The organism is Orlajensenia flava (genome assembly GCF_004801905.1).
GTDB classification, from domain to species: Bacteria; Actinomycetota; Actinomycetes; order Actinomycetales; family Microbacteriaceae; genus Orlajensenia; species Orlajensenia flava.
In genome coordinates, this window is sequence record NZ_SSSN01000002.1 from 1 (window position 1) to 57671 (window position 57671).

52 protein-coding genes (1 of these 52 running past the window's edge) are annotated in these 57671 nt (G+C 65.9%); 31 read left to right on the forward strand and 21 right to left on the reverse strand.

Translation table 11 applies throughout. The features are described from left to right. Positions 1-605: LCP family protein (locus E6C70_RS00400; protein WP_136421190.1), on the forward strand; the 605-nt coding region annotated here is incomplete at its 5' end. A gap of 1 nt (position 606) precedes the next feature. Here the strand turns inward: E6C70_RS00400 and E6C70_RS00405 are convergent. Continuing rightward, positions 607-1563 carry a glycosyltransferase gene (locus tag E6C70_RS00405; RefSeq protein WP_136421192.1) on the reverse strand — a complete coding sequence of 319 codons (957 nt, stop codon included), beginning with the start codon at positions 1561-1563 and terminating at the stop codon, positions 607-609. A gap of 105 nt (positions 1564-1668) precedes the next feature. Between E6C70_RS00405 and E6C70_RS00410 the strand changes: the two genes are divergently transcribed. After that, positions 1669-1890, forward strand: a complete 222-nt coding sequence (locus E6C70_RS00410) for a hypothetical protein (RefSeq protein WP_136421194.1) — start codon at positions 1669-1671, stop codon at positions 1888-1890. A 35-nt stretch (positions 1891-1925) separates the two neighbouring features. Continuing rightward, entirely contained in the window at positions 1926-3374 is a 1449-nt protein-coding gene (locus E6C70_RS00415) for a glycosyltransferase family 2 protein (protein WP_168770823.1), read from the forward strand. 6 nt (positions 3375-3380) lie between these two features. On the opposite strand, the gene E6C70_RS00420 is transcribed toward E6C70_RS00415, so the two are convergent. The 4 genes from E6C70_RS00420 to E6C70_RS00435 all read right to left on the reverse strand — a co-directional run bounded on the left by E6C70_RS00420 (position 3381) and on the right by E6C70_RS00435 (position 7823). Then, positions 3381-4472, reverse strand: a complete 1092-nt coding sequence (locus tag E6C70_RS00420; protein ID WP_136421198.1) for a glycosyltransferase family protein — start codon at positions 4470-4472, stop codon at positions 3381-3383. Positions 4473-4475: 3 nt separating this feature from the next. Continuing rightward, positions 4476-5324, reverse strand: coding sequence for a dTDP-4-dehydrorhamnose reductase (rfbD, locus tag E6C70_RS00425; protein WP_136421200.1), 849 nt, complete (start codon positions 5322-5324; stop codon positions 4476-4478). Further along, positions 5321-6316, reverse strand: a complete 996-nt coding sequence (rfbB, locus tag E6C70_RS00430; RefSeq protein ID WP_136421202.1) for a dTDP-glucose 4,6-dehydratase — start codon at positions 6314-6316, stop codon at positions 5321-5323. Before rfbB ends, rfbD begins: the two co-directional genes overlap by 4 nt. 73 nt (positions 6317-6389) lie before the next feature. Next, complete coding sequence (locus E6C70_RS00435; protein ID WP_136421204.1) at positions 6390-7823, reverse strand: hypothetical protein; 1434 nt, start codon at positions 7821-7823, stop codon at positions 6390-6392. A 317-nt stretch (positions 7824-8140) separates the two neighbouring features. Here E6C70_RS00435 and E6C70_RS00440 point away from each other — a divergent pair, with 317 nt between their 5' ends. Both E6C70_RS00440 and rfbA read left to right on the forward strand, forming a co-directional pair. Then, positions 8141-8749 (forward strand): dTDP-4-dehydrorhamnose 3,5-epimerase family protein, encoded by a 609-nt coding sequence (locus E6C70_RS00440; RefSeq protein WP_136421206.1) that lies wholly within the window; start codon positions 8141-8143, stop codon positions 8747-8749. Position 8750: 1 nt separating this feature from the next. Continuing rightward, positions 8751-9614 (forward strand): glucose-1-phosphate thymidylyltransferase RfbA, encoded by an 864-nt coding sequence (gene rfbA, locus E6C70_RS00445; RefSeq protein ID WP_136421208.1) that lies wholly within the window; start codon positions 8751-8753, stop codon positions 9612-9614. On the opposite strand, the gene E6C70_RS00450 is transcribed toward rfbA, so the two are convergent. The 3 genes from E6C70_RS00450 to E6C70_RS00460 are packed head-to-tail and all read right to left on the reverse strand — an operon-like array spanning position 9568 to position 12601. Continuing rightward, positions 9568-10485: a glycosyltransferase gene (locus E6C70_RS00450; RefSeq protein WP_136421209.1), complete on the reverse strand. Its 918-nt coding sequence runs from the start codon at positions 10483-10485 to the stop codon at positions 9568-9570. The two genes, rfbA and E6C70_RS00450, sit on opposite strands and share 47 nt — an antisense overlap. After that, positions 10482-11690, reverse strand: a complete 1209-nt coding sequence (locus E6C70_RS00455; protein ID WP_136421211.1) for an ABC transporter ATP-binding protein — start codon at positions 11688-11690, stop codon at positions 10482-10484. The genes E6C70_RS00450 and E6C70_RS00455 overlap by 4 nt, the downstream gene beginning before the upstream one ends. After that, positions 11687-12601, reverse strand: a complete 915-nt coding sequence (locus tag E6C70_RS00460) for an ABC transporter permease (protein ID WP_136421213.1) — start codon at positions 12599-12601, stop codon at positions 11687-11689. The genes E6C70_RS00455 and E6C70_RS00460 overlap by 4 nt, the downstream gene beginning before the upstream one ends. Before the next feature lie 185 nt (positions 12602-12786). Here E6C70_RS00460 and E6C70_RS00465 point away from each other — a divergent pair, with 185 nt between their 5' ends. The 3 genes from E6C70_RS00465 (at position 12787) to E6C70_RS00475 (ending at position 19077) form a co-directional block, all read left to right on the forward strand. Next, positions 12787-15690 carry a hypothetical protein gene (locus E6C70_RS00465; RefSeq protein WP_136421215.1) on the forward strand — a complete coding sequence of 968 codons (2904 nt, stop codon included), beginning with the start codon at positions 12787-12789 and terminating at the stop codon, positions 15688-15690. A gap of 89 nt (positions 15691-15779) precedes the next feature. Beyond that, the gene (locus tag E6C70_RS00470) at positions 15780-16991 is read left to right on the forward strand and encodes a glycosyltransferase family 4 protein (protein ID WP_136421217.1); all 1212 of its coding nucleotides are present in this window, start codon (positions 15780-15782) and stop codon (positions 16989-16991) included. Between the two features lie 52 nt (positions 16992-17043). Further along, positions 17044-19077, forward strand: a complete 2034-nt coding sequence (locus E6C70_RS00475) for a DUF7657 domain-containing protein (protein ID WP_136421219.1) — start codon at positions 17044-17046, stop codon at positions 19075-19077. A gap of 41 nt (positions 19078-19118) precedes the next feature. Here the strand turns inward: E6C70_RS00475 and lhgO are convergent, their stop codons facing one another. Beyond that, a complete protein-coding gene (gene lhgO, locus E6C70_RS00480; RefSeq protein WP_207669998.1) occupies positions 19119-20309 on the reverse strand; it encodes an L-2-hydroxyglutarate oxidase in 1191 nt (396 codons plus the stop codon). Here lhgO and E6C70_RS00485 point away from each other — a divergent pair. The 3 genes from E6C70_RS00485 to E6C70_RS00495 are packed head-to-tail and all read left to right on the forward strand — an operon-like array spanning position 20269 to position 22969. Next, complete coding sequence (locus E6C70_RS00485) at positions 20269-21561, forward strand: DegT/DnrJ/EryC1/StrS family aminotransferase (protein ID WP_235833211.1); 1293 nt, start codon at positions 20269-20271, stop codon at positions 21559-21561. The two genes, lhgO and E6C70_RS00485, sit on opposite strands and share 41 nt — an antisense overlap. A gap of 46 nt (positions 21562-21607) precedes the next feature. Further along, positions 21608-22534 carry an NAD-dependent epimerase/dehydratase family protein gene (locus tag E6C70_RS00490; RefSeq protein WP_136421223.1) on the forward strand — a complete coding sequence of 309 codons (927 nt, stop codon included), beginning with the start codon at positions 21608-21610 and terminating at the stop codon, positions 22532-22534. A gap of 3 nt (positions 22535-22537) precedes the next feature. Beyond that, positions 22538-22969: an acyltransferase gene (locus E6C70_RS00495; RefSeq protein WP_136421225.1), complete on the forward strand. Its 432-nt coding sequence runs from the start codon at positions 22538-22540 to the stop codon at positions 22967-22969. Between the two features lie 86 nt (positions 22970-23055). Here E6C70_RS00495 and E6C70_RS00500 read toward each other — a convergent pair whose 3' ends face one another. Next, the gene (locus tag E6C70_RS00500; RefSeq protein ID WP_235833212.1) at positions 23056-24024 is read right to left on the reverse strand and encodes a Gfo/Idh/MocA family oxidoreductase; all 969 of its coding nucleotides are present in this window, start codon (positions 24022-24024) and stop codon (positions 23056-23058) included. A 9-nt stretch (positions 24025-24033) separates the two neighbouring features. Next, a complete protein-coding gene (locus E6C70_RS00505) occupies positions 24034-25134 on the reverse strand; it encodes a DegT/DnrJ/EryC1/StrS family aminotransferase (protein WP_136421227.1) in 1101 nt (366 codons plus the stop codon). A 147-nt stretch (positions 25135-25281) separates the two neighbouring features. Between E6C70_RS00505 and E6C70_RS00510 the strand changes: the two genes are divergently transcribed. The 5 genes from E6C70_RS00510 (at position 25282) to E6C70_RS00530 (ending at position 31346) form a co-directional block, all read left to right on the forward strand. After that, positions 25282-26301 carry a lysylphosphatidylglycerol synthase domain-containing protein gene (locus tag E6C70_RS00510; protein WP_168770824.1) on the forward strand — a complete coding sequence of 340 codons (1020 nt, stop codon included), beginning with the start codon at positions 25282-25284 and terminating at the stop codon, positions 26299-26301. Further along, positions 26294-27010: an LbetaH domain-containing protein gene (locus E6C70_RS00515; RefSeq protein ID WP_136421230.1), complete on the forward strand. Its 717-nt coding sequence runs from the start codon at positions 26294-26296 to the stop codon at positions 27008-27010. The genes E6C70_RS00510 and E6C70_RS00515 overlap by 8 nt, the downstream gene beginning before the upstream one ends. Then, a complete protein-coding gene (locus tag E6C70_RS00520) occupies positions 27003-27998 on the forward strand; it encodes a glycosyltransferase family 2 protein (protein ID WP_136421232.1) in 996 nt (331 codons plus the stop codon). The genes E6C70_RS00515 and E6C70_RS00520 overlap by 8 nt, the downstream gene beginning before the upstream one ends. Continuing rightward, complete coding sequence (locus E6C70_RS00525) at positions 27995-29230, forward strand: hypothetical protein (RefSeq protein WP_136421233.1); 1236 nt, start codon at positions 27995-27997, stop codon at positions 29228-29230. The genes E6C70_RS00520 and E6C70_RS00525 overlap by 4 nt, the downstream gene beginning before the upstream one ends. Positions 29231-29303: 73 nt before the next feature. Beyond that, positions 29304-31346 carry a DUF7657 domain-containing protein gene (locus E6C70_RS00530; RefSeq protein WP_136421235.1) on the forward strand — a complete coding sequence of 681 codons (2043 nt, stop codon included), beginning with the start codon at positions 29304-29306 and terminating at the stop codon, positions 31344-31346. Positions 31347-31363: 17 nt separating this feature from the next. Here E6C70_RS00530 and E6C70_RS00535 read toward each other — a convergent pair whose 3' ends face one another. Beyond that, complete coding sequence (locus E6C70_RS00535; protein WP_136421237.1) at positions 31364-32260, reverse strand: glycosyltransferase family 2 protein; 897 nt, start codon at positions 32258-32260, stop codon at positions 31364-31366. A gap of 155 nt (positions 32261-32415) precedes the next feature. Between E6C70_RS00535 and E6C70_RS00540 the strand changes: the two genes are divergently transcribed. Then, positions 32416-33585, forward strand: a complete 1170-nt coding sequence (locus E6C70_RS00540; RefSeq protein WP_207669999.1) for a glycosyltransferase family 2 protein — start codon at positions 32416-32418, stop codon at positions 33583-33585. 3 nt (positions 33586-33588) lie between these two features. Here the strand turns inward: E6C70_RS00540 and E6C70_RS00545 are convergent, their stop codons facing one another. Genes E6C70_RS00545 through E6C70_RS00555 form a run of 3 tightly spaced genes read right to left on the reverse strand, consistent with a single transcriptional unit; the run spans position 33589 to position 37425 of the window. Further along, positions 33589-34896, reverse strand: coding sequence for an O-antigen ligase family protein (locus E6C70_RS00545; RefSeq protein ID WP_136421239.1), 1308 nt, complete (start codon positions 34894-34896; stop codon positions 33589-33591). A 2-nt stretch (positions 34897-34898) separates the two neighbouring features. Further along, complete coding sequence (locus tag E6C70_RS00550; RefSeq protein ID WP_136421241.1) at positions 34899-36209, reverse strand: O-antigen ligase family protein; 1311 nt, start codon at positions 36207-36209, stop codon at positions 34899-34901. A 37-nt stretch (positions 36210-36246) separates the two neighbouring features. Continuing rightward, positions 36247-37425, reverse strand: coding sequence for an acyl-CoA dehydrogenase family protein (locus E6C70_RS00555; protein WP_136421243.1), 1179 nt, complete (start codon positions 37423-37425; stop codon positions 36247-36249). 127 nt (positions 37426-37552) lie between these two features. On the opposite strand from E6C70_RS00555, the gene manA reads away from it, so the two are divergent. Then, positions 37553-38773 carry a mannose-6-phosphate isomerase, class I gene (manA, locus tag E6C70_RS00560; protein WP_136421244.1) on the forward strand — a complete coding sequence of 407 codons (1221 nt, stop codon included), beginning with the start codon at positions 37553-37555 and terminating at the stop codon, positions 38771-38773. Between the two features lie 89 nt (positions 38774-38862). Here manA and E6C70_RS00565 read toward each other — a convergent pair whose 3' ends face one another. Next, positions 38863-39819 (reverse strand): GlxA family transcriptional regulator, encoded by a 957-nt coding sequence (locus tag E6C70_RS00565; RefSeq protein ID WP_136421246.1) that lies wholly within the window; start codon positions 39817-39819, stop codon positions 38863-38865. 85 nt (positions 39820-39904) lie between these two features. Here E6C70_RS00565 and E6C70_RS16575 point away from each other — a divergent pair, with 85 nt between their 5' ends. From E6C70_RS16575 to E6C70_RS00585, 5 genes are all read left to right on the forward strand, one after another. Next, positions 39905-40057, forward strand: a complete 153-nt coding sequence (locus E6C70_RS16575) for a hypothetical protein (RefSeq protein WP_168770825.1) — start codon at positions 39905-39907, stop codon at positions 40055-40057. A gap of 86 nt (positions 40058-40143) precedes the next feature. Then, positions 40144-41121, forward strand: coding sequence for a UDP-glucose 4-epimerase GalE (galE, locus tag E6C70_RS00570; protein ID WP_136421248.1), 978 nt, complete (start codon positions 40144-40146; stop codon positions 41119-41121). 176 nt (positions 41122-41297) lie between these two features. Beyond that, complete coding sequence (locus tag E6C70_RS00575) at positions 41298-41621, forward strand: WhiB family transcriptional regulator (RefSeq protein WP_136421250.1); 324 nt, start codon at positions 41298-41300, stop codon at positions 41619-41621. A gap of 115 nt (positions 41622-41736) precedes the next feature. Beyond that, positions 41737-44871: a glycosyltransferase gene (locus tag E6C70_RS00580; protein WP_136421252.1), complete on the forward strand. Its 3135-nt coding sequence runs from the start codon at positions 41737-41739 to the stop codon at positions 44869-44871. Continuing rightward, entirely contained in the window at positions 44861-46294 is a 1434-nt protein-coding gene (locus E6C70_RS00585) for a DUF5719 family protein (protein WP_136421254.1), read from the forward strand. Before E6C70_RS00580 ends, E6C70_RS00585 begins: the two co-directional genes overlap by 11 nt. Positions 46295-46298: 4 nt before the next feature. Here E6C70_RS00585 and E6C70_RS00590 read toward each other — a convergent pair whose 3' ends face one another. Further along, a complete protein-coding gene (locus E6C70_RS00590) occupies positions 46299-46742 on the reverse strand; it encodes a metallopeptidase family protein (protein WP_136421256.1) in 444 nt (147 codons plus the stop codon). A 44-nt stretch (positions 46743-46786) separates the two neighbouring features. Between E6C70_RS00590 and E6C70_RS00595 the strand changes: the two genes are divergently transcribed. Together E6C70_RS00595 and E6C70_RS00600 are read left to right on the forward strand one after the other, a co-directional pair. Further along, positions 46787-47005 carry a DUF3499 family protein gene (locus E6C70_RS00595; RefSeq protein WP_136421258.1) on the forward strand — a complete coding sequence of 73 codons (219 nt, stop codon included), beginning with the start codon at positions 46787-46789 and terminating at the stop codon, positions 47003-47005. Next, complete coding sequence (locus E6C70_RS00600) at positions 47002-48420, forward strand: phosphomannomutase/phosphoglucomutase (RefSeq protein ID WP_207670000.1); 1419 nt, start codon at positions 47002-47004, stop codon at positions 48418-48420. The genes E6C70_RS00595 and E6C70_RS00600 overlap by 4 nt, the downstream gene beginning before the upstream one ends. Here E6C70_RS00600 and E6C70_RS00605 read toward each other — a convergent pair. Then, on the reverse strand, positions 48407-48682 hold the full coding sequence (locus E6C70_RS00605) for a helix-turn-helix transcriptional regulator (RefSeq protein WP_136421262.1): 276 nt from the start codon (positions 48680-48682) through the stop codon (positions 48407-48409). The two genes, E6C70_RS00600 and E6C70_RS00605, sit on opposite strands and share 14 nt — an antisense overlap. A gap of 87 nt (positions 48683-48769) precedes the next feature. Here E6C70_RS00605 and E6C70_RS00610 point away from each other — a divergent pair, with 87 nt between their 5' ends. The 5 genes from E6C70_RS00610 to E6C70_RS00630 all read left to right on the forward strand — a co-directional run bounded on the left by E6C70_RS00610 (position 48770) and on the right by E6C70_RS00630 (position 55267). Next, entirely contained in the window at positions 48770-49264 is a 495-nt protein-coding gene (locus tag E6C70_RS00610) for a pyridoxamine 5'-phosphate oxidase family protein (RefSeq protein ID WP_136421263.1), read from the forward strand. Positions 49265-49402: 138 nt separating this feature from the next. Then, positions 49403-49819 carry a DapH/DapD/GlmU-related protein gene (locus E6C70_RS00615; RefSeq protein ID WP_168770826.1) on the forward strand — a complete coding sequence of 139 codons (417 nt, stop codon included), beginning with the start codon at positions 49403-49405 and terminating at the stop codon, positions 49817-49819. Positions 49820-49881: 62 nt separating this feature from the next. Further along, positions 49882-50859 (forward strand): magnesium/cobalt transporter CorA, encoded by a 978-nt coding sequence (gene corA / locus E6C70_RS00620; RefSeq protein ID WP_136421271.1) that lies wholly within the window; start codon positions 49882-49884, stop codon positions 50857-50859. An 80-nt stretch (positions 50860-50939) separates the two neighbouring features. Beyond that, positions 50940-54689: an ATP-binding protein gene (locus E6C70_RS00625; protein ID WP_136421273.1), complete on the forward strand. Its 3750-nt coding sequence runs from the start codon at positions 50940-50942 to the stop codon at positions 54687-54689. 332 nt (positions 54690-55021) lie between these two features. Continuing rightward, a complete protein-coding gene (locus E6C70_RS00630; protein WP_235833213.1) occupies positions 55022-55267 on the forward strand; it encodes a hypothetical protein in 246 nt (81 codons plus the stop codon). 200 nt (positions 55268-55467) lie between these two features. Here the strand turns inward: E6C70_RS00630 and mscL are convergent, their stop codons facing one another. From mscL to E6C70_RS00645, 3 genes are read right to left on the reverse strand one after another with little or no spacing between them, the layout of a single operon-like run. Continuing rightward, on the reverse strand, positions 55468-55890 hold the full coding sequence (gene mscL / locus E6C70_RS00635) for a large conductance mechanosensitive channel protein MscL (RefSeq protein WP_136421274.1): 423 nt from the start codon (positions 55888-55890) through the stop codon (positions 55468-55470). A gap of 41 nt (positions 55891-55931) precedes the next feature. Further along, the gene (locus E6C70_RS00640) at positions 55932-56369 is read right to left on the reverse strand and encodes an FmdB family zinc ribbon protein (RefSeq protein ID WP_136421276.1); all 438 of its coding nucleotides are present in this window, start codon (positions 56367-56369) and stop codon (positions 55932-55934) included. Positions 56370-56403: 34 nt separating this feature from the next. Then, the gene (locus tag E6C70_RS00645) at positions 56404-56985 is read right to left on the reverse strand and encodes a 5-formyltetrahydrofolate cyclo-ligase (RefSeq protein WP_136421277.1); all 582 of its coding nucleotides are present in this window, start codon (positions 56983-56985) and stop codon (positions 56404-56406) included. Between the two features lie 75 nt (positions 56986-57060). Between E6C70_RS00645 and galU the strand changes: the two genes are divergently transcribed. Beyond that, on the forward strand, positions 57061-57671 hold the 5' portion of the coding sequence (galU, locus tag E6C70_RS00650) for a UTP--glucose-1-phosphate uridylyltransferase GalU (protein WP_136421279.1). Its footprint extends 280 nt past the window's final position; the window shows 611 of its 891 coding nt (coding positions 1-611); the start codon lies at positions 57061-57063; the stop codon falls past the right edge of the window.

Below are 57671 nucleotides of genomic sequence, written 5' to 3' on the forward strand. Positions count from 1 at the left end.
AGAGCCCCGACATGTACCCGGACGCCGCCAAGAACGGCAGCCAGCCCGGCATCGAGGCCATGCGCGACGTCGCCGAGGGCATCACCGGACTGCCGATCCAGTACTACGTGCTGATCGACATGCAGGGATTCTCCGACCTCATCGACGCGCTCGGCGGGGTGGACATCACCGTGACGGAACGGGTTCCCCTCGGCGGTGACGAGGACCTCAACGGTGTTGCCGAGTGGTTCGAGCCCGGTAAGCAGCACATGGACGGCTACCACGCGACGTGGTACGCCCGGTCGCGACACGGTACGAGTGACTACGACCGGATGGCGCGCCAGCGCCAACTGCAGGATGCCGTGCTCAAGCAGTTCAACCCGACGAACGTGCTGGCGAAGTTCCAGGGCATCGCGGCGGCGGGCGCGCAGGTTGTGAAGACCGACATCCCGCAGTCGATGCTCGGGTATTTCGTGGATCTCGCATCCAAGACCAAGGAGATACCCGTCACCAATGTCGAGATGGTGCCGCCGACGGTCGACCCGACCGACCCCGATTACGGCGTGATCCAGGCCATGGTGAAGGCGGCGGTGTTCCCGCCGAGCCCGACGCCGAGCGCCAAGTAGGTCAGCGGGTTAGGAGACGGTGCAGTCTCGGTGGGATCTTGCCTCGAACTCTTGCGAGGCCGTGGACGGTCCCGGCGAGAACAGCGATCGCGTGTCTTCCGCGCTGCGGCCCACTGGCGACCGCATCAAAGGTGGGACCGATCTGGCGCTTGATAACGGCTAGCGACCACCGTCGGTGCCTCCGGGCGAACCGGAAGACCATATCGATGTTGTTGCGGGTGATGTAGTACTGCCGGAACGGCGAGTGATATTGATAGAGCGCCGGTCGTCCATCCCGGGTCACCTGGCGGCCGAACGGACGGTAGGGCACCATCTCGCCGAGACTGTGTCGGATGTCGGTCCCGGTTGCCACGGCAATGCGGAATCCGCGTTCTCGAATCCGCACGCAGTACTCGGTGTCCACACAATCGATGACCAGCCGCTCGTCGAAAAGGCCCCCCATCTGCAGGCACTCGCGGGAGATGACGAATCCCGACTGGATGGCCTCGGGGACGAGACCGAGGCCTTCTGGCGAACGTAAGGAAGGAATGGATGGCGCGCCATTAACTGCGTCAGCGCATACGACGCCCAGCCGTGTCACGGGATTAGCGACAGCGAAGGTAGCCAGACAAGCCTCCACGTACCCGTCGGGCAATGCGGTGTCTTGGTCGATGTTGAGGACATAGTCTGCTCGGTCCGCAAGGGCGGCTCGCACGCCGGTGTTCAACGCTGCAGCAATGCCCGAGTTGTTGGACAAGCGCAAGACGATGACGCTGTCCGAAGCGATCGAGTCGAGTAGAGGGTTGGCCCCGGGCCCACTGCCGTCGTCGACCACGAACACGCGATCGACTTGTCTGGAGAGGGCTTGCACGTGAAAAAAGACCTCTGCATCGGGATGGAAGGTCGGCACCACCGCCACTACCCGAACCGACGCATGCTCGGCGCCATCGAGAGCGGTCGGGGCTTCGGGAAGGAGCATTAAGCTAGTTTAGGTCGGTCAGTTGGTGGGAGAGGACGCGTTGTGCGCTTAGAACACGGGGGGACGTGGCTCGAATCTCGAGGCGATGCTCTACCCACTGTGGCAATGGTCGAGGCAGAGCACGAGCTCGCGCTCATCGACAGAGTCATCGGCCTCGAGATGCAGGTGGAAGAACTTCGCCGTCTCGATCGGCTCGACCCCGCCAGCTCCCTTGCCCAACGCGAGTCGGTCGCCGCTCTCAAGGAGACCTTCACCTGGCGGGCGGGGCGCGTGATCACTCTGCCCATTCGTGCGGCGCGATTCGCCAGGCGGGTGATTCTGCGGTGATGAATGGGTCCGAGTCCGCGGGTAGTGCGATCTGGGTGAGCTCCGTCGGGTTAGATGCCGAGCAGTTGCGTGCCGCCGTCGATTCGGCCGTTGCGCAGGTGCCGCATGAAGACGTTGTGGTGGTGGGTCGGCACGGCGAGGCGGAGACAGTGGGCAGGGCTTCCGGAGTGATGGTGGTAGACGACGACGGAGCGTCATTGTCCGCGCTGCTGGCTTCGAGCTCCGCGAAGGCGATCATTGTCCTGCGGTGGGGCACCCTCGCGCCGGGCGCGGTAACTGAGATCGAAGCGTTTCTCCGCAACAACGTCGGAGTCGACGTGATCTACGGAGATTCCGTCACTTCGAACGGTGCCCCCTTGTTCCGACCGCTGTTCTCTCCAATCCGACTACGGTCGAACGACTACCTCGGACCTGTTGTCGCCATCCGTATTCACGTGTTGAAGGCGATCGGTGGCATCGATCGGCACGCGGCCCGGTCGCACGTGCTCGAAGTCGCTCTGCGGGCCCACGACGCTGGAAGTGTCATCAGTCTCCTCCCGGTAGTGATCGCACGAGAGGACCTAGCGTTCAACGACTTTTCCGACACGGTCGAGGCCCAGAGGGCCGCCGTCGGACGCTACCTCGCAGCCAAGGGCGTTGACGCTCGGATCGAAGAAGTGGCACCGTTCGTCCGCCGCATCCGCTATGACGTGGTCGGCGCCCCGCTCGTCTCGATCGTCATCCCGACACGAGGCGGCAGCGCTGTCATCGCTGGCGGCGATCGAGTGCTCGTCGTGGAGGCCGTGCGCGGGATCATCGAGCGGTCGACTTACCGACACCTCCAATTCGTCATCGTTGCAGACCTCGACACGCCAGTCGCCGTCATCGAGGAGCTCGAGGTGATGTGCGGCGATGCACTCCGTCTGATCGCATGGACGGACGAGTTCAACTTCAGCGCCAAGATGAATAGGGGGGTGCTAGCGGCCGACGGCGAGTACGTCGTTCTGCTGAACGACGATGTCGAACTTGTCTCTCCCGATTGGATCGAGACGATGGTCGGACTGGCACAGCAAGATGGTGTCGGAATCGTCGGCGCCATGTTGTACTTCGAGGACAGCACCTTGCAACACGCCGGACAGGTCTATGTGGGTGCCGTCGCCGGCCATGCGGCATTCGGCTGGCCAGGCGGCCAGAACGATTCGATCATGTCGCTCTCGGTCGACCACGAGGTGTCGGGTGTCACGGCGGCCTGCGCCCTGATGCGTCGAGATCTGTTCTTGGAATTGGGAGGCTTCACCCTCGCACTTCCGGGGAACTACAACGACGTCGATCTGAACATGAAAGTGAGGACGGCTGGCTACAGCGCGGTGTTCTCACCCTGGGTGAGGCTATACCACTTCGAATCGAAAAGCCGCGACCCGAAGATCCTCGACTCTGATCTCTTAACGCTGCAAGCGCGCTGGGCGGGACTCATGCAGGTCGAGATGTATTCGCGAATGCTCTGAGATCGCTCAGAGGTCGGCGTGCAGCCGCCAGATCTGCTCTCCGGTTTCTCGCCAGCTGAACAGGCGTTGTCTGTCCGCGACAGCGATCCGACGACGGCTGAGCTCTGACTCATCAGCCAGAAGTCTCTGCGTGGTTTCGGCCAACGCGGCGGCAAGGTCGGAATGGGCCGCAACGACTCCTACCGCTGCGTCTTGAGCGATCTCCGCGTAGGCGGCGTCGGCCAGATGCGCGACAGGCGTGCCGACAGCCAGCGGTTCCAACAACAGTTCTGCTTCGTCGCCGCCGTCCGCGGCGAGAACGAAGATCTCAGCGCGAGAGATGATCACCGCGCGGGTCGCTCCATCGGCGTCCACGATGACGAGATCGCTGGGCTCAGGCGACGGTTGCGAAGTCGTCTCGGCTAGCGCGCCTCTCTGCAGAATGACGACTGATAGCTCATCGTCACCCAGACGGACTTTCTTCGAGATCTGCTCCGCGAGCGCCCGATTGCGCACATGGCATGCGATCGCGACGTACCGCTTCGGAAGTCCGAGAGATCGTGAATGGGCTTCGGGATCGGTGGGTAGAAGCAGGTCGGTGGGCGGAGCGACAGGGATTACGCGTATTCGATCTCCGAAGTCGGCAATCTCCGTCAAACGTCCCGCGAGCGCATGAGTGGCGACGACGACGGCATCCGCGCTCTTCCGTGCGCGGCGCAGCATCGCTTTGGTCCAAGCGACGTCGACCGGACGCAGGCTGGCCGGATGGCGCCAGGCGTCCAGATCACGCACCGTCACCGTCGTCTGATCCCCATCAGACCGCGAATGACGCTTCAACGGTGCGAGGAGACTAGGCGAGTGAATGAGGCCCCCTCCGCTAAGGGTGACTCCCAGCTGCCACGCGACGGCCAGCTCTCGCGATGCCAAGGCGGCGCGCACGATGGGCGCTCCGCCGATTTCGCTGCCGCCCTCCGCGCTGCCGGCCCCGATGAGAGCTTCGACGTCGCAGTTCGCGGGAGCGGTGAGGACGAGTGAAGTAGTGATGTCGCGCGCAAACGCAGCGCCTGGCTCACCGCCTGCCGAGAAGCCCACATCTGCGATAACCCGAAGTGTCGTCATTCGTCAGGACAGCACTCCATGCCGGCTGGCGTCGGCGAGCGCTTCACGCCAATGGCGCATGGGCGGCAGTCCCGCCGCCGCCCACCCATCGTGTGCCAACACCGAGTAGGCGGGGCGTGGTGCTGGGCGCGTGAAGCTCGCGCTGTCGGTCGGGGTGATGCGATCGGCATCCAGCCCCGCCTCCTCCAGCACAGCACGGGCAAAGCCGTACCAGGTCACCTGCCCGGAATTCGTCCCGTGGTAGACGCCAGCAGGAGCGTTCGCATCGAGGAGATCGACGACTCGTTCCGCGAGATCGCGCGTCCACGTCGGCTGACCGACCTGGTCGTCCACGACCGCCCACGTCTCCTTGAGGGCCGCCAACTTCAGCATGGTCTTGGCGAAGTTCGGTCCGTGCTCGCCGTACAGCCAAGCTGTCCGGACGATGATTGTTCCGTCGGGGTTGGCCCGCTGTGCTCGCCGCTCGCCCTCCGACTTGGTGCGGCCATAGGCCGAGACGGGCGCGTGCGGATGATCCTCTTCGTATGGCGACGCCGCCGAGCCGTCGAACACGTAGTCAGTCGATATCTGCACGAATCTGGCCCCGTTCACCGCGGCCGCAATGGCGAGGTTCTCCGCACCGTCCGCATTCACCTTTCGAGCATCTTCCTCGTACGACTCGGCGTCATCAACCTTGGTATAGGCGGACGCGTTGATCACGACGTCATGGCCTTCTACAGCGATTCCAACATCATCCGCGTCCGTGACATCGAGGTCAGCTCGGGTGAGAGCAGTCACGTCTCTCCCTGCAAGGACCTCCTGCAGGTCGGCTCCGAGCATGCCGGAGGCTCCAGCGATCAGGTAGCGCATCATCGGCCCTGCGATATGTAGCGGGCTTCCGTGGCGTCTTTCTGCGGTGCCCACCACGCCTCGTTCGAGCGGTACCATGCGATCGTGTCGGCGAGGCCGGCGGCGAAGTCGGAGTAACGCGGAGTCCACCCGAGTTCCGTGCGCAGGCGAGACGAGTCGATGGCGTAGCGCAGGTCGTGACCCGGCCGATCGGTGACGAGATCATAAGCGTCCCACGGTTGATCGAGCTCGGTCAGGATGAGCTCGACGACCTCCCTGTTGTTCTTTTCTCCATCAGCCCCAATGAGGTACGTCTCGCCGATGGCGCCCCTCTCAAGGATGGTGAGCACCGCGGAGGAGTGATCGTCGGCGTGGATCCAGTCACGGACGTTCTCGCCGGTGCCGTAGAGTTTCGGCCTCTCTCCGCGCAGGACGTTGGTGATCTGACGAGGGATGAACTTCTCGACATGCTGGTAGGGACCGTAGTTGTTCGAGCAATTGGAAATGGTGGCTTTCACGCCGAAGGAGCGCACCCACGCGCGTACCAATAAGTCGCTGCCGGCCTTGGTGGAGGAGTATGGGCTCGATGGGTTGTAGGGCGTGTTCTCGGTGAAGCGTCCGGGATCATCGAGCTCGAGATCGCCGTAGACCTCGTCGGTCGAGATGTGGTGGAAGCGCACCCCGGTCTTGCGGGCGGCTTCCAAGAGCGTGAACGTACCGATGATGTTGGTGTCGAGGAACGGCCGCGGATCGTCGAGAGAATTATCGTTGTGCGACTCGGCAGCGTAGTGGACGACCGCGTCGTGCTCCCCGAACAGCCTCTCGACGAGCGACGCGTCGCCGATGTCCCCACGAACGAAGGAGAACCGCTCCGCCGGAAGGCTGTCGAGGGACGCGAGGTTGCCGGCGTAAGTGAGCTTGTCGAGCACAGTGACGGAGTGTTCGGTCTCGTCGATGAGGTGGTGAACAAAATTAGAGCCGATGAAGCCGGCTCCGCCGGTGACGAGAATTCTCATTTTCTCTCCTGAATCGCAGTGCAAGGCCGGAATGAATTCTACGGGCAGTCGGGAGAGTCAGTTTCGACCACCGTCAGAGGGCGGCCGCTACCACGCCAAGAGAGCCGACAACGCCCATCGCGGCAAGGAGGACGCCGAAAGGTCTCCTGTTGAATAGCGACAGCACGAGCAATACGAGCAGTGGTGAAAGAGCGATCGAGTACCGCCCCACGATCCCGAAATCGAATCCGAAAGTAAGCCAATTCGAGAGACGAAGCGCTGGGGGATACAGCAACAACGTACCGACGGTTCCCGCTGTCAGGACGTAGACAGGGCTGAGCACTCGTTGCCGCGCCTGAGCGCGAGGTGGCAGGGCTGAGGACATCACGCCACCGTCCCGCAGTATGATCCGAAGGACGACGAGAATGAGCACCCCGAGGACGAAGACTGTAATCCACAGCGGCATCCCCGTGGCGGCCGCTCTGAGCACCCGGCCGACTAAGGTCTGCGGGCGCGCCCAGATCCCCATCGATTCAACCCACGGCGTATGCAGATTTACGAACTCGGTGACCATGCCAACTATCGCGTCCTTCTTCCCAGTGGGCGCGATAAAGCCGAACAGCGCCTTGTTGGGCTGAGTCGCCGTGATCCGGATGTACTGGCCCCAAACAATTATCGGCGTCAAGATTGTGCCTACCAGAACCCAGAAATGCCACCATCGCGGTCGCCACGATCCTTCGAGCCGCCAACCCAGCCGCTCAGCCACTAAGGTAACCGCGATTAGAAACAGGAAACCCCCAACGGGGAGGGAATCCGTCACCGCGACGAGCGACGCCAAAGCGGACGCAATCACGAACCAGAGGAACCCTTTGCCTCGCACAATCCAGAGTATGCCCGTCCCCGCGATGAGCGAGCCGGCCAGGATGGCCGTCGAGCCGGGATTGACCAGAGTACCGAGCAACACGATCATGGACGCGGCCACCGGGACTGTCGTCGCAGCGATCAGCCTTCCAGTTCGCATCCCGATTGCCCAGGCGAACAGTGCGCATGAAATAACGCCCGCGATTGTCAAGATGGCGCTGTAGATTCGGACGGCCGAGATAGTAGCTATTAGGCCGGTGTTTCCTGTGACCCAGGCAGAGAAATCGGCGAATAGGGCGGCGCCGATGAAGTAGGTCGGGTAATGGATGTACCCGCTGGTGTATTTTCCGGCTGGCAGAGTGGACACGGTGAACCGCTCGTCCCCGCACGGATAGGGCGATCCCGCTTCGTGGCCCACGCCGCACGACCACTGATCGACCAACCCTTGCGTGTACGGCGCGCCTCGCCAAGGTAGTTCGCCGCCCAACACGCGGAGGACGTAGTCGTAGTGCACGTGTTCGTCCACTACTGACATTGGATGGCCGTCGCCAGCGAGGGCGAGTAGGCCGGCGGAGAAGACGGCGATGACGACTGCAGTGCTGACCAAGGTCCACATGCGGGCGTGACGGCGCAGTGACCGGATGATCCGCGCGAACCATTCGGACATGGTGTGCTGGCCCTTTCGCGGTTCCTGAGGTCACCCTCCGGCAGGTGATCCATCTCACCCTATTGGGGCAGCGCCGTAATGTCGTTCGCTTCGGCTCATCCAAAAGCAACGAACAGTATCAATCGCCCGGAGGCCTCGGTCGGCCAGCCGCGAACGGCCATCTGGTCCTCAATGATCCGCAGGGCGAGTCGCGCTCATGGCATCCAGTGAGACCCACCTGAAGCTCGACGGCCCGAAGACCATCAGGTTCCGATGGCCGCACGCGCCCCTGCACAGGCGGACGTGCCTCGGACGTGTCGTTGCATAAACTGGACGGCGTGCAGATCAGAGAACTGAAGATCCCGGACAGCTACGAGATCACTCCTCGGCAGTTTCCCGACGAACGGGGCGTGTTCCTCGAATGGTACCGGTTCGACCGGCTCGAGGAGGCGGTCGGTCACCGGCTGGACCTCGCGCAGGGAAACACCTCAGTCTCCCGTCGGGGCGTAGTGCGGGGGATCCACTTCGCGGATGTGCCGCCGAGCCAAGCAAAGTACGTGACGGCCAATCGTGGCGCCGTCCTCGACTTCGTCGTCGACATCCGGGTCGGATCCCCCACTTTCGGCCAATGGGACTCGGTGCTACTCGATGACGTCGACCGGCGGGCCATCTACATCGCGGAGGGGCTGGGCCACTGCTTCGTGGCGCTCACTGACGACGCGACTGTCAGCTATCTCGTCACGACCTCGTTCAACGCAGAGCGTGAGCACGGCGTTGATCCCACTGATCCGGAGGTAGGTCTGCGCTTCCCAGTCGATGCGGACGAGCTTCTGCTCTCTCGGAAGGACACCGGGGCGCCGAGTCTGGCCGAGGCAGCGGCGTCCGGGCTGCTCCCGACGTGGGACGGGGCGCGAGCGTACTACGCGTCGCTCGACGGGAAGGCCTGACATGCGTGGAATCATCCTTGCTGGTGGATCCGGTACCAGGCTCTGGCCGATCACCAAAGGTATCTCCAAACAACTCATGCCCATCTACGACAAGCCGATGGTGTACTACCCACTGTCGACGCTGATGATGGCGGGAATCAACGAGATTCTGGTTATCACGACTCCGGAGTACAACGACCAGTTTCGCGCCCTGCTTGGCGATGGTTCCGCGCTTGGCATGCGCATCGAGTACGCTGTGCAGCCCAGCCCTGATGGACTCGCTCAGGCGTTCATCATCGGCGAGCAATTCATCGGCACCGAGTCGGTGGCTCTCGTACTAGGAGACAACATCTTTCACGGAACCGGGCTCGGATCGGCGCTACGAGGCAACCACGAGATCGACGGGGCGCTCATCTTCGCTTACCACGTCAGTGATCCCACCGCGTACGGAGTGGTCGAGTTCGATGCTGACAATCGCGCGATCTCCATCGAGGAGAAGCCCGTGGCGCCCAAGAGCAATTTCGCAGTTCCCGGCCTCTACTTCTACGACAACCGCGTCATCGAGATCGCGAAGACCATCGAACCCAGCGACCGTGGAGAGCTCGAGATCAGCACGGTCAACGATCGCTACCTCCAGCAGGGGAAGCTCGGAGTGCAGGTGCTCGATCGAGGGACGGCTTGGCTCGATACCGGCACGTTCGAGTCGATGATGCAGGCATCGGAATACGTGCGTGTCATTGAGGATCGTCAGGGATTCAAGATTGGATGCATCGAAGAGATCGCCTGGCGCGCCGGGTGGATCGACGACGATCGCCTCGCCGAACTGGCAGCACCCCTTGTCAAGAGCGGCTACGGCGCCTATCTGCGCCGGCTGATCGCCCGCTGACGAATCCGCGGGCGCGACGCTTGGCGAATATCGATCTAACTCGCAATCCGAGAAGCAGGCAGGCACGCACGGGCCAGAGCAACGTACCGGCGTACTTCTTCTGGATGAACCGCTCAGCGCTATCGTGGTGGGCTCCGATCATGGCCTCTGATTCGCCAGCAGTTGAGTGTCCGCCGGTGTGCGTCACCTCAGCGTCCGGCAGGAAACGATTTCGCCACCCGGCGCGGCCGAACCGGTAGCCGAGGTCCACGTCCTCGAAGTACATGAAGAACTCTTCGTCGAAACCGCCGATCTGCTCAAAAGCGCTCCGCCGCACGAGGAGGCACGAGCCAGACAGCCAACCCGCGTCACGTACATGGTCGTAATCCTCGATCCGGTGGTAGCGCGCGGTCCAGGGGTTGGAGGGCCAGACACCGGAGAATAATGCATGCCCGATACCGGTGCGCAAGCTCGGTACGGACCGGGCGGACGGGTATGTCGCTCCCTCCTCGTCGCGGATGAGCGGCCCGACCGCAGCGATGTCAACCTGAGTATCGCCCTCGTGAAGCATCGCGTCTATTGCGCCAGCATGGAAGACGACGTCGGGATTGGTTATCACTATCCATTCCACCGACGTGGGCAAGCTGCGCACTAACGCGTTGATTGCGGCCCCGTATCCGGGGTTTGACGGTAGCGCCGTGTACCCGCCGCCCGCCACCCGGACGGCATCTTCTGTTCCAGCCTGGGACGGTAGATTGTCGGCCACCGCGAGCAGGGTCGGGTGATCGGTCGCGTCGCGTACGCTGTCGAGCATCGTGGCGATCTCGCCCGCCGACCCATAGCTGACCGAGAGGACCGCGACGATAGGGCGCGCGGGACGCTGGTCAGTCATGCCGTCTGCACCGACTCCACTCGCCCGCGGGCGTCGAACTGCACCACACCTGCTCCCAATGGGTCGTCGTCGAAGTCGAGGAAGCTTGCCGGGTCGAGGAGCGCCAAAGGGGTACCATCCGTTTGCGTCGCACCAGCGGTCACGACGAGGCGCTTCACCCCGAAGTTCACCGCAGGCAATTCAAATCGAATGTCGTAGCGCCCGGGTCTCGTAGGCAGGTCAATCCCAAGCCCCTCTGTGTTGAGCCGATAGATGGCTTGGCCGAGGGGGGTGAGCAGACTGAATCCGCTGATCCAGCCTACGGGTCGGCGGACTTCGGCGTGAACAATGAGAGCGATATCGCTGCCTCGGCGGAGCGGACCCGCCGGGAGCGCGTGACCGCCCACGGATTCCACGGTGACGCCGAGGATCTCGACGGCACCCGCGTGGTGGTCGGTGGCAGCCTCATGCTCGACCCTGTCCCGCTCGTAACCGTCGCGTAGGATGCGGATACCGGTTCCCACGTCTCCGTCATGGACCACGCGCCCCCCATCGAGCACGATGGCTCTCGTGCACACGTCGGCGACCTGCTCGGCAGAGTGGCTTACGAGCACGATCGTTCGACCCTCTTTCTGGAACTGGCGGATCTTGTTCATGCACTTGAGCTGGAACGGTTCGTCCCCGACGGCGAGCACTTCGTCCACCAACAGCAAGTCGGGGTCGGAGTGCACCGCCACAGCGAAGGCCAGCCGCACATACATGCCGGACGAGTAGAACTTCACCTGGGAGTCGATGAACTCGCCGATTCCTGAGAAGTCGACAATCTCGTCGAACACGGCGTCCGTCTGGGCGGTGCTCATGCCGAGGATCGCGGCGTTCAAATAAACGTTGTCGCGGCCGGATAGGTCAGGATGGAATCCTGCGCCGAGCTCAAGAAGCGCGGCGACTCGACCGCGACGATAGACGACGCCGTCCGATGCCTCGACGATGCCTCCGATGACCTTGAGAAGGGTGCTCTTGCCTGATCCGTTGTGGCCGATAAGACCGACAGTTTCACCCAAGGCGATGTCGAATGAAATGTCGTCGAGGGCGAGGAATTCGGTTCGCGATTTGGAGCGCGAGCGCCAATAGAGGATGCGGTCCTTGAGGGACTTGTCCTTATGAATTACAAACTTCTTGGACACGCTCTCGGCACGAACCAGGGGCTGAACTCCGATGTTGATCATAGTTCTTGCGCAAAGTTCGCTTGAAGTCGGGAGAACACGCGTTGACCTATCCACAACAGAACGAGACAGACAGCGATGGCAGTGAGCATGTTCAACCAGAGCGAATCAGGCCAGAACTGGGCTTTGTCAGAACTGCCAGCCACCCAGAGAGCCTTCTGCATGCCGAGTACCGCGAGCGTCACCGGGTTGGCGAGGTAGATCTGTTCCCAGATCGTGCCTCCGATCGCCTTATGAACCAACCCGGTGGAGTAGACGATGGGAGATGCCCAGAACAACACCAGCAGCAAGATCTCCACAAGGTGCTGCACGTCGCGCAGGTAGACATTGAGTGCCGAAAGAACCAGTGCGAGCGCTGTGGCGAAGACGAGAATCAAGATGACTGACAGGGGCAAATAGAGGATATCAAGGGTCAGAGGGGGGCGACCCAACACGAGCGTTGCGACGATCAGAATAGCCAGTTGCACGGCGAAGTTGAAAAGTGCCGCGCCCACGGCGGCTAACGGGAAAATCTCGCGCGGGAGGTAGACCTTCTTTACAAGTCCGCCATTGTTGACTACAGAATTCGTGCCTGACGTGATGATCTCGCTGTAGAGAGTCCACGCGGTCAGCCCGGTGAAGACGAAGATGGCAAAGTCAGGAATCGAGCGCGCGGCGCCGAGAACTTGGCCGATCGCGACGTAGTAGATGAGCAGCTGCGCGAGTGGGCGCATCAGAGACCAAACGATACCGAGGCTGCTGTTCTTATACTTGGCCTGAATCTCGCGAGTGATCAGGCGCCAGAGGAGCTGGCGATGCGACGCTACCTCGCCAACCGACGACCATGTTCCTCGTCCGAATGAACGGTCGCGGCCGATGCTCTGAAGGGGTTCAGCGACGGTCCGCACGGTGCCGCCCGCGTTCGCTTCGGTCATCTTTCCTTCACATCCCACCACTCACAATCCAGACGATCCTACCCACTCGTTTCCGCGCGAGCGCCCATACGCCTCGCGTCACCGGAAAGGGGGTGCTGTGTCTTGCGGGCTCATTCGTGCGATGCTGTTCTAACCTGAACCCGCGTCGCACGTGGGTCTGCGGCGCATTTTCATGAGGGGTGCCGATGATGACCGGGAAGAAAACGTGGGCAGCGCTGATCGCCGCCGCAGCCGTTATCGTCGCGCTCCTTCTCGCGCCGGCCGGCCCGGCGACCGGCCTCGCAGGCTCGCAATTCAATGCGGGCAACATCATCAGCGACGGTAATTTTTACAACGGCGCGGCCATGTCAGAGGGCGAGATACAGAATTTCCTTCAAGCGCGGGTGGGTAGCTGCGCCAACTCGAACTGTCTGGCCATTCACCGAGAGGACACGCCGACCCGCACTTGGGGCTTCGGCACTTGCTCGACATATGTGGGCGCGTCCGCCGAGTCGGCCGCTCGTATCATCTTCAAAGTGCAGCAAGCCTGCAATCTGAGCGCGAAAGTCATCCTCGTAACACTCGAGAAGGAGCAGGGTCTCGTCACTGACCGTGCGCCGTCCGACGGGACGATGCGCAAGGCGATGGGCTACGGCTGCCCCGACACCTCGGTATGCGACTCGACCTATTACGGTTTTTTCAACCAAGTGTTCGCGGCAGGACGCCAGCTGACCTGGTATAGCAATCCAGGCGGATCATTTACCTCGATTCGCGTCGGCCAATACAACGCGATCAGGTTGAACCCCGACGCGAGCTGCGGATCAGCAAATGTCTGGATTGCCAATAGAGCAACAGCGGCTTTGTATTACTACACTCCCTACACGCCGAATGCTGCGGCTCTCAGCAACCTCTACGGCACGGGCGACAGTTGCAGTGCTTACGGAAACCGAAACTTTTGGCGCATCTACAACGATTGGTTCGGTGCATCGGTTGGCCCCGACGGGCCCACCCTCATCGCCGCTGAGTACGCGGCGCAAGGGGGTGCTGCCTCGCTAGGTGTTGCTGTCAGCGGCGTGCTTCCGATCTCGGAGAACGGCGGCGGACTCGGTCAGGCGTTCGCGAACGGATCGATCTATTGGTCGGCGTCGACGGGCGCCCTCACCGTGCGAGCAGGTGCCATCCGCGATTACTACTTCCGATTCGGCGGCGCCGGCGGATCGCTCGGTTGGCCGACCTACAACCAGTCGCCGATCGCCGCCAATGGCGGCGGGTCGGCGCAGTCATTCACCGGCGGATCGATCTATGCTTCCCCGGCTGGTGCCTTCGCGGTATCAGCCGCAGCGCGACGGGGCTATTTCACCCAGAGTGGCGCCGAGGGCGTGATGGGATGGCCTAAGGCCGATCAGGTCTGCGACCTTGCCGGTGGGGGTTGCTCGCAAGCGTTCCAGGGCGGCAACGTCTACTGGACGCCTGGTACCGATTCCTACGCTGTCTTCGGGCCGATCTCGGCGGCCTTCATGGCCTCCGGTGGGACCGGCGGTCCTTGGGGCCAGCCCGTCAGCGATCTCGTTGTGGCTGGCTCGGGCTCCGGCCAGGCCTACAGCAACGGATCGGCTTATGCCAATGGATCAGGGCCCGCCTTCTACGTCAGCGGTCCCGTCAGGGACCTGTACTTCGCACGAGGCGGCGCAACGGGTTCTCTGGGTTTCCCAACCGCATCGCAGCGCTGCGACCTGCCGAACGGGGAGTGCACGCAGCCCTTCCAGTACGGCGCCGTCATCGTCACCAAAGCTGGCGTCGCGCGCGTCGCTTCGCCGGAGATCGAAGCCGCCTACGCGCGTAACGGCGGAGCCGGCGGGCGTTTGGGCCAGCGCTCCGGCGAACTTCTTTACTATTCGGCTAACGGCGGCGGCCTGGCCCAGGCCTACGTTGGAGGGCCCGTCTATTGGAAGCAGGGGCTGGGAGCGTTCGCCGTCACCTCGAAAATCAAGGACGCGTACTTCGCAACCGCGGGCGCGGCTGGTCCTTTCGGGTGGCCCAAACAGGACGCTCAGTGCAATAACGCCGCCGGTACCTGCACGCAAGCATTCGAGGGTGGAACCTTCTTTTCCTCGGACTCGGGCACGTTTGGCGTCATGGGGGCAGTCCTGGCCGCCTACACTGCCTCCGGAGGGCCTTCCGGAGCGTGGGGAGCGCCGCTCTCCGGATCGATCGGCGTCAGCGAGAACGGTGGAGGACAGGGCCAAGCGTTCGCCCAAGGATCGGCGTACGCCGCGACACCCGGTCCAGCTCGCTTCGTGTCGGGAGCCGTCCGCGACACGTACTTCGCTTACGGCGGAGCCGCCGGAGTCCTCGGATTCCCCACGGCGGATGCGCAATGCGGATTGCCGGGCAACGGCTGCGCCCAATCGTTCCAGAACGGCTCTATCTACTGGAGCAGCGCCACCGGGGGCCAGATCGTGACCGGCGCATTCGCGGCGAAGTACTTCGCCGCGGGCGGCGCGACCGGGGCGTGGGGAATGCCGCTCACGGGAGCCCAGTTCATCGCCCCGAACGGCGGAGGTTTCGGCCAAGCATTTCAGTCGGCCTCGCTTTACAGTGCAACGGGCGGTGCTCCATTCGCGGTGACAGGTGCGATCCGCGACTACTACTTCTCGACCTCTGGGGCCGCCGGTGCGCTCGGTTTCCCCGTCTCCGACGTGGAGTGTGGTCTGGCAGGCGGCTCGTGCCGCCAAGCGTTCCAGGGCGGGACGGTGTTCTGGAGTGCCGCGACCGGGGCTCAGACAGTGGCTTCGGAATACCTGACCAAATACACGGCGTCAGGAGGGCCGGCCGGTACATGGGGCCTGCCGACGACTTCCCTCTTGGCTGTGAACGTGTCCGGTACGGCTCAGGCGTTCCAGAGCGTGTCGGCGTACCGGCTTGGAACCAGCGGGGTATTTGCCGTAGCCGGGGGGATTCGCGACTTCTACTTCGCTCGAGGGGGCGCGACGGGCGTGCTCGGGTACCCGACGGGTGACGCTGCGTGTGGCTCGAACGCGGTCTGCAGCCAGCAGTTCCAAGGCGGGCGCGTGTCCTACTCTTCCGCAGCCGGAGGGACGATCGGCTGATTGCAGGTCGGTGCTGGTGAGGCCGACAGATTGGTAGGCTAGGCCATTGCGTCAGCCGGCGCAGTCTCGCCGACACGACCACGAGCCACATGCGAATCGCCGTAGTAAACAACTTCTTTCCCCCGCGCCCAGGCGGATCTTCGCACCTCGCGGATCACCTCGCCAAGCGGTACGCGGCCGCAGGTCACGAGGTCCTGGTTCTCACCGCCAGCTACCAGAACGCTGCAGCGCAGGAAATACGCGATGGCATGACGATCATTCGGATTCCTGCCTGGACGCTGCCGAAGAACAGGTTCGCCGCAAACTTCGACATCGGCTTCACGACCTCCCCTCGTACGAAGAGGCGCGTGTTCGCCATCCTCGATGAGTTCGCGCCAGACGTGATTCATCAGCACGGCCAGTTCTTCGACCTCACCTGGATAACGGGGTGGTGGGCGCGAAGGCGGCGCGTCCCCACACTCCTCAGCATCCACACCCGACTCGAATCTCCGCTGAGTCGGGTGAACGACTTCATTTACGCGATGGCGGACCGCGTCATGGTCGTCCCAATGATGAGGCTGCACCGGCCCCGCCTTGTCGTGATGGACATTCTCATGGACCGATACGTCGACAAGCGCTATCGGCGTTCGGCCGGCGGGAAAGTGGTCATCCCGGTTGGAATCGACCCGCTCGTGCTCCGCGGAGGGGACGCCAGCGTCGCGCACGCGAAGCTGGGATTCTCAGACCGCCACATCGTGCTGTCGATCGGACACGTGATTCCCCAACGCAGCAGGATAGCTCTCGTCGAGGCTCTGCCGGAGATCCTCGAGGAGTACCCCGACATCGCTGTGGTCGTCATCGGTGGGGTGTATCACGACGAGTTCCTACATGTGGCGAAGCGTCTTGGCGTCGAGCATGCGATCATCGCCCTCGGCGCGCTGCCGCAACGCGAGATCCCCGACTACCTCGCTGCGGCCGACATGGAGGTGCACGAACTCGAGGGGATTGGCTTCGGCACCGCCAGCCTGGAGGCCCTCGCGGTCGGCATCCCTGTGGTGGCGGCCATCGAGACGAACAACTTCATCGACGTGCTCGTCGAGGACGGACGCGAACTCTTCTTAGTCGACAGCGTGGGTTCCACTGACGCGCGCGCCGACCCCCACTCGCTGGCTGCCGCGCTCAAGAGGGTGCTGAGAGACCCGGCCCATGCACGCTCCGTCGTAGGCGAGAACGCGAAGGCTTTCATCGACGAGCACTTCACGATCGATCGGGTGGCGGCCAAGCATCTCGAAGTCCTGGGAGAGATGGCGTCCGCTCGGTGACGCTCAGTCAAAGCCCGGGTTCGGATGATCTGTGTCGCTATGATCGATGCTCGTGCCCACCCTGAACAAGACCGTCCGCAGTGTTGCGGACCGCTATCGGAAGGCAACTACCCCGCGCCCTGACGGGCTTCCTCGTCGCCGGGTGGTCCTGCTACCGCTGCTGGCTCTCGCCGCGGTTCTCGCTATCCTCGTCGGACTCGGAATCACCGGCTCATCAACCGGTTATCTGAACCAGTTCGTCAGTAACGGGGCCGATAGTCGGCTTATTGCTGGCAAACCGCAGAGCATCCGCAGCGACGAATGGTTCGTGCAGTCGACGTGGACCGTTTCGCAGGTCGAGCAAGGCCTCCCACCCAGGAACACCTCGTTCCCGGGCGGAATGGACGCCACCGTGCAGCACGACCTGCCGACCCTGGACTGGTCGATGGTCTTCCATCCGCACTTGTGGGGCTTCCTCTTGATGCCCATCGACAATGCGATGGCACTCAAGTGGTGGCTACCAGCGTTCGCGATGATCGCGGCGATCTATCTGTTCGTCGTGACGATGCTCCCACGCCGCCCAGCGCTGGCTGCCGTGCTCGCCATCGGGTTCTTCTTCGCCCCCTTCTTCCAGTGGTGGTACCTCTCCATCACGTTTCTGCCGGTAGCCTGGGCCTTTCTTCTCATGGCCACCGTGATCTGGCTCATCAGGAGCGGGAAGCGGGCAGAGCGCTACGTCCTCTCAGGGCTGGTGGGCTACGGGGCGATCGTGGTCGGCACGTCGATCTACGCTCCATTCATCATCGCCGCCACGTGGCCGGCTGTCGGGTTCGCAGTCGGTTTTGTGCTGACCCGAACCTCCGGTCTCATCACCGGTTTCTGGCAGCGCTTGAAACGCCTGACCCCTCTGGCAGTCGCCGGAGGAGCGACGTTGCTGGGGCTCGGGCTGTGGCTGATGACGCGCTGGAGCACGATCGAAAGCTTCACTTCCACGGTGTATCCCGGCCAGCGCCTCCAAGCCGTCGGGCAGGCGACACGCGCTGACTTGTACTCCATCATGGGCGGAGTGTTCTCTCCGGGACTCGGCGCGGTCAATGGCGTGCCCATGGGCGTGAACGCGTCCGAGGGGTCCACGTTCCTCCTGCCGGGGGCTTTTCTGGTCCTGCCACTGGTCTGGCTAGTGGTGAGCGGGATCAGGAGGCGCCGATCAGTCGACTGGCTCTCGATCGTGCTTCTAGGCCTCGGGGTGGTCTTCGTGGCCTACCTGTTTGTGCCCGGTTGGGACGCGCTGTCCCACCTCATGCTGCTCGATCGAACCACGACCGGGCGATTGCGTTTGGGGCTCGGCATCCTCAGTCTGCTCATGGTGGTAGTGCTCGTGGTGCGGCTGAACGAAAGGCGAGACGAGGATGTAGAGCCGAAGCGCCTGCCGGTCTGGATCATCGTGATGGCTCCGCTGACCGCGTTGGGCGCCAACCTGATCGTTGCGCGCTGGCTGCACATGAGTGGATCCCCCCTCGTCACGCAGTGGACCGTCTGGATCGTCGTGCTCGTTCTCTTCGTCGGCGCTGTCCTGTTCCTCACCCTCGGACGACCGCTGGTGGGCGGCGTCGCGCTGCTCATTGCGTCGCTCCTGTGCGGAGCGGGCGTCAACCCGGTCTACGTCGGCGTCTACAACCTCAACGACACGAAGCTGGTCGCTGCACTCAAGGTGGTCTCGTCCCATGATTCGGAGTGGGTCGGCATCGGGGACACAGTCGTTCCTACCGTCGCTCTCGTCGAGTCGGGCCTGCATTCTTACAACGGCTTCCAGAGCTCGCCGTCGGATGACATGTGGTCGCAGATCGACCCAAGCGGTGCCAACGAAGTCGTCTGGAATCGGCTCGCCAACGTCTCGTGGGCGGCGGGCTCGGGCGCGCCTGCCCCTTACAACCCCGCGCCGGACCAGATCCATATGACGTTCGACTCGTGCAACGCCTTCGCGCAACACAACATCGACTTCGTGCTGTCGGAGAGGGCGCTCGCTCAGCCCTGCGTCGACCTCGTGAGGACCGTCCAAGAGGGACCGCAGACCTTCCGCATCTACGAAGTCACCCCCGCCCGGTGATACCGGCTCACTCGCATCGAGTGGGCCGTTATCCGTCAGTATCAGGCGTCGAGCCCGGCGTCTGCCGTGATGTGCCGCGCGATCTCCAACGCGCTCGTCGCTGCCGGCGATGGCGCGTTCAAGACGTGAATCTGATTGTTAGCCCGCTGGATGAGGAAGTCGTCTACCAACGCTCCCTGGCGAGTGATGGCTTGGGCGCGCACTCCGGAACCGGCCGCGAGAATGTCATTGCGTCCGATCGCCGGGACGAGGCGTGCGAGGCTGTTCGCGAACATACGTCGGGAGAACGATCGTGCCACCTCGGTCGCGCCGAGAGGGATGTTCCGGCTCGCCATCCGCAGGAACCCGGGGTAGAAGACGTCGCCGAGAGCCTCCTTCGGATTGATTGCCGTCCAGGAGTATCCCTCGCGCCCGAGCGCTGTCACCGCATTCGGACCGGCATGGACCGTTCCGTCGATCATGCGGGTGAGGTGCACGCCGAGGAAAGGCAGAGCCGGATCGGGCACGGGGTAGATGAGGCCGCGAACCAGTCTCCGCTTCTCGGGCCTGAGCTCGAAATACTCGCCCCGGAACGGGATGATCCGCGCCTCGGGTACGAGCCCGGCCATGCGGGCGATCCGGTCGCTGTAGAGGCCAGCGCAGTTGATGAGCAGGTCCGCGGACACCGAGCCCGACGCATGCTCGACTCGGACGCCCGAACCCGTCACGGAGATCCTGGTCGCCTGGGTCGATAGCAACATCTCGGCACCGGTCTCGACGGCCAGTTCGGCCAAGCGCCGAGAGACGGCACCGTAGTCGATGATGCCGGTGGTCTCTACGCGCAGGGCGGCGACGCACGCCACCTCCGGCTCGTACTCGGCCGCTTGGGAGGCCGTGAGCAACTGGACGGGTACTTTATTCTGGATGGCTCGCTCGTGCAGGGAGTGCAGGCGCGAGACCTCCTCGGGTCTGACCGCGACGATCAGTTTCCCGCAGATGTCGAACGGGAGGTCGTTCTCCGCCGCGAACCGGGACATCGACCCATTACCTGCCGTGCACATAGTCGCCTTGAGTGACCCCGGCTTGTAGTACGGACCGGCATGGATCACACCCGAGTTGTGGCCGGTCTGATGCGCGGCCCAGCTGGTTTCCTTCTCCATCACGGTGACCTGGTGCCCCAAGCGCGACGCCCGCTCGGCGACGGCCAGCCCGATGATGCCACCGCCGATGATGACGAGATGCTTGAAAGCCACTATTTACTCCTGCGCTCGCGAGACCCGCTCTTCTGTTCGAGGGGGGATTCGACCTTCGATACTATTAGGTGACACCGGGGGCATTCGTTCGTGCCCGCTGGAGAAACGTGAGGAACTCTTGTCAGACGTCGTGGCGCTCGGTCAACCAACTGTCGGTGAAGAGGAGATTGAGGCGATCAGGGCCGTCTTCGCTTCGGGCTGGCTCTCTGGCGCGGGACCGACTTGTCAGGCCCTCGAATCGCGCTTCGCGTCCGAAGTTGCGGGAACGGAGCACGCGCTGGCCACGAACAACTGCGGGGCAGCCCTTCATCTTGGGCTCACGGTCTTGGGCGCGGGCGGCGGCGACGAGGTCATCGTCGGTGATTACACCTTCCCGGCGACCGGGCATTCGGTCGCCTGGACCGGTGCGACTCCGGTCTTCGCCGACATCCGCCCCGACATCTGGAGTGTTGACCCCAAGGCCGTCGAGGCAGCGATCACCCCGCGAACCGTCGGGATCCTGGCCGTCGACGTCTTCGGCCAGCCGGCCGACTACGACGAGCTTCGTATCATCGCGGATCGGCACGGTCTGTGGCTGATGGAGGATGCGGCGTGCTCAGCCGGCGCGACCTACAAGGGTCGACCAGCGGGAAGTCTGGCCGACGTGGCCACTTTCAGCTTCCATGGGCGCAAGGGCATCACTGCCGGAGAGGGCGGAGCGCTCACGAGCGATGACGCCGAGCTCGTCGCGCATGCGCGCAAGCTCCACACTTACGGAATCGCACCCGCCATCAGCCGCGAGGGAAGCACCGACCTGCCGCTCCCGGAATTCGACGAGCTCGGCTTTAACTACCGCCTGTCCGACGTCGCGGCCGGGGTCATGCTCGCCCAGCTCGACCGCCTCCCCATGCTCCTCGCGAACCGACGGGCGATTGCCGCACGTTACTGCGAACTCCTGGATGACGTGGAGCGGGTCAGCGCTCCCGTCGCCCTAGCGGACCGCGAGCACCCTTGGCAGTCCTACGTCGTCACACTCGACGCCGATGTTGATCGTGGGGCCGTGGCCACCTACCTGAAACAGAACGGCATCCAGTGCAACTTCGGCACCTACGCCTCGCACCTCCAGCCCGTCTACGACCATCAGAGATCGCTTCCAGTATCGGCCTCTCTGTTCCGTCGTCATCTGGCAATCCCGATGCACGCCAACCTCACCGAATCCGAGGCGGAGCGCGTCATCGCGACGCTCGCGGATGCTCTTTCCTCCGTCGCGTGACAGGCGGCGCCAATGAATCACCGGCTATAGAAAAGGAACAAGCTTCGTGACCGAAAAGAAAGTACTCGTCATCGGGGGAGCAGGCTTCATAGGCCTGCACGTCGTCGAACAGCTGCTCGAGCAGGACTGGACTGTGAGGATCTTCGACAACATGGTGCGCGGTGACCGAGACCGCGCCGCGGAGCTCGCCAAGTCCGGCCGGGTGGACGTCATCGATCAGGACACCCGCAACGGTGCAGCCGTCTACTCGGCGATGAAGGGATACGACTACGTTATCCATCTCGCCGCCGACTCGATCAATAAGAGTGTCGCAGATCCTTACTCCTCGATCGATATCAACATGGTCGGGTCGCACAACGTGTTCGCGGCCGCCGCCGATCTCGGCGTCAAGCGTATCGTAGTCGCGTCGAGCGCCTCGGTCTACGGCGACCCTCAGAAGCTCCCGATGCACGAGGACGACAAGCTTGATCCCCTCACCCCCTATTGCATCGGAAAGCGGACGGGCGAGGACCTGCTGGGCTATTACGGGCGCTCGCGGGGACTCTCGTGGATCGCTTTGCGCTTCTTCAACGTTTATGGCGAGGGGCAGAAGACCACGGCCTACTACACCTCAGTGATCAACCACTTCGTCAACCGTCTCAAGAACGGGGAGGCGCCGATCATCGATGGCGAGGGCAAGCAGTCGATGGACTTCATCCACGTTCGCGACATCGCTCGAGCCGTCGTGCTTTCCCTCACCAGCGAGACGGGAAACGTTCCCATCAACGTGGGGACCGGGATCGACACGACCGTCGCCGAGTTGGCTCATATCCTCATCGACGCGGTCGGCGTCGACGTAGAGCCACAGTTCAATCCGCGCGACGTCCTCGTCTCGCGCCGCGCTGCCGACACAACGCGGGCCAAGGACATCATCGGCTTCGAGGCGACCATCCCCGTTCGCGAGGGCATGACGGCCCTGGTTCAGAGCTCCTGAACCATGTCTGACGGTCTCCCGAAAAATCCGTACAACGAGCATTCGTGGATCATTGGTGAGCCGACGATCGGTGAAGGCACCTGGATAGGTGCCTTCACCGTCATCGACGGGTCGGGCGGACTGGAGATCGGGCCAGGCTGCGACATCTCATCCGGTGTCCATATTTACACCCACTCGAGCGCGCTGCGCTGCGTTTCTGGTCGTTTGTACCCGAATGTCGATCGTGCCTCCGTGCGTATCGGTTCACGCGTGTTCATCGGCGCAAACGCGGTGATCAACAAAGGCGTCTACATCGGCGATGAGGCGATCATCGCTGCGGGCGCGGTCGTCACGGCGGACGTGCCACCCCGCACGGTGGTGGGCGGAGTACCTGCCCGGGCCATCGGTCGCGTAGACCTGAGCGACCCCAGTAACCCGCGAACCACCGCGCTCTGACGACGAGCGTACGGTTGTGGTGGGGGCGACAACCGTACAGTTGCGATATAAAGCCGCCGCAGACTAATCTGATCGCCCCGCGCTGTCTACAGCGCCGCGTCTGCCTCGCTCTGCTTAAGAGTCTCGACTATCCGATGGGCGGGGAGTAAAGAGCTTCTCTCGTGCTCGGCATCCACCCTGCCGTCGATGAGGCCGACGAAGTGCTCGAGTTGTGCAGCCAATGGCTCCAAGGAAGTAAGGAGCTCAGGGATCTCGATGACCGTCTGCTGACGATAGCCGCGTCCCTCGGCGTCCGCAGGCTGGTCCGACACGTGACGATAGACTGTGACATCGCGGCGTAGCAGGTCGACCTCGATCAACTTGTCGAGATCGTGGATGCTCATGGAGCGGATCTTGCGCTGGCCCACTCGACTCGCGGAGATGTGCGCGACGCGACCGCCGCTGTACGACAGGACGGCCTCTGCGACGTCCTCGGCTCCGGCAACGGACGAGGGGTGAAAGTGCCCCAACGCACCGCTGATCCGGTCGGGCTCTCCGCCGAGGATGGAGGCCGCAAGATCTACATCATGGACGAGGAGGTCCCACCCGACACCTGTTCGGATTCGCGGCGCATATGGAGAATGCCGGGTAGCAGTGACGAATTTCGGATCCTCGACGAGGGCCTTGGCCGTGATGACCGCTGGATTGAAGCGCTCGAGCAGCCCGCACATCATCGGAATGCCTCGCTGCGCGGACAAATCTATGATCGCAGTGGTCTTGTCGAGACCGTCGGCGACAGGCTTCTCGACGAGCAACGGCTTGTCGGCGTCGAGCACGATCCTCGCCAAGTCGAAGTGTGCTTCAGTCGACGCGGCGATGACGACCGCATCCACGTCGTCGAGGTCCCCGATCTCCGGTCGCCACGTCGCACCGTACTTCTCGGAGGCGGCTTGGCCAGCATCTTGGCGACCGTCGACGATCACCGCGAGATCGGCATGCTGCGATTGCGCGATGACCCGCGCGTGCAGCGAACCCATCGATCCGGCGCCGATGAGCATGATGCGGGGGTACGACACGTCGTTCTCCTAGGCGTCCACGATCGCGGCGAGTGATGCCACGATGTGGTCGAGGTCTGCGGGGGTGAGGTGCGGATGCACGGGGAGGGAGAGGACCTCCGCGACGACGCGCTCGGCGACCGGATACTCATCGATGATCACCTCAGGACGCCCGCGGTAGGTCTCGTAATCGAAGACGAGCTTCGGGTAGTAGATGCCCGATGACACGCCGCGCTCGCCCAACTTGGCGACGACTTCCTCGCGGCTCACACCCGCTTCCTCGGTGACGCGGATTGTGTACTGGTGCCAGACATGGCGACGTCCGGCGAGTTCGCGGGGAGGGACGATGCCGCGGATTCCCTCCAGTCCAGCGGTCAACCGTTTGGCGTTGGCGCGGCGCGCTGCGACGATTCCGTCGTATCGACCGATCTGTGGGATCCCGATCGCCGCCTGCAGGTCCGTCATGCGCCAATTGTGCCCGGCCACCTCGTACTGGTATCGGGCTCGCATGCCCTGATTGCGCAGGATGCGCAGGCGATCCGCGAGCACATCGTCATCAGTGGTGATCATCCCGCCTTCGCCAGTCGTGATGTTCTTCGTGGCATAGAAGGAGAACGACCCCAGGCCGTATGTGCCGGCCGATCGTCCGCCTATAGCGGCGCCGTGAGCCTGCGCTGCATCCTCCACGATCGCCAGTCCACGAGAATCGGCCAGCGAGGAGATCGCTACCATGTCGGCGATCTGCCCATACAGGTGCACCGGCATGAGTACGCGCGTGCGCTCGGTGAGCCCGGCCTCGAGCGTCGCGGCGGTGACGTTGAAATCGTCAGCGGAGATGTCAGCGAAGCGCGCGGTGGCTCCGGCCTCGAGGATCGCGTTGAGCGTTGCCACGAAGGTGAAAGGGCTGGTCAGCACCTCATCGCCCGGATTCAGATCGAGAACGTCGATAGACGCCACGAGCGACGTGGTGCCATTGTTGACGGCGACGGCGTGCCGAACGCCGATCATCTCGGCGAACGCCTCTTCAAACTCCTTTACGCGCGGACCTTGGGCTATTCCTCCCGATTTCAGGGCCTCGAGAACGAGTCGCTCCTCGTCCTCGCCGAACTCGACGACGGTAATCGGTATCATGAAACCTGCTTTAGTCCCGGGCGCCAGTTCGACGCATTCACCGGTCAATCCTAGGGCGAAGCCAGACCTTCCCCCAGACAGCCAGTGCCGGCCCGTCATGAAGTCAGGGCTCCCCACCAGAACGACAGTAGAGATCGAATGAATCGCATGAAGGCGTTTGCTCCCCGCGCGCTCAACATCCTCCGCTACCTCCTGCTCGTCGTGGTGATCGGATTCGCGGTGTACTACCTCGTATCGCAGTGGGGCGAGGTCGAGAGCGCGCTTGAAGTGATCTCGTGGCAGTCCGCCTTGCTCTCATTCATTCTTGTGCTCGTAGGGCTCGGGTTCGGCACTCTCAGCTGGGTTGCGGTATTGAACGGTCTCGGGCCCCGAGTTCCGGCCCTTCGAGCCTCTCAGGTTCTCCTCGTCGGGCAGCTGGGCAAGTACGTGCCCGGCTCGGTGTGGTCGTACGTCATGCAAATGGAGCTCGGGAAGCAATATGGCATTCTCCGTCCTCGCGTATTGGTCACGGCTCTCTACGCCGCCGGCATAGGCGTAGTGTCCTCGCTCCTGCTAGGCGCTCTCGCGCTCCCCGTCGTCATACAGAATCACCCTGAACTGCTCTGGCTGTTCCTTCTTCTTCCGGTTGGGCTGGTGTGCCTGCATCCGCGAGTTATGACCTTTCTCGCCTCCTGGGTTCTCAAACTGTTCCGTCGACCGCCTTTGGAGCACCAGGTGACGTTTCCGGTCGTCATCAAGGCCGTCGGATGGTCCCTGCTCTCGTACGTCGCCTACGGCGCCCACCTCTGGATCTTGGTGAACTCGCTGGTCGATCCGGATGTCGGAACCCTCATTCTCCTGACCGGTGCTATCTCACTCGGGTTCACGGTAGGACTCATTGCCTTCATCTTCCCGTCGGGGCTCGGTGTGCGCGAAGCGATCCTCATCGGGGCGATGACCCTCCTGCTGACCGTGCCGCAAGCCACCGCGATCAGTCTGGTCTCGCGCGCGATGTTCACCGCGGCGGACCTCTTCGCCGCGGGCATCGCGATCCTGTTCGTCGTCATCTGGAAACGTCGAGTCTCGCGAGAGACGACCGCCTACTTACGCGAGGAAGTCCGGTACGAGCACTCCACAGATCCGGCGCGTCTGGGCACGGCGTCGAACGGCGGTCGGGAGAGTGAATAGCATCCATCCGAGCGCGATCCTCGAGGGTGACATCACTATCGGCACGGGCAATACCATCGGCGCGCATGCGGTCATCTACGGTCCCGTCACGATCGGCGACGACAACTGGATCGGAGCCGGTGTCGTGATCGGCGCTCCGCCCGAGGTCCGCTCCTTCTCGCATCCTCGCCATGGTGCGTCGGACGAGATCCACGGCGTGGTCATCGGCGACCGGAACGTCATCCGGGAGTATGCCCAGATTCATCAAGGATGGAAGGCGACGACCACCGTCGGAGACGACACCTTCATCATGAACCAGGTTTATGTGGCGCATGATTGCAGGCTCGGCGACGGTGTCACCCTGGCATCGAGCGTACTTCTGGCGGGTCATGTGCAGATCGGAGCTGGAGCGAATCTCGGGCTCGGAGCGAGCGTGCACCAGGGACGGTACGTGGGCGATGCGGCGATGGTCGGAATGGCCGCCGTGGTGACGCGCGACATTCCCCCCTACGCCAAGGCGTACGGCAGTCCCGCCCGCGTCGTCGGAGCCAACGTCATTGGCATGCGCCGTAGCAGTATCGCCGACACCGTGATAGCAGACCTCTCGCACCTCTTCGAGTCCGCCGATTGGTCCGAGGGCGTGATTGCCTTCTCGAATGCCGTAGGGCTCGAGAACGCCATCGATGCTTGGCGCACCCGGCACCACCCAGCGGTGGCGGCCGATGCCTGACGCTCTCAGCGTCTCCGTCGCTCTCTGCACCCACAACGGCTCTCGTTTCGTGGGCGCCCAGCTCCGGTCGATTCTGGAGCAGACTCGTCTACCCGGGGAGATCGTCGTGTCGGATGACGCGTCGACGGACGACACCATCGCCGTGATCTCCGCCGAACACGCACGGTGGTCTCAGAACTCGTCCCAGGTCGTTCGCCTGGACATTCAGCGAAACGAGGTCGCGCTCGGCGTCACAGCGAACTTCGCCTCCGCGGTCACTCGCTGCTCTGGCGACCTGATCGCCCTCTCCGACCAGGACGATTTCTGGCGGCCCAACCGGCTCGAGAGGATCGTCGCTGTCTTCGAGGCACGACCTGAGGTGCTTCTGGTGCACTCGGATGCCCGCTTGGTCGACGAAGACGGCGCGTCGCTGGACTCCGGTCTCTTCGACACGCTCCACCTCAGCGATCGGGAACGGCACGCGGTCGCCTCCGGTCACGCATTCGGCGCCCTGATGCGTCGGAACTTCGTGACCGGCGCGACGACGGTGGTGCGTCGGGGCCTCGTAGAGAGAGCGCTGCCATTCCCCGTCTCCTGGGTGCATGACGAGTGGTTGGCCGTGGTCGCGGCCGCGACAGGCAGCGTGGTTCTGCTCGACGAGCAGCTGATCGACTACCGGCAGCACGGTGGCAACCAGATTGGGGCGTCGACGTTGACCCCCTCCTCTCGGATCGGTCGTCTCACTGCGCACCGAACCGAACGGAACGCTCGCCTCCTCGCCCGCGCCCGCGACCTCGAGGGGAGGATGCTCGAAATGGATCCTCGCCCGTCCGATGGTGCGGTCGCCATGACTATCGAGAAGGCAGCCCACGAGATCGTGAGAGACTCCCTACCGGCTCCGCGCCTCCGCCGAGTCGCGCCGGTCTGGAGCGAATGGCGCCGCGGCCGATACAACACATGCGGACTCGGCCTGCAGGACGTGCTGCGCGACCTCGTTCAGCCGATATGAGGAAGCTCTCCGGATTCACTCTGGTGCTTCTGGCGACCGCGATCGCGGGCCTGAGCGGCTACCTCATCACCTGGCTGGTGCCACGGGTGATCGGATTCGCCGCCTACGCGGACTTCGCGGTGTTCTGGTCGCTGCTCTTCTTGGTCGTCAGTGCCCTCTCGGGTATCCAGCAAGAGGTGACCCGTTCGACCAGCGCACCGCGCAGAGCAGCGGTCTCGAGTCGCCACCAGGCGCCCATCTTCGCCGGCGTCGTCGCACTCATCGTGTTCCTCGTCGTCCTGCTGTCCTCGCCGCTCTGGCGGACTGCATTCGCGGCGGCGGACTCCGCACTCGTGTGGCCACTAGCGCTGGGAGCCGCCGTGAGCGTGCTCGTCGCCGTTCTGACCGGCACGGCGTACGGGACCAAGCAATGGCCGATCGTCTTCCTGGTCGTGGTGGTCGAGGCACTCGTCAGGGTGGTCGGAATCGCCCTGGGTCTGGTGTGGACCAATTCCGTCGTCGATCTGGCGTGGCTCGTCGTGCTGCCGTTCGCCGTCGCGCTGCTGATCACGCTGCCGATTGCTCTCTGGACCCGGACGGCGTCGCTCCACTTCGACGTCGGCTATCGCGATTTGAGCTGGAATGTGGCACGCACGGTCGCCGCGGCGGCTTCCATGGGTCTGCTGGTGAGCGGATTTCCCTTCATTCTCGCGGCGACCTCCCGCACCGTTTCCGCCTCCGAGCTGGGACTGCTCGTGCTGGTCGCGACTCTTGTGCGTGCGCCCTTGATCGTGACGGCCATGGCGCTGCAAAGCTACCTGATCGTCTTCTTTCGCGATCATCGGGCGCCCTTGCTCCGCTCCGTGGTTCGGCTCGAAGCATTGGTAATCTCCCTCGCCATCGCGCTGGGTGCACTCGGCTGGTTGATCGGTCCGGTGGTCTTCACCCTGCTCTTCCCCAATCAGGCGGTTCCGTCGGGTGGGCTCGTCGGCGTCCTGGTGCTGTCCTCCGGCCTCGTCGCCGCCCTCTGCGTCAGCGCGCCAGCCGTGCTGGCGCTCGGCAGACACGGGGTGTTCACGGCGGGCTGGCTCGTGGCCGCATTCAGCACAGTGGCCTGCCTCCTGCTGCCGATGGCGTTTCTCGATCGCGCCGTCCTCGCGCTCGTCCTGGGCCCGGTGGCCGGTCTGGTGGTCCACAGCGCGTACCTTGTGATCGCGCGGACGACGTATCCCGAGCCGGCGTCCGCGGGCTGAATTCCCGATCGGCGAAGGCGCGGATATCCTCGAGGGGGGCGAAGGGCGTCCACCGCCAACCAGGAGGATGCTCGTGCCAGAAGCTGCCACCATCGAGCCACGAGATTCCCGGTGGACACCACTGCGCAGATGGACGATCGCATACCGGCGCCAGATCCAGCCCGGCCCGGACGGCCTTCCGCGGATGCGGGTTCTGCTCGCCTTCCCGGCACTCCTGCTCATCCTCGGCATCGTCCTCGTTGGTTTCGGCATCAACGGATCCTCGTCCGGCGCGTTTCACTCCGACATCGCTTACGGATCCGATCCAGCCCTCCTCGCCGGTGGCCCCCAGCTGACGCGCTCCGACGAGTGGAACGTGCAGACGGTCTGGGCGATCGCGCAGATCGAGCAAGGGCTTCCGCTCGAGAACCAGACGTTCCCCGGCGGGATGGATGCCACCGTTCCCCAGGATCTTCCGCGGGCGGACTGGTCGGTGGCCTTCCGGCCGCACCTTTGGGGCTTCCTGTTCCTCGACCCCGGACATGCGATCGCCTTCAAGTGGTGGCTGCCCGGACTCGCATTGGCGGCGGCGGCGTACGCGTTCCTCGTCACAGTAATGCCCCGGCGGCCTGGTGTCTCCGCGATGCTTGCCATCGGCTTCTTCTTCAGCCCACTCTTCCAGTGGTGGTACCTCGCGACCACCCTCTGGCCGGCGGCGTGGGCCCTCGCGATGATGGCCGCCCTTGTCTGGGCGTTCCGAAGCAACTCCCGCGCCTCGCGGTGGATTTGGGCTGCCATCATCGGCTACCTGACTGTGGTGATGGCCATGGGCATCTACGTACCGTTCATCGTTCCGGCTGTCATCGTGGTCGCATTCTTTACAATCGGTCTGGTCATCGACCAGGGGCGGCGCGGAATGCCGTTTCGTCGCATCTTCGCGCGCGTGGCGCCCATCGTGGTAGGGGGAGTGGTCGCGTCGGCCATCACCCTCGTCTGGTTGTACGAGAAGCGCACCACGATCGATGCCTTTCTCGGCACCGCCTATCCCGGTGCGCGCAGCACGCCCACAGGAGGTAGCGACGCGCTCACGTTCGCATCCGCCGTCGGCTCCTCGTTCACGCAGGCACTCAACTCGCAGCGCCCCGGCCTGCTCGGTGCGAACTCTTCCGAGGCGTCGACGTTCTTCTACATCGGCATTTTCCTGCTCCCCGTCATCGTCTGGATTATCGTGCGGCAGGCCCGCTCCCACCGCAGGCTGCCGTGGGAGCTCATCGCGCTCACTACCTCCGTCGTGCTCCTGCTCGCCTACCTCTACATCCCCGGATGGGATGCGGTGGCCAAGGTGTTCCTGCTCGACAAGACGATCGCCGCACGCGTGCGTCTCGGACTCGGACTGGCCTCCCTCGGGATGCTCGCGTACACGATCCGCTACCTCGACGAGCACAGGGTGAAGGCGGGACTCTGGCTGTCGGCGATCCCCGCCGGGCTGTTCCTCCTCTCCCAGTTCGCGATCGGCTTCGTGGCATGGCGGGCGATCCCCGCCATGCTGGATCCGGTGCTGTTCTGGCCGCTCTGGGCCGTGCTCTCGGCCGCAGTTATCTTCCTCGTGCCGCGCCGCCGCATCCGTCTCGCCGCCGCGGCGTTCCTCATCGTGACGGTCGCCGGGTCAGGTCTCAGCAATCCGGTGTATGTCGGTGTGCTCGACCTGCGATCCACGGCGGTCTCGCAGGCCGTGCAGAAGATCGACGACGCGGATCCGCAGCCCTGGGTTGGCGTGGGTAACCGGCTGACAACGGCTGTGCTCCTGGAATCGGGGGTCGAGGCCTACAACGGCTTCCAGGGGGCCCCGTCGAGACAGATGTGGGGCGTGATCGACCCGAGTTCCCAGTATGAGTACCAGTGGAACCGCCTTGCCGGAGTCAACTGGGTGCCGGGACCGGGTGAGCCGGTCGTGAGCAACCCCGCCGCCGACCAGATCGAGGCGACCTTCGACGGATGCTCGGCCTTCGCGCAGCGGAACGTCGGCTACGTGCTCTCGAGCGATAAACGGCTCGACACGACGTGCCTCGAAGAAGTGGACAGTTTCGAGTACCCGAAAGCCACGCAGACCATCTACCGCGTTGTTCCGCAGGGCTGACCGGCCGAGAAGTGAGGTCAGCGATCGAGGCCGATGCCCATCGCATGCCGGATCAGCAGCGACCCGGCCCCCGGAGTTCCTCCGCGGACGGCACCAGGAAGCTGGGTAAGAGCGTTGATGCGCGAGGAGAGATGCACTTTTGCCGCTCGCTCGGCGCGTTTCCAGCCCCGCGCTCGGAACTCGGCAGCGAGCAGACGGAAGAAGCGCTGCTCCTCCGCGAACCGCGATCCGTCGACGGCGCGCCACGAGGAGACGCTCGACGAGTGCCTGCGGTACTCGAACACCACGGTGTCGTCGAGGACGAGCGTTCCCCCCCGATAGAGCAGGTCGATCGCGAGCGCGAGGTCCTGCACGATGCGGTACTCGGGCCGAAAACCGACCGACTGCACCTCGCTGCGTCGCCACGCGATGGCCGGGAAGTTCATCCAATTGCCGCGTGTGAGGCTGGTGGCGAGATCCTGCCCGCCGAGTTCTACGGTTCCTCTAGACCGCGGGCGGTAAAGCGCCTTCGCCCGGTCGACGAGGGGCGTCGCCCGGCCGCCGTTCTCGTCGATGACGCGCGTTCCGGGATGGATGAACGCGGCCTGCGGGTGCTGATCGGCGAGGAGGGTGATGCGAGCGACGTAGCCGGGCAGCAGGATGTCGTCGCAGCCCATGATCGTCAGCCAGTCGTCGTCCGCGCGGTCGATCGCCGTCTGGAAGGTGGCGTTGATCCCCTTGTTCTCGGTATTCCGGTAGTAGCGGATGCGCGGGTCGCCGATCGCCTGCACACGGCGGCCGGGTTCCTCATCGGGATTGTGGTCGTCGATGATCACGAGACGCCAGTCGGGATCGGTCTGGGCCAGCACGCTGTCGACGGCTGCGAGGAAGTGGTCGGTGCGTCCGTAGAACGGCATCATGATGTCCAGGGTCACGGGCTGGGTCGCTCCAGGATCTCGCGGATGAGGCCGGTCGGCCGACGGTCCATCTTCCCACCCGCCGCGGCTTGCCGGTCGTGGCGCCGGGCTGGAGGGAGGGTGGGTCTCGATTAGGATGTTTCGGACCTGCGCCTTCTCGTCTTTAGGAACCCATGACATTCCCAGCTGACATCGAACTGTCTATCGTGATGCCCTGCCTCAACGAGGCAGAGACCCTCGCCATCTGCATCGATAAGGCGCAGGGGTACCTAGCCCGGTCGGGTGTCGCGGGCGAAGTGATCATTGCCGACAACGGGAGCACCGACGGATCGCAGCAGATCGCCGCCGAAGCCGGCGCGCGCGTCGTTCCGGTCGCCGACAAGGGCTACGGCAACGCGCTCATGGGCGGCATCGTCGCCGCGCACGGCACCTACGTCATCATGGGCGACGCCGACGACAGCTACGACTTCAGCAAGCTCGACCCGTTCGTAGAGCGGCTGCGCGCCGGCGACGAGCTGGTCATGGGCAATCGCTTCCGCGGAGGCATCGCCCCCGGTGCCATGCCTCCTCTACACAAGTACCTCGGCAATCCGGTGCTGTCCACGGTCGGGCGAGTGCTGTTCCGGTCGGATATCAAGGATTTCCACTGCGGATTGCGCGGCTTCAACCGCGAGTCGATCCTGAACCTCGGCCTGATCACGACGGGCATGGAGTTCGCCAGTGAGGTTGTCGTAAAATCCACCTTGGGCGGTCTCCGCATCAGCGAGGTGCCGACCACGCTGGACAAGGATGGCCGCAGCCGCCCGCCGCACCTACGCAGCTGGCGGGACGGATGGCGGCATCTCCGGTTCCTCATGCTGTTCAGCCCGCGCTGGTTGTTCCTCATCCCCGGCCTCATCGGCTTCGTCGTCGGGATGATCGGCACGATCGGCCTCATGTTCGGCCCGCTCGTAGTTGGAAACGTCGGTTTCGATGTGTCGAGCCAGGTCTACCTCGCTGCATTGACGGTCGTCGGATGGCAAGCCGTGCTGTTCGCGCTGTTGACCAAGCTCTATGCCCGCCACGAAGGCTTCTACCTTCCGAGAAGTCGAAGCTTCGAACGCTTCGCGGAACGGGCGACATTGGAGAACGGTGCCCTCATCGGAGTCGGACTTTTCATCCTCGGCGTGGTTATCGGAATCGTTCAGCTCGTCGCATGGGGCGCGAGCGGATTCGGGTCGCAGGATCCGATCGACACGATGCGACTGGCGGTCCCGGCCGCGCTGTTCCTGATGCTCGGAGCCCAGACCGTCATGGCCAGCATGTTCCTGGGCATCCTGTCTATCGACGTCCGCCGAGCCTGAGGATCACTCGCTCGGAACCGGACCAGGTCCCGGCACCCGCCGCCGCAGCGCCTCCCGCCAACTCATCGATCGAGACGCCTTGATCGAGCACACCACGAGGAGCAGCCATCCGCTCTCGAACAGGGCGCTGCTCTCGGCCAGCGAGACGGTCGCGAGCGCCACGAGGATCAGCGCCAGCCAGGCGTAGACGACGCTCTTCTTGTCGGATGCCAACAGCCACGCGCGCACCAGAGCGAGTCCGAGCAAGGCCAAGAAGGCGACGAACCCGACCAGACCCAGCTGGAAGTACACGTCCACGTAGGCACTCAGGCCGGTGCCGTTGACCGTGCCGGTGGCGAGATTCAGCCAGAGGAACGGGGGAGAGGTGGGCCAGGCGCCGACCCAGCCCCAGCCCTGCAGCGGGTTGGTGGCCAGGTAGCGCTCCATCTCCTGCCAGAGCCGGAGCCGGGTCTCGAGCTCGCTGCCGGCGTTCAGGAAGGAGAGCACACGCCCACGCACCGCCCAGATCAGCACCCCGGCGATGATCACCCCGGCCGCGATGGCGATCTGCCAGATCCAGCGAACGGATGCCGGCGCCCGCCGAACACCGAACAGGGCGAGCGAGGCGACAGCGACTACGGCGAGCACGCCGATCACTACCGGCGAGCCCGACAGCAGCACGCAGACGGCCGCCAACAGGAGCGACCAGCGCCCGAGCGTGCGCGGGATCGAGTGCGTGAGTGTCTCGACCGCGAACGTGATCAGTGCGATGAGCGCGACGAAGCCGAGCTCATTGCGCGTGCCGAAGACACCTTGGATGGGTCCGAGCGAGGCCAAACGGCCCTCGATGCCGAGGAAGCGGATGGGCATGTCGATGAGGACCCCCGAGAACACCTCGAGCACGAGGGAGACGATCAGCAGGGTACGCAGCGCACCTCCGACTGCCCGGACGACCTGGATCGTGTCACGTAGTACGGCGACGTAGAACCCCAGTACGCCGAACGCCAGAAGATAGCCGACCCTGACGCCCGACACCGTCGTGGAGGTCGCCCACGAAATCGAGACCGTCGCCCATCCGACGAAGACGATCAACGAGATGGGAAGTGTGCCGTGCCACTCCAGGTGCGAGCGCCGGAACCACAGCGATACAGCGGCCAGCCCGATGAGGCCGAGTACGACCGCCACGAGTCCTGGCCAGCCGATCAGGCTGCGAATCAGGTGCGTGCCGAACCCCGTCAGGAAGATCAAGGACGCGACGGCGGAAGCGAACATCGCGGACCCGAGGAAGTCGCGCGCCGCCGACGGCAGGAGCGGAGCGGATGGCGTCGCCATGCTCAGGGAATCCGCTCGGCCGATGATTGCGACCGCTTGGTGATGAGGCACAGCGTCACGAGAGTGATCCAACCGCCCTCGATGAGGATGCGGCTCTCGGCGAGGCTCTGGGCCAGCAGCGCCGCCATGAGCAGAACGGGAACGAGCGTGATGGCCGCGTAAGGCTCGTCCGTTGCCAGGCCATGCCGCGGTCGGTCGATGGCCGTGAACCAGGATCGCCAGAGAGTGGACACGATGAGGGCGCCGAACACGACGACCCCGACGACGCCAAGCTGGAACCAGACGTCCAACCACGCGTTGTGGGCCTGCAGGTACACGACGCCTTTGCGCTCGGCCAGATCCGAGAAGGGGTGGACCCACGGCGCCCAATAGCTCACCCAGCCCCAACCGAATGCCGGTCTCTGCTGAGCGAGGTGGATGACGGCGCTCCAGATGTCGAATCGCCCCGTGAAGTCCTCGCTCTTGCCGAACAGCTTGAGGATGACCGGAAAGAGGGCGATGCTGGCGCCGACCACGACGACCACCGTGCCGAGAGCGGTCAAGTAGATGGGGCGTCGGCCATCCGGGTTCGCGCGCCGCGCCCAGAGGACGAAACCGACGGCGACGGCCACCACGACGGCAGCGAGGATGACGGTGGCCGAGCGGGTGAGGAGGAACACGGCGACGGCGACCACCAACCAGAAGATGCCCCAGAACCGTCTCACCGACTTCGCGGCCAGCTGGACGGCGAAGATGATGAGGGCGAGAAGGGCCACGAAGCCGAGGAGGTTGCGATTGCCCACGATGCCTTCAATCGGCCCTCCGTGGAGCAGTAGCGCCCGCGACCAGTAGAACGCCTTCGGGTACGGCGGTTCCCCGTACTGCGATGCGTCGAAGAAGAACGGGAGGATCGGACCACTGACGGCAGCGGTCCAGAACTCGAAGGCGAGGGAGAGGCCGAGGATCCAGCGCAGCGCTACGCCGAAGGTGCGCACGAGCTCCGCCCAGCTGAGGCAGAGTCCGAGGAAGACCCCGGCGAGTGTCGTAACGATGAGCACGCCCGCGCCCGCGGCTGAAGCGCCCGGGTAGAACGACCACGCGATCGAGACGACCGCGAGCAGGAGGAACGCGACCAGGCTCTTCGGAACGCGACGCCAGGCCATTCGTGGGCGGAGCAGGATGATCGCGACGACCACGGCGACGGCGAGCAGGCCGTCGACGACGCCGAAGCCGATCCAGCCGAGCAGGTTGCGCACGAACTGGCCGGCGAACCCGACGAACATGACGAGCACTGCGAGCAGCCGCACGAGGAGGCGGGAGCGCGGCGACGTCATGCGCTCAAGCGTACTGGCGATAGATCGGGCCGCCTGATCAGACGAACGCGGCCTTCCCCGTGATCGACCGGCCGACGATGAGGGTGTTCATCTCGCGGGTGCCCTCGTAGGAGTACAGCGCCTCCGCATCCGCGAAGAAGCGGGCGACCTTGTAGTCGAGCACGATGCCGTTGCCGCCCAGCACCTCGCGCGCCAGCGAGACGGTCTCGCGCATCTTCGTCGTGCAGAACGCCTTGGCGAGGGCGGAGTGCTCGTCGCGCTGCTCGCCACGGTCGAGCATCTCCGAGACGCGCACGCACATCGCGATGGACGCGGTGATGTTGCCGAGGCACTTCACCAGCAGGTCCTGGATGAGCTGGTGCTGACCGATCGGCTTGCCGAACTGCACGCGCTCGCGCGAGTAGGCGACCGCTGCCTCGTAGGCGCCGACCGCGACCCCGACGGCGGCCCAGGCCACCTCGGCGCGGGTGAGACGGAGGACGGATGCCGTGTCCTTGAACGTGTTCGCGTTCGCCAGCCGCAGACGCTCCGGCACGCGCACGTCCTCGAGGGTGATGTCGGCGTTCTGCACGGCGCGGAGGCTGATCTTGCCCTCGATCTTGGTGGCGGTGTAGCCCGGGGTCGAGGTCGGCACGATGAAGCCCTTGACCTGTCCGTCCTCCGCATCCTTCGCCCAGATGATCGTCACGTCGCTGAAGGTGGCGTTGCCGATCCAGCGCTTGGATCCGTTCAGCACCCACTCGTCTCCGTCACGCGTTGCGACCGTGCGGAGGCCCTGCGCGCTGTCCGACCCGGACAGCGGCTCGGTCAGGCCGAACGCGCCGAGAACCTCGCCGGTGGCCATCTTCGGCAGCCACTCGTCGCGCTGCGCCTGAGAACCGCAGACCGAGATGGAGCCCATCGCGAGGCCGTTCTGCACGCCGACGAATGTGCTGACCGATGCATCGACGCGAGCGAGCTCGAGGGCGACGAAGCCGCGGAAGACGGCGGAGTTCTCGAACGGCGTAGTCTCGGCCCACGAGTAGCTCATGACGTGGTGCTCGGCGAGCTTGGGGATCACCTGACTCGGGAATTCCGCACGCTCCCAGTAGCCCGCCATGATCGGGCTCACCTCGGTCTCGAGGTAGCTGCGGAGGTCGGCGATGGCCGCCTTCTCCTGGTCGGTCAGCGCCGACTCGAAGCTGTAGAAGTCGCTGGCGAGGTTCTCGAAGGTCATGATCGCTCCTGTGCGTGGTGCGACCCCCGTCGAGCGGGGGCCGAGGTCTTTGCCAGCGTACGCCGCGGCATCCGGCGTGGGCACCCGTTGGTAGTTTGGACGCAATCCCACCGGCGATAGGACCCGCATGTTTGTACCCATCAGCAACGTTCCGCGCGACTACGCCTGGGGGTCGACAACGGCGATCGCCGACCTGCTCGGAACGACGCCGTCAGGCGCGCCCGAGGCCGAACTGTGGCTCGGGGCGCATCCCGGTTCTCCCAGCCGCATCGTCGGGGGAGAGCCGGCGCCCGACCTCGTGACATTCATCGCCCAGAACCCGGATGCGGCGCTCGGTTCCGCATCCGTCGATCGCTTCGGACGGCGTCTGCCCTTCCTGCTCAAGGTGCTCGCAGCCCAATCGCCCCTGTCGCTACAGGCGCATCCGACCACGGAGCAGGCTCAGGCGGGATTCGAGCGTGAGAACGCGGCCGGTCTCGCGGCAGATGATCCGACGCGCAACTATAAGGACGCCTTCCACAAACCCGAGCTGATCGTCGCGCTGAGCCCCACCTTCGACGCGCTCTGCGGGTTCCGCCCCGTGCACGAGGCCCGCGACATCGTCAAGGAGCTGACCGTGCTGGGTCGAGCGGACTCCCCCGATCCGACCGTGTTCGATCCGTTCTGGGAGCGGCTTTCGAGCGCCGACCCGATGCGGAACGCCGTCGAGTGGCTGCTGCGGTCGGGGCGGGAGGGTGGCGACGTGGATGCGCTCGTCGAGCGGGTGGTCGCTCTCGCCGCAATGGCACAGCCGCATGATCGCTTCGCCGTGGAGTTCGCAACGGTCGGCACGCTCGCCGCCGCCTACCCGGGAGACCCCGGCATCGTGCTCTCGCTCCTGCTCAACCACGTCACCCTGCGCGCGGGCGAGGCGCTCTACCTGCCGGCCGGGAACATCCACGCCTACCTGTCCGGCCTCGGCATCGAGCTCATGGCGGCGTCCGACAACGTCCTGCGCGGGGGTCTGACCCCGAAGCACATCGACGTCGACGAACTGCTCGACGTGCTCGACTTCAACCCGGTCGTCGACCCGCGGCTCCGTCCCGAGCACCCTGTCGACGGGGTCAGCGTCTTCCGCCCGGACGTGCCCGACTTCGTGCTCTACGAGGTCGAGGCGACGGATGCGGGTGCGCGCGTGCCGCTGGAGGGTGCGACGATCGCGCTGTGCACCGCCGGGAACGTGGAGATCGCGGGCGCTTCGGCATCCGCCCGCCTCGCTCGCGGAGAGTCGGTCTACATCACCCCCGATGAAGCCGCGCTGTCCCTCTCAGGCGCCGGAACGGTCTTCGTGGCGACCGTCGGGAGCTGATCACCTCCCAAGATCGCGAGATCGCAGGTTCTGCGGGTGGGCGTGCGCTAGCACCCACAGGAAGTGCGATCTCGGTGCGACGGCCCGCGTCAGGCGAACTGGCGAGCGCCGAACGTGCGTCGGTAGGCCGTCGGCGTCGTCTGCAGCACCTTGAGGAAGTGGTGGCGCATGACGGCCGCGCCGCCGAACCCGCACTCGCCCGCGATCTCCTCGAGGGACATGTCGCTCTCCTCCAGCAGTTGCTGGGCGCGCAGCAGTCTCTGGCGGTTGAGCCAGGCGGTCGGCGTGGTGCCGAGTTCGGCGCGGAACCGGCGCGCGAAGGTGCGTGACGACATCAGCGCCTTGCGGGCGAGCAGGTCGACCGACAGGTCCTGGTCGAGGTGCGCGAGCATCCACTCGGTCACGACGGCGAACGAATCGCTCTTGCACTCCACGACCGGCGTCTGGATGAACTGGGACTGTCCGCCGTCGCGCTGCGGCGGGACCACCATGCGTCGGGCGACGATGTTGGCAGCGGATGCGCCCAGTTCCTTGCGCACGACATGCAGGGCGGCATCGATGCCCGCCGCCGTGCCTGCTCCAGTCACGACCTTGCCGTCCTCGACGAAGAGGACATCGGGGTCGACCTCGACGTCGGGGTACAGGCTCGCGAGCTTGTCGGTGTACATCCAGTGGGTCGTGGCGCGACGCCCGTCGAGGATTCCCGCCTCGGCTAGGAGGAACGCGCCGCTGCAGACGCTCAGCACCCACGCACCGCGCGCCTCGGCCTCACGGATCACGCGGAGGATCTCGGGATGAGCGCTGCCGTCGCCGAGGTATGCAGGAACGGCGATGAGGTCGGCGTCGGCGGCCGTCTCCAGTCCCTCGTGCACCACGATGTCGAAGCCGAGCTTCATGCGCACTGGCCCGGGCTCTGCGGCGACGACGTGGAACTCGAAGGTCGGTCCTCCGTGCTCGGTTCGGTCGATGCCGAACACCTCGCAGATCACGCCGAACTCGAACGGAGCCATGCCGGGAATGGTGAGGCAGACGATCTTCTGCAGCATCGGTGCTCCTTTTTGGCAGGAAGAGGTCGAGTGGCGTCCACTCTGCCACTGGCGGCGGGATGTTGCAAACCGTAGATTTACTGCCATGACCGCTTTCGTTCTCATCGCACTCGCGATCCTCGTCTTCTGGGGAGTGATCGCATCGATCCTGAGCCTCGACAGCGACGGCTACGGCCGCCCCGAGATCAGCGATCGCACCCGGCACGCCCAGAACGCCGTCCGCTGGGACGCCCGCTGACGCACCGTCCGCCACGAGCCGGCGTCTGCAGCGCTCGATAGTCTGACGGAGGCGCGGGCTCGCGCCCGGACGACGAGGAGCGGTCGATGGCGTGGTTGGTGACGGGCGGGGCCGGATACATCGGATCTCACATCGTGCGGGCGTTCGAGACTTCTGGAACCGACGTGGTGGTGATCGACGACCTCTCGAGCGGGCACCGCGACTTCGTGACGCCCGACGTCCCGTTCTATGACGGTTCCATCCTCGACGGCGGCCTGCTGAGGCGCATCGCGGCGGAGCACGACCTCGCCGGCGTCGTTCATGTCGCCGGGTACAAGTACGCGGGTGTCTCGGTCAAGCGGCCGCTCCACACCTACGAGCAGAACGTGACGGGCACGGCATCCGTCCTCTCGGCGATGGCGGACGCCGGTGTCGGCAACATCGTGTTCAGCTCGAGCGCGGCCGTGTACGGCACGCCCGACACCGACCTCGTCACCGAGCAGACGCCCAAGAGCCCCGAGTCGCCGTACGGCGAGTCCAAGCTCATCGGCGAATGGCTGCTGCGCGACCAGTCCGTGGCGGTCGGCCTCGCCCACACCTCATTGCGGTACTTCAACGTCGTCGGCTCCGGAGCCGAGGACCTGTACGACTCGAGCCCGCACAACCTCTTCCCGCTCGTCTTCGACGCTCTCCTCGACGGACGGACGCCGCGCATCAACGGCACTGACTATCCGACGCCCGACGGCACCTGCGTGCGCGACTACATCCACGTCTCTGATCTGGCCGACGCGCACCTCGTCGCCGCGCACCGTCTCGAAGCGGGGGAGGCGCTCGAGCCGGTGTACAACCTCGGCAGCGGGGACGGCGTCTCGGTGGGCCAGATCATGACGGCGATCGCGCGCGTGACGGGGATCGACTTCGAACCCGAGGTCGGTCCGCGCCGCGCCGGCGATCCGGCACGGATCGTGGCGTCGGGCGAGCTCGCGACCCGCGACCTGGACTGGCGGATGCGGCACACCCTCGACGACATGGTCGCGAGCGCATGGGCCGCTCGCCAAGCCGCCGACCCCCGCGAACGGGAGTGACCCGGTCTGGGGATTGCGTCGAAGGCCGATCATCGGCGGCGACACGCGGCGCGGCGCAACCCTCCACGGGTTATTGAGGGTTTACGATTTGCGACTTGACTCGGGCGAGTTACAACGGTGTAATTACATCAAGACACGCGGTCGGAGCCTGTCGGAGCAACTGGGTTGGAGACGGTATGAGCACCAACGGATATCGTTCGGGAGTCCCTGAGGACTGGTTCATCGATCCGGTTCGGCTCGGCGTTCCCGGTGTCCGTCAGCCGGCCGTCGATGACGACAACCCGCTGTCCTGGCAGACCGACTCGCTCTGCGCTCAGACCGATCCGGAGGCCTTCTTCCCGGAGAAGGGCGGATCGACGCGCGACGCGAAGAAGATCTGCGCCTCGTGCGACGTGCGTGCCCAGTGCTTGGAGTACGCCCTCTCGAACGACGAGCGCTTCGGCATCTGGGGCGGACTGTCGGAGCGCGAGCGCCGCAAGCTCCGCAAGCGCGCCGTCTGATTCGCAAACGCCCTGGCGTGTGACGCGAACGGGGTGCGCCGCATCCGTCACGGATATCGGCCACGCCCGGCAGCGCTGAGCGGCGTGCGCACGGCGCCAACTTAGGCTGCATCCGATGTCTTCGAGAGTTACCGCCATAGTCGTCGCCCGCAACGGCGCCGAGCATCTTCCGCGAACTCTTGCGGCGCTCGCCGCGCAGACCCATGCGCCTGATGCCATCATCGCCGTCGACTGCGCGTCCACCGACGGAAGCGCCGAGCTGCTTGCCGCGATCGGCCCCACCCACCTCGTCTCGGCGGGGGAGGAGTTGGCATTCGGCACGGCGGTCGAGGCCGCCGTCCGCGTGACGGAGCCGCCGACCACGGATGGCGAACTGCTCTGGCTGCTCGCGCAGGACAGCGCACCGGCGCCCGACGCCTTGGCCGCCCTCGTCGCCGCTCTGGAGACCGCTCCGTCGGTGGCGGTCGTCGGGCCGAAGGTCATGGACTGGGACGACGACCACACCATGCGCTCGTTCGGTGCGTCGATGAGCCAGTACGGCGCAGCCGTGCCGATCGTGGCCGACGAGCTCGACCAGGGCCAGCGCGACGTGCTGAGCGACGTGATGGCGGTCGCTCCCGCGGGCATGCTCGTGCGGCACCGCGTCTGGGAGACGCTCGGCGGGTTCGACGCAGCGCTTCCCGTGGCCGACGACGCCCTCGACTTCTGCGTCCGCACCCGTCTGGCCGGGTATCGCGTGTCCCTCGTTCCGGCCGCGCGCGTCACCACCGCGGGAGACGGCGTCGCGGGCCCGCCCACCTCGAACCGCGGACGGGTGCGTCGACGCCGGGCTCGCCTCGAACGCGGAGCACAGTTGCACCGCCGCTTCGCCTACGCACCGGCCCTCGCGCTCCCCGTTCACTGGCTCTCGCTGCTGCCCCTCGCCGTGGCGCGAGCGGTGATCGCCCTGCTCGGCAAGCAGCCGGGCCTCATCCTCGGAGAGTTCGCCGCAGCGTTCCGCACCATGTTCTCGGGCATCCGCACCGGAACTGCACGCCGCAGCATCGCGCGGACGCGCACCATCAAGTGGGCGGCGCTCGCGCCCCTGCGCGTGTCACCCGCCGAGATGCGTCGTCGGAGGGCGCTGCTGCGGGAGGCGCGGGTCGCCCGAGCCCGCGGCGCGCGCAATGAGGTCGGCTTCTTCACCACCGGCGGCGCCTGGACCGTCCTCGGCGCCGCCGTGCTGGGACTCGCCATTCTCGTTCCCCTCTTCGGTGCAGCCTTCCTCGGAGGCGGCGGAATCTCGCCCCTCTCGGCCACGCCCGCCGCGCTCTGGCAGAACGTGGCGTATGGATGGCGCGACATCGGCGTCGGTTTCGTCGGAGCCGCCGATCCGTTCGCCGCCGTCCTCGCCGTGCTCGGCTCGCTCACCTTCTGGGCGCCGTCGCTCGTCCTCTTAGTGCTCTGGTTCGCTGCCCTGCCGTTGGCCGCTCTGGGCGCCTGGTTCGCCGCCACGCGCATCACCGAACGCGGCAGTCTGCGTGCGGTCGCCGCCGTCCTGTGGATGCTCGCCCCGCCGTTCCTCAGCGCGCTCGCCGACGGTCGGCCGGCCGCCCTCATCGCACACCTCCTGCTGCCCTGGCTCGTCTTCGCCGCTTTCGCCGCGCCGCGCTCGTGGTCGGCGGCGGCCACGTCGTCCCTGCTGTTCGCCGCCGTGGTCGCGTGTTCGCCCTCCCTCGCGGTTCCGCTCATTGTGGCCTGGGTCGTGCTGCTGGTCACCAGCGGGCGGGGGATCTTCCGGGTGATCGGCATCCCCATCCCGGCCATCGTGCTCGTGCTGCCGTTGGTGTGGAACCAACTCGCTCGGGGAGCCTGGCTCGCGCTGATCGCCGATCCCGGCATCCCCCAGCCCGCGCCTCCGGCCTCGGTCTGGCAACTGCTGCTCGGCTTCCCGTCCGGCCGATTCGGTGGCTGGGACACCGCGATCGGCTGGCTGCCGTTCGACGGCGTCACGCCGCAGCTGCTGGTCCCGATCCTGCTCGCGCCCCTCGCCATCCTCGCGATCGTAGGCATGCTGCTGCGACGATTCCGCGTCGCAGCGTTCTCCCTCGGGCTGGCACTGCTCGGCTTCGCCACCGCCTTCGCGACCACTCTCATCGCCGTCGCCTCCACCGGTGACCAGGTCGTGCCGGTGTGGGCAGGCAGTGCCCTCAGCGTCTACTGGCTCGGCATCATCGGAGCGGTCGTAGCCGGTCTCGGTGGCATCAGCCGGCTGGCGCTGCTGCCCGCCATCGCCGCCGTCGTGCTGTTCGCCATCGCCGTCACCCCGTTGGCGTTGGCCATCCCGCGCCACGAGGCGCAGGTGACGGCCGGCAGCACGCGCTCGCTCCCCGCCTTCGTCACGGCAGCGGCCTCGACGGATGCGCGGGCCGGCACCCTCACGATCATCCCGCAGCCGGATGGCGGCATCCGCGCCGACCTGGAGCGCGGCGCAGGCACCACCCTCGACGACCAATCGACCCTCGCGTCGACCGACCAGTCCCTGAGCGGCGAGCAGCGCGACCTCGCCACCCTCGCCGGCAATCTCGCCTCGCGGAGCGGCCTCGACGCGAGCGCCGACCTCGACGACCGCCGCATCCGCTTCATCCTGCTCGCGCCGACGGCCACGATGCCCGGTGCCAAGGCCACGGCCGAGGCGACCACCACGGCGCGTCGTGCAGCGGCCTCCCTCGATCAGAACAACCTGCTCGTTCCGGTCGGACGCACCGAGTACGGCACTCTCTGGCGGGTAGACACCGACGAGAAGAAGGCCGCGACAGCGACCATCCCGCCCCACGCGGGCGACTGGTTCGGTGACGTCTCGCTGCTCGTGATCGCCATCGTGTTCGGCATCGCGTTGCTGCTCTCGATTCCTACCGGCGTCGGGCGCGAGGTACCGGCTGGCAGTCGCCGGCGCGGCATTGTCGTCCCGGCCAGCCCGGTCGAGGAGTCCTTGGTGGCGGGCGATCCGCACGAGTCGAGCGGCGACGACATCGTGCAGCCCGAGGGCGAGACGGCGCTCGTCGTCGCGACACCGGATCCGGCGCCACCCCTTGCGCCTCCGGCGACCGAGGTGCGCGATGAGGCCGACGCGCCAGACGAGGTGGTCGTGGTCGACGGGTCGGGAACGGCGGTCGTCGAACACCCCGACCCCACCGATCCAGAACCGGTCGACGAACCGGACGCGACGCTGGCAGAGGACACCGAGAAGGGAGACGACGATGGCCGCTAGGCGAACCGCTGTCATCGTCGGTGCCCGCGTGATCGGCGCCGCCGCCGCCGTCGCCGTCGGCGTGTCCGCCGTCGCCGCGGCGGCGCTCGTCACGTGGCCCACCTCATTCGTTTCCCCGGTCGCCGATCGAGTCGTGCCGGTTCCGACCGCGGCGGAACGCGTCTGCCCCGGCCCGTTGCTCACCCTCGCCCAGGACTCGGCGGCGGCAACAGCGGTCTCATCACTCGGATCACCCGACGTGACCGCCATCTCGGGCGCCGGTCAGGCCGACCCCGAGTCGACCGTCCTCACCTCGCCCGACGATCCCCAGGCGGGCGACGATGGAGCCGCACGTGTCCTGCGCGTGGAGGCGGGAGACAAGGGAGCGCCGCTCGTCGCCGGCAGCCAGTCGCAGGTCGCCGCGACGGAGACGGATGCCGGGCTCGCCGCGGCATCGTGCGTCGAGGCCGGATCCGACTCCTGGCTGGTGGGAGGCTCGACCGACATCGGCCGCACCAGCCTCGTGCTGCTGACCAACCCCTCCGCCGTCCCTGCGACGGTCGATCTCGCCCTCTACGGCGAATCCGGTCCCATCGAGGCACCCGGGTCGACGGGCATCCTCGTGCAGCCCGGGACGCAGAAGATCATCTCGCTCGCGGGTCTCGCCCCTGACGTTCTCGCGCCCGTGGTGCATGTCTCGAGCACCGGCGGGGACGTCGCGGCCGCCCTGCAGTCGTCCATCGTCCGCGGACTCGAGCCGGGCGGCATCGACGTGGTCGGCCCGACCGCCGCGCCCGCGACCGAGGTCGACATCGCTGGCGTGGTCGTCGCGGCAGCGGCAGGCGCTGACGCGGGGGACTCGGACGCCGCCCCGGGCGACGACAAGGCCGCGCTCCGGCTGCTCGCCCCCGGCTCCGGCGCGACCAACGCGACCGTGAGCGTGACGGGCGAGAACGGAGCCTCGGGGACCTCCTTCTCCGTCCACCTCGAGCCGGGCGTCGCCGTGGACGCTCCGTTGGCGGCACTCCCGGCCGGCGCCTACACCGTTCGGGTGCGGGCGGACGAGCCGGTCGTCGCAGCGGCGCGAACGGCTGTGCAGGGCGCGGACGGTCGGGACATCGCGTGGTTCGCCGCATCCGTTCCACTCGGCAGGGCCGACACGGTCCTCGCGGTGGCGGATGGACCATCGCCGAGCCTCCACCTGTGGAACACGGGATCCACCGACGCGGCCGTGACCCTGTCGAGCCCCAAGGGCGACGTCGACGTCGCCGTGCCCGCAGCGAGCGCCTTGGCCGTACCGGTCACGGCGAGCACCGGGTATGGCGTCTCGGGTGCGGGAGGGCTGATCGCGTCGGTCAGTTACACCTCGACGTCGCAGCTGGCGTCGTTCACGCTTCTTCCCCCCGGTCCGCTCGCTGCGCCCATCACGGTGTACACCCGCTGAGCGGTCAGATGTCGCGGTAGCGGTCAGGATCGAGGTCCCACGGGTCCTTGCCGATGAGCTCGGCCACCGCGCGGAACACGCAGCCCTCCACCATCATCCGCATGTGCAGCTCGTCGTTGCGGTGCAGCTTGCTCATGCGCTGGATCGGCAGCCGGAAGAAGATGATGCGGCGCTCGTCGATGAGCACCTTCCACCGGTCGACGTGGTCGCCGTGGAGTGCCTCCTGCGGCGCACCGGCCACCTCGAACTTGACGTCGTCGAGCTCGGGCCAGATGCCGCGCAGGTACTCCGCCGTCGACGAGATGGTCACGTCGAACGACTCGATGCGATCGCGCACCGGAGGCAGGTACGGTCCGGTCACGGCCGAGCGCATGCCCCGACCATGACGGTCGAGGATGCCGCGACGCCGCGATGCGGTCGGGCGCGCTGAGCGGCGGGATCGGGGCATGTCGACATCCTATTCCGGGCGCCGGCGGGTACTCTGATGCCGATATGAACAGGCCGTGCTCCCGCGTCGCGTGCTCCGACGAAGCCGTCGCCACCCTCACGTACGTCTATGCGGACTCGATGGCCGTCCTGGGTCCGCTCTCGCTCAGCTTCGAGCCCCACAGCTACGATCTGTGCGCCCGTCATGCCGAGAGACTCTCGGCTCCGCAGGGCTGGCAGGTGATCAGGCACCAACTCCTCGGTGAGGTAGGTTGGGGCGCGTGAGCGCCACTGATTCCCTCTCCGCCATCGTCAAGACCTACGACGTCCGAGGACTGGTCGGCTCGCAACTGACGGCCGAGGTCGTCGAGGCAGTCGGAGCGGCTTTCGCCGACGAGGTGCGCGCAGCCGGAAGCGAGATCGTGGTCGGTCACGACATGCGCGACTCCTCCCCGGAGTTCGCCGCCGCCTTCTCGCGCGGCGCTCGCAAGCGGGGGGCGGATGTCGCCGCGATCGGCCTCTGCTCGACCGACGAGAGCTACTTCGCCTCGGGCTCCCTGGCTGCCCCGGCCGCGATGTTCACGGCGAGCCACAACCCGGCCACCTACAACGGCATCAAGATGTCACGGGCTGGAGCGCGGGGCATCTCCCTCGACACCGGCCTGGCCGCCATCCGCGACCGCGCCCTCGGTTATCTCGCCGACGGCATCCCCGAGACGGCGGATGCCGGCACCGAGCGTCCCCTCGACGTTCTAGGCGACTACGCGGCCTACCTGCGCTCCCTCGTCGACCTCTCCGGCATCCGTCCGCTCAAGATCGTGGTGGATGCGGGCAACGGGATGGGCGGACTGACCGTCCCGGCCGTCCTCGGCACGGCCGCCGGGTTGCCGGCGCTGCCCCTGGAGATCGTTCCCCTCTATTTCGAGCTGGACGGGACGTTCCCGAACCACGAGGCGAATCCGCTCGAGCCGGCGAACCTCGTCGACCTGCAGAAGGCGGTCGTCGAGCACGGGGCCGACCTCGGCCTGGCCTTCGACGGCGACGCCGACCGCTGCTTCGTCGTCGACGAGAACGGCGAGGCCGTCACTCCCTCGGCGATCGCGGCCATCGTGGCATTGCGCGAGATCACCCGCGTGCGCGCATCAGGGGAGACCGGCGAGATCGTCGTGCTGTACAACCTGATCTGCTCGCGCATCGTGCCCGAGACGATCGAGGCGGCCGGAGCTGTCGCCATCCGCACCCGCGTCGGTCATTCGCTCATCAAGGACGAGATGGCCGCGACCGGTGCGATCTTCGGAGGCGAGCACTCTGCTCACTACTACTTCCGCGACTTCTGGGGAGCCGACAACGGCATGCTCGCCGCAATGCACGTGCTGGCCGAGTTCGGCTCGCAGGAGCGACCCCTCTCGGCACTCGCGGCGGAGTTCACGCCGTACGCCCTCTCCGGTGAGATCAACTCGACTGTCGACGACGTGGCCGCGGCCTACACGCGCATCGTCGACGAGTTCGCCGGCAAGGCCGAGTTCGACGAGCTCGACGGGCTGACCGTCACGGGCTTCACCCGCGAGGACGCGCCGTTCTGGTGGTTCAGCGTGCGCCCGTCCAACACAGAACCGCTGCTGCGCCTCAACGTCGAAGCCGGAACGCGCAGCGAGATGGAGCGCGTCCGCGATCAGGTGCTCGCCCTCATTCGGGCGTAGTCGCGTCGGAGTCCTCCGTCGCGGTACCCGCTGCACGCGGACGGCCGCCCCGCGTGTTCCGCGCCTCGATGAGCGGCGCGATCGCTTCGATCTCCTCCGCGAGCCACACCACGCCCCGAGCCAACGGATCGGGCAGCAGCGCGGGCACGCCGCCGGCCGTGCCCCTGTCGTGGTGGGTGAGCCACACGCGCACCGTGGACTCCGAGACGCCGAAGCGCCGCGCGACGTCGGGAACGGTCATGAGCTGCGGGTGGTCGGCCATCCTCGGATGCTATCCCTGTCAACCCCCGCTGCGGGCCCAGCGCGCTCGCCTAGCCTCTGCTGCAAAGCACACGATGAGGGAGGGCCCATGGCCGAGACGACGGAACAGAACCCCGAGCAGCGCATCATCGAGCTGGCACGGAAGATCCCCATCTCGATGCTCACCACCGTCGACGGCGAGGGCAAGCTCGTCAGCCGGCCCATGTCGCCCCTCGAGATCGACGACGTCGGAACCCTCTGGTTCATCGCCGAGCGCGATTCGCGTGACGTCCAGGAGATCACCGTCAACCCGAACGTCGGTGTCACGTTGACGTCCGGCAGCAGCTACGTGTCCCTGGCGGGGACTGCGGAGATCGTCGACGACAGCGCCAAGATGCACGACCTGTGGAACGCCGCCGTCGAGGCGTGGCTTCCTGACGGACCGGACTCGCCCGAGGCCACCCTCATCCGCGTCGACGCCCACTCGGGTGAGTACTGGGACACCCCGGGAGGTCGCGTCGCCACCGTGATCAGCTTCGTCAAGGCGAAGGTGACGGGCACCCGATACGACGGGGGCGAGAACGAACAGGTCGACCTCGGCTGACAGGGGTCTCAGAGTCTGAGAAAGTGCTGAACCCGCTGATGAACACCGGAATAGCGTCCGGGGCGAATGCGTTTTCATCCAGTGACGGGTCCTGTTCCGAAGGACTACCGGGACCCATCGGAAGGCAGGGATGTCTCAGTGAGACGAGTGAATGAAGAAGTCGAGCTCGAGAAGGGCGTCGTCACGAAGTACCGCCGTCACGTGAACGGCGGAGGCTTCGTCTCGCCCAAGGCCCGGGTCGACCAATCGGCGGAGGTCGCATCGACGGCCTACGTCGAGCAGGGCGCGCTGATCTCCCGCGAGGCGTTCGTGGGGGCTGGCAGCTGGGTGGACCGCGATGCCATGATCGGCTCGCACGCGTTCATCGGCGCGAACGTGCACGTCGGAGCCGGCGCCATCATCGGCGACCGGGTGCGCATCGGCAGTCACTGCCGGATCGGCTCGAATGCCCGCATCGTCGCCGGGCAGCACCTCGAGCGCGACATCGTGGTGCCCGATGGCGGGTTCGTGGGACCCGACGGTCCTCACGACACCCGGTACGTCAAGGCCGCCTGAGCGCGGTCATCGCCGCTGCGGGGCTCGTCCGGTCGTAGGCTGATCGCGAGCAGGGGAGCACCATGGCCGTCATCGACAACGCCGTCTATTGGGACGGGGTGCGGATCGCCACGCCGACGAGCCTGGCCGAGACGTTCGAGGCCAAGGACGCTCTCGGCGGCTTCGCCTGGATCGGACTGTATCGACCCTCGTCCGAGGAGCTGGACGAGGTGGCCACCGAGTACGGATTGCACCACCTCGCCGTAGAGGACGCCAAGACGGGCCATCAGCGCTCGAAGCTGGAGAGCTACGGCAAGACTCGCTTCGTGGTGCTGCGACCCGCACGCTACGACGACAGCCACGAGCGGGTCGAGTTCGGCGAGGTAGAGCTGTTCGTGGGCCCCGACTTCGTTGTGACGGTGCGCCACGCCGAGTCTCCCGACCTGCACGCCGTGCGCATGCGACTGGAGGCCAACCCCGACCTGCTCGCTCTCGGCCCGCAGGCGGTGCTCTACGCGGTGCTCGACCAGGTCGTCGACGAGTACTCGCCCGTCATCGCCGGGCTCGAGAATGACATCGACGAGATCGAGGACCAGATCTTCGAGGGCGACCCGGCCGTGTCTCGCCGCATCTACGCGCTCTCACGCGAGGTGACCGAGTTCCAGCGCGCCACCCGGCCGCTTCCGGAGCTGATCGAGCGGCTGCGCGGCGAGCTCGACAAGAACGAGCGGGCGGGCCTCGAGTTGCGCCGTGCGCTCCGGGATGTCGCCGACCACGCCATCCGCATCGCCGAGCGCGGCGAGACGTTCAAGCAGCTGCTCCAGAACGCGCTCACCGTGCAGCTCACACTCGTCGGCCAGCGCCAGGGCGACGAGGTGAAGCGAATCTCCAGCTGGGCGGCGATCCTGTTCACGCCGACCCTCGTCGGCACCATCTACGGCATGAACTTCGACCACATGCCCGAGCTGCACTGGTTCTTCGGGTATCCGTTCGCCATCGCCCTCATGGTGGGCATGGGCTTCGGCCTCTACTTCGCCTTCAAGCGCCGCGGCTGGCTCTGACCCTCGCTGCTCCCGGACCGAGTGGCGAAACTCGCGCCCGCCTCCCCGGGATTGCCCGCCCGTCGACTTAGGGTGTCGGTGTGTGGCGCCTGGATCGTAAGAGTGATGACGAACCGTCGTCGAACCTGCCCCCGCAGCAGGTCACGGCGCCCCATGACCTCTCCACCGGCGAACCGGGGTTGCGTCCGGCGAACATCGCGGAGCCCGCCTGGCAGCGCTGGCGCAGCGAACTGGCCGACGTGGGCGGACGATCGCCCCTGCTCCACTTCGACGACAAGCCGCGCACCCGCATCGAGCTGAGCGTCACCCATCCCGGTGGGCTTCCGCAGTTCATCACGGGCAAGACGGTCCTGCTCTCGAGCCTCATCCGTGACGAACTGGCCCTCCGCAACGCGCGCCTGGCCGCCGGTGCCATCACCCAGAAGGGCATCGAGCTGCGGTCCATGCGCGGCATCGAGAGCGTTCACCTCGGCATCGGACTCGCCCAGTGGCGGTTCGGTGAGGAGGAGTTCCTCGCCCCGCTGCTGCTGCGCCCGCTCGCCATCCGCCGCTACGGTCGCGACTTCGAGCTCAAGCTCAAGGGCGCGCCGTTCCTCAACCCCGAGCTGGCGCACGCGCTCGAGACGCAGTTCCGCATCACGCTCGACGCCGACGCCTTCGTCGCGCTCGCCGTCACCAACGGCGCGTTCAAGCCCCAGCCCGTCATCGACCGGCTGCGCGGGCTCACCTCCCACCTCGCCTGGTTCAACGTCATGCCGCGGCTGGTGGTCTCCTCCTTCGCCGATGTCGGACGACGGATGCTGGGCGACGCATCCGTCCTCGACCACCCGCTGATCGACGCCGTCGCGGGCAATCCGACCTCGCGCGGCGTCATCGAAGGCGGGTTCAACCCGGTGCAGGCGGTGAACCAGGACTCCCGGCCTCCCGCGACGGATGTGCTGCTGCTCGACTCCGACTCCGAGCAGGAGAACGTCGTCGCCCAGATCACCGCGGGCAACTCCGTCGTCGTCAAAACGCTTCCGGGGACCGGCGGCACCCAGACCATCGTGAACGCGCTCGGCTCCCTCATGGCGCAGCACAAGCGCGTCCTCGTGGTCAGCGCCCGACGCGCCACCCTCGACGGCGTCGCGCACCGCCTCGCCCAGGTCGGTCTTCCCGGAGTCGCCGTGAGCGCACGGACGCTACGCCGCGACCTCATCAACGGCATCGGACGCAACGAGAAGGCATCCGCTCCCTCCGTCTCCGACATCGACGACGCCCTCGTCCGACTCCGCAAGGTGCTGCTCGACTACCGTCACGCGCTCACCCGTCGTGAGCCGGCACTGGGGGTGTCTGTGCTCGACGCGCTCGGCGAACTCACCCGTCTCTCGCTGCTGCCGACGCCGCCTGCGACCACCGCGCGCCTCGACCACGACTCGCTCGCCGCGATGGCCCACTCGAGGCCGGCTGCAGCCGAGACCCTCATCAAGGCGGCGACCCTCGGCGAATTCCGCTACGGGCCGGGCGACTCGCCCTGGTACGGCGCATCGTTCTCGTCGACGCAGGAAGCCACCTCCACGCACGATCTGGCCAAGCGGCTCAACTCGATCGAACTGCCTCGGCTCATCGAGCGCGCCAACGCCCTCATCGGCCAGACGCGACTACGGCCATACGAGTCCATCGCCGAGCTCGGAATCTACCTGCGGCTGCTGCTGGAGATCCGCGAGACCCTCGACAAGTTCCAGCCGTCCGTCTACGACCGCTCGCTCGTCGAACTCATCGCCGCGACGTCCAACCGGCGCGACTCTCCTGAGATGTCCGGCGCCAACCGACGTCGCCTCAAGAAGCTCGCGGGGGAGTACCTGCGTCCGGGCGTGCACGTCACCGACATGAACGACGCGCTCCGGCGCATCCAGCAGCAGCGGACGCTGTGGCAGCGCTACGTCGTGGCGGGCAGCACACCGCAGGTGCCGGTGGGTATCGCCGATGTGCAGGTGGCCTACCAGCGCGTGACGGATGACCTCTCGCACCTCGACGGACCGCTCGGGGTGAGCGGCACCAGTCGTCAGATGGCGTCGCGTCCCATCCGCGAGCTGATCTACACCATGTCCGGTCTCGCCGCCGAGAGCGAGGTGCTCGCGAACCTGCAGGAACGGACCGCGCTGCTCGCACGCCTGCGCGAGCTCGGCCTCGACCCCCTGCTCACCGACCTGTCACGGCGTCACGTGCCAGAGGGCGACGTATCGGCTGAACTCGAACTGGCCTGGTGGCAGTCGGCCCTGGAGACGATGCTGGCCTCCGACAAGGCTCTCCTCGGCGCCAACACCACCGTGCTTGATCGCCTGGAGGCGGACTTCCGGCTGGTCGACGAGGCGCACGCCTCGGCATCCGGAGGTCTTCTCGCTGCCCTCCTCGCCGAGACCTGGACCATCGGCGTCGTGGACTGGCCGGAGGAGGCCGACCTCCTGCGTCGCCTGCTGCGCTCCGATCGGACGTCGCCCCTCACGCTCCAGGCGGCCGCACCCCACCTCTCCAAGGTGCTCGCTCCGATCTGGTTGGCCTCCCCGTACGAGGTGGCCGAGATCGGCGACGACATCGTCTTCGACACGGTCATGCTGGTCGACGCCGGAGCCGTCACGATGGCCGAGAGTCTCGGCGCGCTGCGGCGTGGCAAGCAGGTGGTGGCCTTCGGAGACCCGGTGACGCAGAGCCCGTCGCTCTTCGACACGGGGGTGTGGGAGAGCAACGACCTCTCCCGGCGGATCGACGGGGACGAGTTGCCATCGGTCGACGCCCTGCACGCCGACTCGGCGCTCGCGCGGCTCGGTGAGCTGCTGCCCACCCTCACGCTCACGCACAGCTACCGTGCCGGCGGAGAGGACCTCGCCGAGCTCGTCAATCGTCGGTTCTATGCCGGACGCATCGACGCGCTCCCGTGGGCGGGGAGCTTCCTCGGTCACGGATCGCTCGGCTTCCACTTCGTGGTGGGACACGGAATGCCCGACAACGACAGCGGCGCGGTCGAGAGTGTCGACGCCGAAGTGGCCAAGGTCGTCGAGCTCGTGCTCGAGCACGCCGTCAAGCGGCCTCGTGAGTCCCTCATGGTCATCACGGCGAGCTCGCGTCACGCCGTCCGCGTGCATCAGGCGGTTCTGGCGGCGTTCGCCAAGCGCACCGACCTCTCGGGGTTCATCCTCAACGATTCCGCCGAGCCCTTCACCGTCCTCACACTCGAGCAGGCGACGGCGCAGAGCCGCGACCGGGTGATCTTCTCGATCGGGTTCGGGCGCACCCCGCACGGGCGCGTGCTCTCCAACTTCGGCGCCCTCGGAGAGCCGGGCGGCGATCGGCTCCTGGCGGTCGGCATGACCCGGGCACGCCGGGCGATGGACATCGTGTCGTGCTTCCGGGCCGACGACATCGACGACGACCGGCGACGCAACGGCATCCTCGCTCTCGCCCAGGTGCTCGAGCAGATCGACGCGGGCAGCTCGTCGCACGCCGATATCGGCGTATCGGAGGCGATGCTGCGCGATCTGGCTTCTCGGCTGCGGGCGATGGGCATCCGGGTCGATCTCGGACACCGTGGCAAGCTCGCGCTCGCTGCTGCGCACGGCGGCAAGGCGATTGCGGTCGAGACGGATGCCGGCGTCGGTCGGATGAGCCTCCGCGAGTCGCTGCGCCTGCGCCCCGATGTGCTCCGCCGTCTCGGGTGGCACTACCTGCGGGTGCACTCGTTCGAGTTGTTCAGCGACCCGGATGCCGTCGCCCGACGCATCGCCGATGTGCTGGGCGTCACCATCCCTGAGCCGCTGCTCACCGACACGGCGCCCATCAGCCTCCGGGCCTGATTCGGCGGGGTCGACGCGGTCGGCCAGCGCGGTGATGCGCATTATCGCACCGAAGCAAGTTCCGAATGCGCGTTATGGCACTGATGGCCGAGGTGGCCTTCGCCGTCACCAAGCAGCCCGGACGCGGGATGCGCGTTATGGCACCGAGCAACTTCCGGATGCACGTTATCGCACGGCAGCGGGGGCTCATTCGCGCGATGCGCATTATTGCACCGCGGCAATCACCCGATGCGCGCTATGGCACTGACGGGCGACGTGGACGTCGCCGTCACCGAGCTGCGCGAGGCCCCGGATGCGCGTTATGGCACCGCGCGAGGCAGCGGATGCGCGTTATGGCACTGATGCGGGAGGGGGAGCGGCGCTGGGGTCGTACGCTGGAGGCGATGGAGCAACCGGAACGGCCACCCCGGCAGCGCGTGGAGAAGCAGCGCGGCAGGCGAGCGCGTCTCACGCCCGTCGACGGCACTGACACGTCGCCCGAGGCGCCTGTCATCCGTTCGCAGGGTTCCTCGGGGGATGCGGGAAGCGCCGGCCCCAACGACGATCGACTGCGCCGGGAACGCCCGCCGCATTGGTGACGCACCACGGATGAGCGCCGAGCGCTCCGGTGAGTGCCTCCGCTCGGCGCACGCGCCGCACTGGTGATGGCCCGAGGCGATGCGCTCACGCACCGGTGTCCCAGCCGCGAGAGCCCGCCGCACGTCTGATGCCCCGCGGCGGAGCGCTCACGTACTGGTGTCCCAGCCGCTAGCGCCCGCCGGCACCTGGTGAGTGCCGGTCAGTCGCGCGTGCGCCCCTGCGCCTGCAGCAGGTCGCGGATCTCGGTCAGCCGGTCGAGCTCGGTCGCGGCCGCAGCGGCCGGCTCCTCGCCCGCCTTCCGGCGGCGTTCCTGCGCGGCCTTCATCGCGTTGATCGGCATGACGAACACGAAGTAGACCACGATCGCCACGATGAGGAACGTGATGATCGCCCCGACGACGGCGCCGAACTTGACGTGAGCGTCATGACCGTCGAGCCCGGGGATCGTGAGTACGAGCGCATCATCGAGGCTGCTGGCGTTGAACAGCGCGCCGATCAGCGGATTGAAGATGTTAGTGACGATCGAGTTGACGACTGCGGTGAATGCCGCGCCGATGACGACCGCGACGGCCAGGTCGATGACGTTGCCGCGCAGGATGAACTCGCGGAATCCCTTGATCACGGTGCTTTCCCCCAGAGGTAGAAGACGGTACTGATACGACGTTATGAGGAAGCGGACCCGGATGTCGACCCGGACGACCGAGAACCCGATGAACCCGACCCGCCGGAGGACGAACCACCCGATGAACCCGAGCCGCCGGAGGACGATCCGCCCGACGACCCCGACCCGCCCGAGGACGACCCGCCCGAGGAAGAGGTTCCCCCCGAACCCGATCCGCCCGACCCCTTCGAGTCACTGGACCCACCGGATCCACCGGCCGGCGAGCCCGTGACACTTCCAGCCGACGGTCCTCCGCCCGAAGCCGCCCGCGAGTCGGTGCGGTAGAAGCCGGAGCCGTTGAACGTGACGCCGATGCTGTTGAACACCTTGCGCAGCCGACCGCCGCACACCTCGCAGATCGTCAGCGAGTCGTCGGAGAAGGACTGCTGGATGTCGAAAGCGTTGTCGCACTCGGTGCAGCGGTAGGCATAGGTAGGCACGGAATCTCCGGGTGGTGCGTGAAGGGGAAGGTCCTCAGAAGGAGAGGATCCTCGTGGGGGTGATGGCTCCGCTGACGGGCTCGTCGTGCCGTTCGCGCGGCACCTCGTCGAGCACCTCCGAGTCGAAGACGACGGCGTACACCGGAGGACATCTTTCCATCGACCCCAGGGTCTTGTCGAAATAGCCGCGACCCCAGCCCATCCGGACGCCGTGGGAGTCAACGGCGGATGCCGGTACGACGATGAGGTCGACGTCGTTGACGGCGATCGGCCCGAGAAGCTCGCCGACGGCCTCCGGGAGTCCGTAGATGCCCTCGGTCTCGACGTTCTCCTCTCCGACCGTCCAGTCCAGCAGTCCGTCCTCACGCGAAACCGGGAAGAGCACGCGGATGCCCTGCGCCTCGGCCCAGTTGATGAACGGGCGGGTGTTCGGCTCGAACGGTGTCGAGAGGTAGCAGGCGACCGATCGTGCGGAGAGGTCGACCGTGATCGACTCGAGATTCTCGGTGAGACCGGCGGTGGCGGCGTCGCGCTCGTTCGACGACATGTTCTGGCGGCGTTCGCGGATCTCGGCGCGCAGCGCGCGCTTGCGCTGGGCGGCCGGCTCGGATGGCATGGGGTCAGTCTAGGCTGCGCGCATCCGCCATCCTCCGGACGCCCCGGCGTAACACGACTCGACTAGCCTGATGGCATGACCCGTGCGACCAAGTCCGTGATTCCCGCCGCCGGCCTCGGAACCCGCTTCCTGCCCGCCACCAAGGCCATGCCCAAGGAGATGCTGCCCGTCGTCGACAAGCCGGCCATCCAATACGTCGTGGAGGAGTCGGTGAACGCCGGTCTCGAGGACGTGCTGATGATCATCGGCCGCAACAAGAACGCCCTGGCCAACCACTTCGACCAGGTGCCGGAGCTCGAGCGCAACCTCGAGAAGAAGGGCGACCTCGATCGACTGGAGCGCACCAAGTTCCCGAGCGACCTCGCCGACATCCACTTCCTCCGTCAAGGCGACCCCAAGGGCCTCGGGCACGCCGTCCTCCGCTCACGCAAGCACGTGGGAGACGAGCCGTTCGCCGTCCTGCTCGGTGACGACATCATCGATCCCAAGGAGTCGCTGCTCGTGCAGATGCTCGACGAGCAGGAGAAGCGCGACGCGACGATCATCGCGCTCATGGAGGTCGACCCCGCGCAGATCAACATGTACGGAGCGGCAGCGGTGGAGCAGACCGACGACCCCGACGTGGTCCGCGTCACCGGCCTGGTCGAGAAGCCCGACCCGGCCGATGCTCCCTCGAACCTGGCCAT

Excerpts from the sequence above, each read along its gene's own strand:
- E6C70_RS00455 (WP_136421211.1), bottom strand. The coding sequence starts at position 11,690 with ATGATCAACATCGGAGTTCAGCCCCTGGTTCGTGCCGAGAGCGTGTCC.
- E6C70_RS00585 (WP_136421254.1), top strand. The coding sequence starts at position 44,861 with ATGGCCGCTAGGCGAACCGCTGTCATCGTCGGTGCCCGCGTGATCGGC.
- E6C70_RS00510 (WP_168770824.1), top strand. The coding sequence starts at position 25,282 with ATGAAGGCGTTTGCTCCCCGCGCGCTCAACATCCTCCGCTACCTCCTG.
- E6C70_RS00555 (WP_136421243.1), bottom strand. The coding sequence starts at position 37,425 with ATGACCTTCGAGAACCTCGCCAGCGACTTCTACAGCTTCGAGTCGGCG.
- rfbB (WP_136421202.1), bottom strand. The coding sequence starts at position 6,316 with ATGAGAATTCTCGTCACCGGCGGAGCCGGCTTCATCGGCTCTAATTTT.
- corA (WP_136421271.1), top strand. The coding sequence starts at position 49,882 with ATGGCCGTCATCGACAACGCCGTCTATTGGGACGGGGTGCGGATCGCC.
- E6C70_RS00435 (WP_136421204.1), bottom strand. The coding sequence starts at position 7,823 with ATGTCCGAATGGTTCGCGCGGATCATCCGGTCACTGCGCCGTCACGCC.
- E6C70_RS00630 (WP_235833213.1), top strand. The coding sequence starts at position 55,022 with ATGGCACTGATGCGGGAGGGGGAGCGGCGCTGGGGTCGTACGCTGGAG.
- galE (WP_136421248.1), top strand. The coding sequence starts at position 40,144 with ATGGCGTGGTTGGTGACGGGCGGGGCCGGATACATCGGATCTCACATC.
- E6C70_RS00545 (WP_136421239.1), bottom strand. The coding sequence starts at position 34,896 with ATGGCGACGCCATCCGCTCCGCTCCTGCCGTCGGCGGCGCGCGACTTC.
- E6C70_RS00495 (WP_136421225.1), top strand. The coding sequence starts at position 22,538 with ATGTCTGACGGTCTCCCGAAAAATCCGTACAACGAGCATTCGTGGATC.
- rfbD (WP_136421200.1), bottom strand. The coding sequence starts at position 5,324 with ATGATGCGCTACCTGATCGCTGGAGCCTCCGGCATGCTCGGAGCCGAC.
- E6C70_RS00595 (WP_136421258.1), top strand. The coding sequence starts at position 46,787 with ATGAACAGGCCGTGCTCCCGCGTCGCGTGCTCCGACGAAGCCGTCGCC.
- E6C70_RS00470 (WP_136421217.1), top strand. The coding sequence starts at position 15,780 with ATGCGAATCGCCGTAGTAAACAACTTCTTTCCCCCGCGCCCAGGCGGA.
- E6C70_RS00525 (WP_136421233.1), top strand. The coding sequence starts at position 27,995 with ATGAGGAAGCTCTCCGGATTCACTCTGGTGCTTCTGGCGACCGCGATC.
- E6C70_RS00565 (WP_136421246.1), bottom strand. The coding sequence starts at position 39,819 with ATGCTGCAGAAGATCGTCTGCCTCACCATTCCCGGCATGGCTCCGTTC.
- E6C70_RS00580 (WP_136421252.1), top strand. The coding sequence starts at position 41,737 with ATGTCTTCGAGAGTTACCGCCATAGTCGTCGCCCGCAACGGCGCCGAG.
- E6C70_RS00460 (WP_136421213.1), bottom strand. The coding sequence starts at position 12,601 with ATGACCGAAGCGAACGCGGGCGGCACCGTGCGGACCGTCGCTGAACCC.
- E6C70_RS00450 (WP_136421209.1), bottom strand. The coding sequence starts at position 10,485 with ATGACTGACCAGCGTCCCGCGCGCCCTATCGTCGCGGTCCTCTCGGTC.
- E6C70_RS00420 (WP_136421198.1), bottom strand. The coding sequence starts at position 4,472 with ATGACGACACTTCGGGTTATCGCAGATGTGGGCTTCTCGGCAGGCGGT.
- E6C70_RS00410 (WP_136421194.1), top strand. The coding sequence starts at position 1,669 with ATGGTCGAGGCAGAGCACGAGCTCGCGCTCATCGACAGAGTCATCGGC.
- E6C70_RS00610 (WP_136421263.1), top strand. The coding sequence starts at position 48,770 with ATGGCCGAGACGACGGAACAGAACCCCGAGCAGCGCATCATCGAGCTG.
- E6C70_RS00505 (WP_136421227.1), bottom strand. The coding sequence starts at position 25,134 with ATGATACCGATTACCGTCGTCGAGTTCGGCGAGGACGAGGAGCGACTC.
- E6C70_RS16575 (WP_168770825.1), top strand. The coding sequence starts at position 39,905 with ATGACCGCTTTCGTTCTCATCGCACTCGCGATCCTCGTCTTCTGGGGA.
- E6C70_RS00485 (WP_235833211.1), top strand. The coding sequence starts at position 20,269 with ATGATGCCACCGCCGATGATGACGAGATGCTTGAAAGCCACTATTTAC.
- E6C70_RS00465 (WP_136421215.1), top strand. The coding sequence starts at position 12,787 with ATGATGACCGGGAAGAAAACGTGGGCAGCGCTGATCGCCGCCGCAGCC.
- E6C70_RS00575 (WP_136421250.1), top strand. The coding sequence starts at position 41,298 with ATGAGCACCAACGGATATCGTTCGGGAGTCCCTGAGGACTGGTTCATC.
- E6C70_RS00645 (WP_136421277.1), bottom strand. The coding sequence starts at position 56,985 with ATGCCATCCGAGCCGGCCGCCCAGCGCAAGCGCGCGCTGCGCGCCGAG.
- E6C70_RS00520 (WP_136421232.1), top strand. The coding sequence starts at position 27,003 with ATGCCTGACGCTCTCAGCGTCTCCGTCGCTCTCTGCACCCACAACGGC.
- E6C70_RS00590 (WP_136421256.1), bottom strand. The coding sequence starts at position 46,742 with ATGCCCCGATCCCGCCGCTCAGCGCGCCCGACCGCATCGCGGCGTCGC.
- E6C70_RS00605 (WP_136421262.1), bottom strand. The coding sequence starts at position 48,682 with ATGGCCGACCACCCGCAGCTCATGACCGTTCCCGACGTCGCGCGGCGC.
- rfbA (WP_136421208.1), top strand. The coding sequence starts at position 8,751 with ATGCGTGGAATCATCCTTGCTGGTGGATCCGGTACCAGGCTCTGGCCG.
- E6C70_RS00540 (WP_207669999.1), top strand. The coding sequence starts at position 32,416 with ATGACATTCCCAGCTGACATCGAACTGTCTATCGTGATGCCCTGCCTC.
- E6C70_RS00405 (WP_136421192.1), bottom strand. The coding sequence starts at position 1,563 with ATGCTCCTTCCCGAAGCCCCGACCGCTCTCGATGGCGCCGAGCATGCG.
- manA (WP_136421244.1), top strand. The coding sequence starts at position 37,553 with ATGTTTGTACCCATCAGCAACGTTCCGCGCGACTACGCCTGGGGGTCG.
- E6C70_RS00550 (WP_136421241.1), bottom strand. The coding sequence starts at position 36,209 with ATGACGTCGCCGCGCTCCCGCCTCCTCGTGCGGCTGCTCGCAGTGCTC.